The sequence below is a fragment of the Pseudomonas sp. Choline-02u-1 genome, assembly GCF_002836515.1.
GTDB lineage: Bacteria > Pseudomonadota > Gammaproteobacteria > Pseudomonadales > Pseudomonadaceae > Aquipseudomonas.
Map to the genome: position 1 here is coordinate 57,243 of NZ_PJBC01000010.1, position 57,333 is coordinate 114,575.

Below are 57,333 nucleotides of genomic sequence, written 5' to 3' on the forward strand. Positions count from 1 at the left end.
TGGCGTCTACACCGCAGACCCGTTCAAAGACCCGCATGCCGAGAAGTTCGATCATCTGACTTATGATGAAGTACTGGATCGCAAGCTGGGCGTGATGGATCTGACTGCTATCTGCCTGTGCCGCGATCACAAGATGCCGCTGCGCGTATTCAACATGAACAAGCCCGGCGCCCTGCTGAACATTGTGCACGGCGGCGCTGAAGGGACTTTGATCGAGGAAGGCCAACAATGATCAACGAAATCAAGAAAGACGCCCAAGCGCGTATGCAGAAATCCCTGGAATCCCTGAACCACGCGTTCGGCCAGATCCGTACCGGCAAGGCTCACCCGAGCATTCTCGGCAGCGTCATGGTGCCTTACTACGGCACTGACACTCCGCTGAGCAGCGTCGCCAACGTCACCGTGAAAGATTCGCGCACCCTGCAGGTCGTGGCGTTCGAGCGCAACATGCTCGCGGCTGTCGACAAGGCAATCCAGAGCGCCGGTCTGAATCTCAACCCGACCAACCTTGGCGAGTTGCTGCTGATCCCTATGCCGGCCCTCACCGAGGAAACGCGTAAAGGCTTCACCAAGCAGGCCCGCAGCGCAGCCGAAGACGCGCGCGTTGCTGTGCGCAACATTCGTCGTGACGCATTGGGTGAGCTGAAAAAACTGGTCAAGGACAAGGAAATCAGCGAAGACGAAGAGCGTCGTGCCATCGCTGATATCGACAAGCTGACCAAAGAATCCGAGGCCCTGATTACCAAGGCCACGGACGAGAAAGAAAAAGACCTGATGGCCGTATAAGGGTCGAGCTTTAAATGGACAAGACCAAGCAGACTGCGCCGTCCGCGGTGCCGCGCCATGTCGCGATCATCATGGATGGTAATAATCGCTGGGCGAAAAAACGCTTTATGCCGGGTGTCGCCGGGCATAAAGCGGGCGTGGATGCTGTGCGGGCGGTGATTGAGGTGTGCGCTGAGGCCAAGGTCGAGGTCCTGACCCTGTTCGCCTTCTCCAGCGAAAACTGGCAGCGCCCGGCCGATGAGGTCAGTGCCTTGATGGATCTGTTTTTCAAGGCGCTGCGTCGCGAAGCCAAGCGCCTCAACGACAACAACATCAGCCTGCGCATCATTGGCGATCGCTCGCGCTTCCACCCTGAGCTTCAGGCGGCGATGCGCGAGGCCGAGGCCATGACGGTCGGTGCCAATCGCTTTGTCCTGCAGATCGCCGCCAACTATGGCGGTCAGTGGGATATCGCTCAGGCCGCGCAGCGTCTGGCGCGTGAGGTTCAGGCCGGGCACTTGCGCCCGGAGGACATCACTCCGGATCTGCTGCAGACCTGTCTGGCCACCGGCGATCTGCCGTTGCCTGACCTGTGCATTCGCACCGGTGGCGAGCATCGCATCAGCAATTTCCTGCTGTGGCAGCTGGCTTACGCCGAGCTGTACTTCTCCGACCTGTTCTGGCCGGACTTCAAACACGAAGCCATGCGCACCGCGCTGGCCGATTTCGCTTCGCGCCAGCGTCGTTTCGGTAAAACGAGCGAACAGGTCGAAGCTGGAGCCCGGGTTTAATGCTCAAGCAAAGAATCATCACTGCACTGATCCTGCTGCCGATTGCCTTGTGCGGGTTTTTCCTGCTCAAAGGTGCCGGCTTCGCGCTGTTCATCGGCCTGGTGGTGAGCCTCGGTGCCTGGGAATGGGCGCGTCTGGCCGGCTTCACCGCACAGTCGTTCCGCGTCGGCTTTGCCGCTGTGGTCGCCTTGATGCTGTTCGTCATGTATGTGCTGCCGGGCCTTGCGCCCTGGGTGCTCGGTGCATCGGTGATCTGGTGGGCGATTGCGACATATCTGGTGCTGACGTATCCACGCTCCAGCGCGCACTGGTCCACAGCGGCGACCAAGTTGGTCATTGGCCTGCTGATCCTGTTGCCTGCGTGGCAGGGCCTGGTGCAGATCAAGCAATATCCGCTGGGTAACTGGTTGATCATGGCCGTGATGGTGTTGGTCTGGGGCGCGGACATCGGTGCTTACTTTTCCGGGCGCAAGTTCGGCAAGCGCAAGCTGGCGCCGCAGGTCAGCCCGGGCAAGAGCTGGGAAGGCGTTTACGGTGGTCTGGCGCTGAGTCTGGTGATCACTGCGGTTGTCGGGCTGGTACGCGACTGGACCGTGGCCGAGCTGCTCAAAGGCTTGATCGGCGCTGCGCTGATCGTCTTCATTTCCGTGGTCGGTGATCTGACCGAAAGCATGTTCAAGCGTCAATCCGGCATCAAGGACAGCAGTAATCTGCTGCCCGGGCATGGCGGTGTGCTGGATCGTATCGACAGCCTGACCGCTGCTATTCCGGTATTTGCCGTATTGCTCTGGATGGCCGCACCGTGAGTCGCCCCCAGCAGATTACGGTGTTGGGTGCGACCGGTTCGATTGGTCTGAGCACTCTGGATGTGATCGCACGTCATCCTGAGCGTTATCAGGTTTTCGCATTGAGTGGCTTCTCGCGCCTCAGCGAGTTGCTCGCGTTATGCGTGCGTCATGTCCCGCAATTTGCCGTAGTGCCCGAAGGTGCAGCGGCGCGCGGTTTGCAGGATGACCTGCGTGCAGCCGGCTTGCCGACTCGCGTATTGGTAGGTGAGGAGGGCTTGTGTCAGGTCGCCTCGGCGCCTGAAGTCGACGCGGTGATGGCAGCCATTGTCGGTGCGGCCGGGCTGCGTCCGACCCTGGCGGCAGTCGAGGCGGGCAAGAAGATTCTCTTGGCCAATAAAGAAGCATTGGTAATGTCCGGCGCTCTGTTCATGCAGGCCGTGCGCAAAAGCGGCTCGGTTCTGCTGCCGATCGACAGTGAGCACAACGCGATTTTTCAGTGCATGCCAGCGGATTTCTCGCGCGGCTTGAGCTCGGTGGGGGTGCGGCGGATATTGTTGACAGCCTCAGGCGGTCCTTTCCGGCAGACGCCGATGGCCGAGCTGGCGCATGTTTCGCCTGAGCAGGCTTGCGCGCATCCGAACTGGTCGATGGGGCGCAAGATCTCCGTGGATTCGGCGAGCATGATGAACAAGGGCCTGGAACTGATCGAAGCCTGCTGGTTGTTCGATGCCAAACCTGCGCAAGTCGAGGTGGTGATCCATCCGCAGAGCGTGATTCATTCTCTGGTCGATTATGTGGACGGCTCGGTATTGGCGCAGTTGGGTAACCCTGACATGCGCACGCCGATCGCCAACGCTTTGGCCTGGCCGGAGCGCATCGACTCCGGCGTACCGCCACTGGATCTGTTTGCCATTGCGCGACTGGATTTCGAGGCGCCCGATGAGGGTCGTTTCCCCTGCCTGCGGTTGGCTCGTCAAGCGGCGGTAGCTGGTGACAGCGCTCCGGCGATGCTCAACGCGGCCAATGAAGTGGCCGTGGCAGCGTTTCTCGACGGACGGGTCCGCTATCTGGAAATCGCGAGTATCATCGAGGAAGTCTTGAATCTGGAGCCGGTGGTGGCGCTGAGCGACCTCGACGCCGTGTTTACGGCGGACGCTAAAGCGCGAATGCTGGCTGAGCAATGGTTGAGTCGGCACGGCCGATAGTTTTGCAACTCAATGGCGACACGCGACACTGAACAGGATTGCGGAGAAAGTAGATGAGCGCGCTCTATATGATTGCCGGCACCCTGATCGCCCTGGGTGTGCTGGTCACCTTCCATGAATTCGGCCACTTCTGGGTCGCGCGTCGCTGTGGCGTCAAGGTTCTGCGTTTCTCCGTGGGCTTCGGCATGCCGCTGCTGCGCTGGCATGACAAGCAAGGCACCGAATTCGTCGTAGCGGCGATCCCGTTGGGCGGCTACGTCAAGATGCTAGACGAGCGCGAAGGCGAAGTGCCGGTCGATCAGCTCGACCAATCGTTCAATCGCAAATCGGTGCGTCAGCGTATCGCCATTGTCGCCGCCGGGCCAATTGCCAACTTTTTGCTGGCGCTGGTGTTCTTCTGGGTTTTGGCGATGCTCGGCAGCGAACAGGTTCGCCCGGTCATTGGTGCGGTCGAGTCCGGCAGTATTGCCGCCAGGGCCGGTCTGAATGCTGGTCAGGAGATCGTCTCGATCGATGGCGAGCCAACCTCCGGTTGGGCGGCGGTCAATCTGCAACTGGTGCGTCGTCTCGGTGAGAGCGGTGCGATTCAATTGCTGGTGCGCGAGCAGGGCTCGACCGCTGAGTCGCCGCGCACGCTGGCACTGGATAACTGGCTCAAGGGTGCCGACGAACCGGATCCGATCCGTTCGCTGGGTATCCGTCCGTGGCGTCCGGCCTTGCCGCCAGTGCTTGCCGAGCTCGATCCGAAAGGCCCGGCTCAGGCGGCCGGGCTGAAAACCGGCGATCGCTTGCTGGCGCTCGATGGGCAGCCGCTCGATGACTGGCAGCAGGTAGTCGATACCGTTCGTACGCGTCCTGATACCAAAATCATGCTGCGCATCGAGCGCGACAATGCTCAAATCGACGTGCCTGTGACCCTGGCGGCACGCGGTGAAAGCAAATCGCCAAGCGGTTATCTGGGCGCTGGCGTGAAAGCCATCGACTGGCCGCCGGAAATGATCCGCGAGGTCAGCTATGGCCCGCTGGCCGCGATTGGCGAGGGCGCCCGTCGCACTTGGACCATGAGCATTCTGACGCTGGATTCACTGAAGAAAATGCTGTTCGGCGAGCTCTCGGTAAAAAACTTGAGTGGACCGATAACCATTGCTAAAGTGGCGGGCGCTTCTGCCCAGTCGGGTGTCGCTGATTTCCTGAATTTCCTTGCTTATCTGAGTATTAGCCTGGGCGTTCTGAATTTGCTGCCCATTCCTGTACTGGATGGGGGGCATTTGTTGTTTTATCTGATCGAGTGGGTGCGTGGTCGCCCCTTGTCGGATCGGGTGCAAGGTTGGGGGATACAGATCGGTATCAGTTTGGTGGTCGGGGTGATGTTGCTTGCTCTGGTCAACGATCTGGGTCGACTGTAACGCTTCGCTGAATTGCGAATCTGCCGCATTTTGCGGCAGTTTGTTTATTGCCAGTTGGAATAAGAAAGGACTTCATGAAACGTCTGCTGCTAACTGCGGTTCTCACCGTATTGATGATCGCCGAAGTTCACGCCGAGTCCTTCACTATCTCTGATATTCGCGTCAATGGCCTCCAGCGGGTCTCCGCGGGTAGTGTCTTTGGTGCCTTGCCGTTGAACGTCGGCGAGCAGGCGGATGATCGTCGCCTGGTGGAATCCACTCGTGCGTTGTTCAAAACCGGTTTCTTTCAGGATATCCAGCTGGGCCGCGAAGGCAATGTCCTGGTGATCACCGTGGTTGAACGCCCATCCGTTGCCAGTATCGAGATCGAAGGCAACAAGGCGATTTCCACTGAAGACCTGATGAAAGGCCTCAAGCAATCCGGATTGTCCGAAGGCGAGATTTTCCAGCGTGCCACTCTCGAAGGTGTGCGCAACGAACTGCAACGTCAGTACGTCGCCCAAGGCCGCTATTCGGCTACCGTCGATACCGAAGTGGTCTCGCAGCCGCGTAACCGTGTGGGTCTGAAGGTGAAAATCAACGAGGGCACCGTTGCCGCCATTCAGCACATCAACGTGGTCGGTAACACGGTGTTCCCCGAGGAAGACCTGACCGACCTGTTCGAGTTGAAAACCACCAACTGGCTGTCGTTCTTCAAGAACGATGACAAATATGCTCGCGAAAAACTCTCCGGTGACCTGGAGCGTCTGCGCTCCTACTACCTGGACCGCGGCTACATCAACATGGACATCGCCTCGACCCAGGTATCGATTACCCCGGACAAGAAGCACGTCTACATCACCGTCAACGTGACCGAAGGCGAGAAGTACACCGTTCGTGACGTCAAGCTCAGCGGTGACCTGAAAGTTCCTGAAGACCAGATCAAGTCGCTGTTGCTGGTGCAGAAAGGCCAGGTGTTTTCGCGCAAGCTGATGACCACCACATCCGAGCTGATCACTCGTCGTCTGGGTAATGAAGGTTACACCTTCGCCAACGTCAACGGCGTACCACAGCCGCATGACGACGACCACACGGTAGACATTCTTTTCGCTGTCGATCCGGGCAAGCGTGCCTACGTCAACCGCATCAATTTCCGTGGCAACACCAAGTCCGAGGACGAAGTGCTGCGTCGTGAAATGCGTCAGATGGAAGGCGGCTGGGCTTCGACGTACCTGATCGACCAGTCCAAGACCCGTCTGGAGCGTCTGGGCTTCTTCAAGGAAGTCAACGTTGAGACGCCGGCTGTGCCGGGTGTCGATGACCAGGTCGACGTGAACTATGCCGTTGAGGAACAGGCGTCCGGTTCGATCACCGCCAGCGTTGGTTTTGCGCAGAGCGCCGGTCTCATCCTCGGTGGTTCGATCACCCAGAACAACTTCCTCGGTAGCGGTAACCGCGTCAGCATCGGCCTGACACGCAGCGAATACCAGAGCCGCTACAACTTTGGCTACGTTGACCCGTACTGGACCGCCGATGGCGTAAGCCTGGGTTACAACGCGTTCTATCGCACCACCGACTATGATGAACTCGATGCCGACATTTCCAGCTACGCGGTAGACAGTCTTGGTGCGGGCGTCAACGTCGGTTACCCGATCAGTGAGACTTCGCGTCTGACGTTCGGTCTGTCTGCCCAGCAGGACAAGATCAACACCGGTCGCTATACCGTTGACGAGATTTTCGACTTCGTTGAGAAAGAAGGCGACAACTACCTGAACTTCAAGGCCTCGGCCGGCTGGTCCGAGTCGACCCTGAACAAAGGCGTCCTGCCGACACGTGGTCGTTCCCAGAGCCTGACCCTGGAAACCACGCTTCCTGGTAGCGACCTGTCGTTCTTCAAACTTGATTACCGTGGTCAGTTGTTCCAGCCGATCACTGAAAACTACACCCTGCGCCTGCACTCCGAACTCGGTTATGGCGACGGCTACGGTTCGACCGATGGCTTGCCGTTCTATGAAAACTACTATGCCGGTGGTTTCAACTCGGTTCGTGGCTTCAAGGACAGCACCCTTGGCCCGCGCAGTACGCCGAGCCGCGGTGCAGCTGTAACGGGTAACTCGGGTACGCTTGCCGACCCGGATCAGGATCCGCTGCCATTCGGCGGTAACGTGTTGATTCAAGGTGGTGTTGAGCTGCTGTTCCCGCTGCCTTTCGTGAAAGACCAGCGCTCGCTGCGCACGTCCGTATTCTGGGACGTAGGTAACGTGTTCGATTCCAAGTGCGACAAGACGACCAACGCAGCCGCAGGGTCGACTTCCAGCACTCAATGCAACGACATCAGCCTGAGCAACATGGCCAGTTCCGTCGGTGTCGGCGTGACCTGGGTCACTGCACTGGGGCCGTTGAGCTTCGCCCTGGCGATGCCGATCAAGAAACCGGATGACGCTGAAACTCAAGTGTTCCAATTCTCCCTCGGCCAGACGTTCTAAGCGTCTGACCCAAGATAACGACAATGGATTTTGTAGGAGTGCATCGTGCGTAAGTTGACTCAATTGGTTCTCCTGGCCTCCGTACTGGTGGCAGGCCCGGCGTTCGCCGACATGAAAATTGCCGTGCTGAACTATCAGATGGCACTGCTGGAATCCGACGCGGCGAAGAAGTACGCGGTGGATGCAGAGAAGAAGTTCGGTCCGCAACTGACCAAACTGAAAACCCTGGAAAGCAGCGCCAAAGGCATTCAGGACCGTCTGATGGCCGGTGGTGACAAGATGCAGCAGGGCGAGCGTGAGCGTCTGGAGCTGGAATTCAAGCAAAAGGCCCGCGACTTCCAGTTCCAGTCCAAGGAACTGAACGAAGCCAAAGCTGTTGCCGACCGCGAAATGCTCAAGCAACTGAAGCCAAAGCTGGACGGCGCTGTGGAAGAAGTCATCAAGAAAGGTGGTTTTGACCTGGTGTTCGAGCGTGGTGCAGTTATCGATGTCAAACCTCAGTACGACATCACGCGCCAGGTTATCGAGCGCATGAATCAGCTGAAGTAACCCATGACCGTGACTATCAGGCTCGGCCAGTTGGCCGAGCACCTCGGCGCCACCCTGCGTGGCGACCCCGAGACGCAAATTACTGGGCTAGCCACTTTGCAAGAGGCTGGCCCAGCTCAGTTGAGCTTTCTGGCAAATCCCCAATACCGTAAATACCTGGCCGGTTCGCAGGCAGCTGCGCTGCTGCTCAAGGAAGCCGATGCCGAGGGCTTTGCCGGTAATGCTTTGGTGGTGCCGGATCCTTACCTGGCCTATGCGCGCATTTCGCACCTGTTCGATCCAAAGCCAAAAGCTGCCGCGGGTATTCACCCGACAGCGGTGATCGCGCCGGATGCGGTAGTTGACTCGAGTGCCAGCATCGGCCCGTTCGTGGTCATCGAAGCCGGTGCACGCATCGCTGCACGGGTAACGCTGGGCGCGCATTGCGTGGTCGGCGCTCGCAGCGAGATCGGTGAAGCAGGCTGGCTGGCTCCACGCGTCACGCTGTATCACGATGTGCGTATCGGCAAGCGTGTGGTCATTCAGTCCGGTGCGGTGATTGGCGGTGAGGGCTTCGGCTTCGCCAACGAAAAAGGCGTCTGGCAGAAAATCGCCCAGATCGGTGGCGTGACCATCGGCGACGATGTCGAGATTGGCGTGAATACCGCCATCGACCGTGGCGCTCTGGCCGATACCGTGATTGGCAATGGCGTGAAGCTCGACAACCAGATTCAGATCGCACACAACGTCCAGGTCGGTGATCACACTGCCATGGCCGCGTGTGTCGGCATTTCGGGCAGCACCAAAATCGGCAAGCACTGCATGCTCGCCGGTGGTGTCGGTCTGGTCGGCCACATCGATATTTGCGACAACGTTTTCCTGACCGGGATGACCATGGTGACCCACTCGATTACCGAGCCAGGCGCCTATTCTTCCGGCACAGCCATGCAACCGGCGGCCGAATGGCGCAAAAGCGCGGCCCGTATCCGTCAGCTCGATGACATCGCGCGACGGTTGAAACAGCTGGAAAAGCGCGCTGGGGAAGTGACCCCTGACGGCAATGCTTCATCTGATGGCTGATACCATTTCCATATCAAGTGTGCACAGCCTCTGGACTGCCTCCTTGATTTGCTAGAGGAGTGCGCGTCAGTCGCGCTCCCAATCTTTACATAGGCTTCCCCCTGAAATGATGGACATCAACGAGATTCGCGAATACCTGCCTCACCGTTACCCGTTCCTGCTGGTGGACCGGGTGGTGGAACTGGACACTGAAGGCAAGCGAATTCGCGCCTACAAGAATGTCAGCATCAATGAACCGTTTTTCAATGGTCACTTCCCTGCGCATCCAATCATGCCAGGCGTGCTGATCATCGAAGCGATGGCTCAGGCTGCCGGGATACTTGGTTTCAAGATGCTCGACGTCAAACCGGCCGACGGCACCCTGTATTACTTCGTCGGCTCCGACAAGCTGCGCTTCCGCCAGCCAGTCAAGCCGGGCGACCAGTTGATCCTTGAAGCGACCTTCATCAGTTGCAAGCGCAAGATCTGGAAGTTCGAGTGCCAGGCTTCGGTTGATGGCAAGCCGGTCTGCTCGGCAGAAATCATCTGTGCGGAACAGAAAGTATGAGTTTGATTGACCCTCGCGCAATCATCGATCCGTCCGCCGTTCTGGCTGACGGCGTCGAGGTCGGCCCGTGGTCGATCATCGGCGCAGGTGTGGAAATCGGCGAGGGTACCGTGATCGGGCCGCATGTGATCCTCAAGGGGCCGACCCGCATTGGTAAACACAATCGTATCTACCAGTTTTCCTCGGTAGGCGAAGACACCCCGGATCTGAAATACAAAGGCGAGGAAACCCGCCTGGTAATCGGTGACCACAACGTTATCCGCGAAGGCGTGACCATTCATCGTGGCACCGTTCAGGACCGTTCGGAAACCACTCTGGGTGATCACAACCTGATCATGGCCTATGCCCACATCGGTCACGACAGCGTCATCGGCAATCACTGCATTCTGGTCAACAACACTGCGCTGGCCGGGCATGTACACGTGGACGACTGGGCGATTCTCTCCGGCTTCACTCTCGTTCATCAGTACTGCCACATTGGCGCGCACAGTTTTTCCGGCATGGGCACGGCGATCGGCAAGGACGTTCCGGCGTTCGTCACCGTATTCGGTAACCCGGCCGAAGCGCGCAGCATGAACTTCGAAGGCATGCGCCGCCGCGGTTTCAGCGAAGATGCAATCCACGCCCTGCGTCGTGCCTACAAGACGGTTTATCGCCAGGGCCTGACGGTCGAGCAGGCACTGGCCGAGCTGGCCGAGCCATCTGCGCAGTTCCCTGAAGTCGCCGTGTTCCGCGATTCGATCCAGGCATCGACTCGCGGCATCACCCGCTGATCATGGCCAGTCTGCGTATTGCGCTGGTGGCGGGTGAGGCTTCCGGTGACATCCTCGGCGCCGGCCTCATGCGCGCGCTAAAGGCTCAGCACCCGGCAGTCGAATTCATCGGTGTCGGCGGTCCGCTGATGCAGGCCGAAGGCCTGACTTCGTACTTTCCCATGGAACGCTTGTCGGTCATGGGGTTGGTGGAAGTTCTGGGTCGGCTGCGTGAATTGCTCAAGCGCCGCAAAGAACTGATCGCCACGCTGATCGCCGCGAAGCCAGACGTGTTCATCGGCATCGACGCTCCGGATTTCAATCTCAATATCGAACTCAAGCTGCGTCAGGCCGGGATCAAAACCGTGCATTACGTCAGCCCGTCGGTGTGGGCATGGCGGCAGAAACGGGTGCTGAAGATCCGCGAAGGCTGCGATCTGATGCTCACCCTGTTGCCGTTCGAAGCGAAGTTCTACGAAGAGAAAGGGGTGCCGGTGCGCTTCGTCGGCCATACCTTGGCCGATACCATTCCGCTTGAGGCTGATCGCGCCGCTGCACGTGCCGAGCTGGGCTTGCCCGACGGTCCGCTGGTCGCGCTGATGCCGGGCAGCCGTGGCGGTGAAGTCAGTCGCCTCGGCGCGCTGTTTCTGGATACCGCCGAACGTCTGCGCGACATGCGAGCGGGCGTGCGCTTTGTCATTCCTTGTGCCAATCCGGAGCGCCGCGTGCAACTTGAAGCGTTGCTCGCCGGCCGCGATTTGCCGGTGACGTTGCTCGATGGTAAATCGCATCTGGCCCTTGCCGCGTGCAACGCCGTGTTGATCGCATCGGGCACTGCTACCCTTGAAGCGCTGCTGTACAAACGGCCGATGGTGGTGGCGTATCGGCTGGCGCCGCTGACGTTCTGGATTCTCAAGCGCATGGTCAAAAGCCCGTACGTGTCGCTGCCCAACTTGCTCGCCCAGCGCTTGCTGGTGCCGGAGTTGTTGCAGGATGATGCGACTGTCGAGGCGTTGGCACAGACGCTGTCGCCCTTGATCGACGACGGCGAGGAACAGACCCGCGGCTTCGACGAGATCCACCGCACGTTGCGGCGCGATGCTTCCAATCAGGCGGCGCAAGCCGTCCTCGACCTGATCGGCAAACCACAATGAGCAAGACAAGCATGCAGATGGGCCTGGATTTCACCCTGGTCGCCGAAGTCGACGAGCTGGTCGCCGGTGTCGATGAAGTGGGGCGTGGCCCGTTGTGCGGCGCGGTGGTGACGGCGGCAGTGATTCTTGATCCGAATCGGCCGATTCTTGGCCTCGACGATTCGAAGAAACTCACCGAAGCCAAGCGCGAAAAGCTCTACGAAGAGATCTGCGAAAAGGCCCTGAGCTGGTGCATCGCCCGCGCCGAAGTCGAAGAAATCGATGATTTGAACATTCTGCACGCGACCATGCTGGCCATGCAGCGTGCGGTCGCCGGCCTGCACGTTCAGCCGAAACTGGCGATGATTGACGGCAACCGCTGCCCGCATTTGCCAATGCGCGCTGAAGCGGTGATTCAAGGTGACGGCAAGGTGCCGGCGATCGCAGCGGCGTCGATTCTGGCCAAGGTCAGTCGTGATCGCGAGATGGCGGCGTTCGAATTGATCTACCCGGGCTACGGCATTGGCGGCCATAAAGGCTACCCGACACCCGTTCATCTGGAAGCACTGGCGCGGCTCGGCCCGACGCCGATTCACCGTCGTTCTTTCGCTCCGGTGCGCCTGGCTTACGAGGCGCGGGAAAGCCTGACGCAGGTTTAGGCGCAAGGCTGATGTTTTAATTCAGGCCCGGTACAATCCGGGCCTCGTTGTCTTTATGTAACTGGACAGGATCACCATGCCGGCTTCATTCGTTCATCTACGCCTGCACACTGAATACTCCCTGGTCGACGGGCTGGTGCGAATCAAGCCGCTGGTCAAGGCGCTGACCGCCATGAACATGCCGGCGGTCGCGGTCACCGACCAGAACAACATGTGTTCCCTGGTCAAGTTCTATAAAAACGCCATGGGCGCCGGCATCAAGCCGATCTGCGGCGCCGACCTGTGGCTGGCGAACAAAGACCCGGATGCACCGCTGAGCCGCCTCAGCCTGCTGGTGATGAACGCTCAGGGTTATCGCAATCTCACCGAACTGATCTCGCGCGGGTTCATCGAAGGCCAGCGCAACGGCATGGTCATCGTCGAGCGCGAGTGGGTGGCCGAGGCCAGCGATGGCCTGATCATGCTGTCCGCCGCCAAAGAAGGCGAGATCGGCATGGCCATGATCGGCGGCAACCCGGCGGAAGCCGAAGCGCTGACTCGCGAGTGGATGGCCGTGTTCCCGGATCGCTTCTATCTGGAAATCCAGCGTACCAATCGCCCTAACGACGAAGAACAACTGCACGGCGCCGTGGCCCTGGCCGACAAGCTTGGCGCGCCGCTGGTGGCGACCAACGATGTGCGCTTCATCAAGCAGGAAGACTTTGCTGCCCACGAAACCCGCGTATGCATCGGTGAAGGCCGCGCCCTTGACGATCCGCGCCGTTCGAAGAATTACAGCGATCAGCAATACCTCAAAAGCGCCGAGGAAATGCTCGAGCTGTTCAGCGATATCCCCGACGCGATCGAAAACACCGTCGAGATTGCCAAGCGCTGCAACATCGAAGTGAAGCTGGGCACGCACTTCCTGCCCAACTTCCCGATCCCCGATGGGATGACCATCGACGAATATTTCCGCAAGGTGTCCTTCGAAGGTCTTGAAGAACGCTTGGCAGTGCTGCTGCCCAAAGACACTACCGAAGACTACGAAGCCAAGCGTCAGGTCTATGTCGACCGCTTGAATTTCGAGCTGGATATCATCATCCAGATGGGCTTCCCCGGTTACTTCCTGATCGTGATGGACTTTATCCAGTGGGCCAAGAACAACGGTGTACCGGTAGGTCCGGGCCGGGGGTCGGGTGCCGGTTCGCTGGTGGCCTACGTACAGAAGATCACCGACCTCGACCCGCTGGAATATGACCTGCTGTTCGAACGTTTCCTCAACCCGGAGCGGGTTTCCATGCCCGACTTCGACGTCGACTTCTGCATGGACGGTCGCGACCGCGTGATCGACTACGTGGCCGAGAAATACGGCCGCAACGCGGTGAGCCAGATCATCACCTTCGGTTCCATGGCCGCCAAGGCTGTGGTGCGCGACGTGGCGCGCGTGCAGGGCAAGTCCTACGGGCTGGCGGATCGTCTGTCGAAGATGATTCCGTTCGAAGTGGGCATGACCCTCGAAAAAGCCTACGAGCAGGAAGAGATCCTGCGTGACTTCATCAAGGTCGATGAAGAGGCCGCGGAAATCTGGGAGATGGCGCGCAAGCTCGAAGGCGTGGTGCGTAACGTCGGCAAGCACGCCGGTGGCGTGGTGATCGCACCGACCAAACTGACCGACTTCTCGCCAATCTATTGCGACGAGGCCGGCGACGGTCTGGTGACCCAGTTCGACAAGGATGACGTTGAAGCGGCCGGTCTGGTCAAGTTCGACTTCCTCGGCCTGCGAACCCTGACGATCATCGACTGGGCGTTGAAAACCATCAACCGCGACCGTGCCAAGGTCAACGAACCGCCGCTGGATATCGCGTTTATTCCGCTGGACGACAAACCGACTTACCAGTTGCTGCAAAAAGCCGAAACCACGGCGGTGTTCCAGCTTGAATCGCGAGGCATGAAAGAGCTGATCAAAAAGCTCAAGCCCGACTGCCTGGAAGACTTGATCGCACTGGTGGCACTGTTCCGTCCGGGGCCGTTGCAATCGGGCATGGTGGACGACTTCATCAACCGTAAGCACGGTCGCGCCGAACTGGCATATCCGCACTCGGACTACCAGTACGACGGGCTCAAGCCGGTATTGGCGCCGACTTACGGCATCATCCTGTATCAGGAACAGGTGATGCAGATTGCCCAGGTCATGGCCGGTTACACCCTCGGCGGTGCGGACATGCTGCGTCGGGCGATGGGTAAGAAAAAGCCTGAAGAAATGGCCAAGCAGCGCGGCGGTTTCATTGAGGGTTGCGCGACCAACGGCATCGACGCGGATCTTGCCGGTAACATTTTCGACCTGGTGGAGAAATTCGCCGGTTACGGCTTCAACAAATCCCACTCCGCCGCTTACGGCCTGGTGTCGTACCAGACTGCCTGGCTGAAAGCTCACTACCCGGCGCCGTTCATGGCCGCGGTACTCTCGGCGGATATGCACAACACCGACAAGGTCGTGACCTTGATCGAAGAAGTGCGGACGATGAAGCTGCGCCTCGACGCGCCGGACGTGAACACTTCGGAGTTCAAGTTCACGGTGAACGACGACGGCCGTATCGTTTATGGCCTCGGCGCGATCAAGGGGGTCGGTGAAGGTCCGGTGGAAGCAATCACCGAAGCGCGTCAGGCCGGTCCGTTCAAGGATCTGTTCGATTTCTGCGCGCGTGTCGACCTCAAGCGCATTAACAAGCGCACCCTCGACGGTTTGATCCGCAGCGGCGCGCTGGATCGCCTCGGCCCGTATTTCCACGATGAACAAAAGGCGTATCAGGCCAACATCGACCGCAACCGCGCCGTGCTGCTGGCGGCGATGGAAGAGGCGATCAAGGCGGCCGAGCAGACTGCGCGGACCCACGACTCTGGCCACGCCGACCTGTTTGGCGGCTTGTTCGTCGAAGAAGATGCCGACGTTTACGCGTCTCATCGCAAGGCCAAGGAGCTGACCCTCAAGGAACGTCTGAAGGGTGAAAAAGACACCCTGGGCCTGTACCTGACCGGTCACCCGATCGACGAATACGAAGGCGAGATCCGCCGTTTCGCCCGTCAGCGCATCATCGACCTGAAACCGGCGCGCGATACGCAGACTGTGGCGGGGATGATCATTGCCCTGCGGGTGATGAAGAACAAGAAGGGCGACAAGATGGGTTTCATCACCCTCGACGACCGCTCCGGGCGGATCGAGGCGTCGCTGTTTGCCGATGCGTTCCATTCGGCGCAGTCGCTGCTGCAGACCGACGCGATGGTGGTGGTCGAAGGCGAGGTCAGCAACGACGACTTCTCCGGCGGCCTGCGCCTGCGGGTCAAGCGTGTGATGAGCATGGAAGATGCACGGACCAATCTGGCCGAGAGTCTGCGCCTGAAGCTGCACACCCAGGATCTCAAAGGCGATCAGCTACGCTGGTTGGGCGAATTGCTCAAGCGTCATCGCGGCGCGTGCCCGGTGACCATGGAATACACCAGCCCGGATGCGAAGACCTTGCTGCAGTTCGGCGAGACCTGGCGGATCGACCCGGCGGATGCGTTGATTCAAGCCCTGCGTGACCAGTTCGGGCGAGACAACGTCTTCCTCCAATACCGTTGACCGGCAGGCGCCATCATTGCGCTTGCCCGCAACCTGAATTTTTAATCTCGACCTTAGCGCGCCTCTCCCTTAAGGTAGGGCGCGAATAGACAACCGGCCGGCCCAAGCTCATTTGGGACACGACCCAAGACGGACGCCTATGAACCCGAATTTTCTAGATTTCGAACAGCCGATCGCCGACCTGCAAGCCAAGATCGAAGAGTTGCGCTTGGTCGGTAATGACAATTCGCTGAATATCGGCGATGAGATCTCCCGCCTGCAGGACAAGAGCAAGACGCTCACCGAAGACATCTTCGGCAAGCTGACCAGTTGGCAGATCGCACGTCTGGCGCGTCACCCGAAACGTCCTTACACCCTCGATTACATCGAGCACATCTTCACCGAGTTCGACGAACTGCACGGCGACCGTCATTTCTCCGACGACGCCGCGATTGTTGGCGGTATCGCCCGTCTGGAAGATCAGCCGGTGATGATCATCGGCCACCAGAAGGGCCGTGAAGTGCGCGAAAAAGTTCGCCGCAACTTCGGCATGCCGCGTCCGGAAGGCTACCGCAAGGCCTGCCGTCTGATGGAAATGGCCGAGCGCTTCAAAATGCCGATCCTGACTTTCATCGACACCCCGGGTGCCTACCCTGGCATTGACGCTGAAGAGCGCAACCAGAGCGAAGCGATTGCCTGGAACCTGCGTGTGATGGCGCGTCTGAAGACCCCGATCATCGCCACCGTGATCGGTGAAGGTGGTTCCGGCGGGGCACTGGCCATCGGCGTTTGCGATCAGTTGAACATGCTGCAGTACTCGACCTACGCGGTGATCTCGCCGGAAGGTTGCGCATCGATCCTGTGGAAAACCGCCGAGAAAGCACCGGACGCCGCTGAGGCGATGGGCATTACCGCCGAGCGTCTGAAAGGCCTGGGCATCGTCGACAAGGTGATCAGCGAGCCACTGGGCGGCGCGCACCGTGATCCGGCTGCTGCCGCTGCGTCGATCCGCGCCGAGCTGAGCTCGCAACTGGCGATGCTCAAGCAGTTCGATAACGAAGCGCTGCTCAAGCGCCGTTATGATCGCCTGATGAGCTACGGTCTCTGATCGAACGCAATACCCATGTGGGAGCGGGCTTGCTCGCGAAAGCGGTATCACAGTCGACGAATGTGTTGAATGTTGAGACGCCTTCGCGAGCAAGCCCGCTCCCCACATTTGATTGGGGCATAGAGGCGGATATGAGTCAGCGTTCGATGGATTTGCCTTCACGGCTTCTGCTGAACCTTGAGCCTTGGCGCAATGCCGCTCACTGGCGCATCGCCTTCTCCGGCGGTCTCGACTCCACCGTCCTGCTGCATCTGCTCGCCACTTTGGCGAAAACCGAATCCCTCCCTGCGCTAAGCGCCATCCACATCCATCACGGCCTTCAGGCTGCGGGCGATGCGTGGCCGCAACATTGCCAGGCCGTCTGCGATGCGCTGGATATCTCTTTGCAAGTGGAGCGGGTAAGCGTGAAGGAGGGGGCGAGCCTGGAGCGGGCGGCGCGGGATGCGCGTTATGCCGTCTTCAGTTCGCTGACGCAAGCCGATGACGTGTTGCTGACCGGTCAGCACCGCGACGACCAAGCGGAAACGCTGCTGTTTCGGCTGTTGCGCGGCGCGGGTGTGCGCGGACTTGGCGGGATGCCGCAGCAGCGCCCCGTGGGGCAGGGCACACTGGTTCGACCGTTGCTGGATATCAGCCGCGTTGAGCTGGAACGTTATGCGCAGGCGCATCAGTTGCGCTGGGTCGATGACCCGTCGAACCAGGATCGCCAGTTTTCGCGCAACTATCTGCGCCACCAAGTCATGCCGGTGCTGACCGAGCGCTGGCCACAAGCGCAAGCGAGCATGGCGCGCACGGTTGCGCATCTGCGTGAGGCGCAGGGCTTGCTCGATGAGCTGGCGCAAATGGATCTGGCGCAGGCCCGCACGGCGCATGATTTCCAATGGTTGGGTTTATTCTCGCTGGATTTGGCGCCGCTGGCCGCGCTATCTCCGGCTCGTCAGCGCAACGCCCTCAGCCATTGGCTCCAGCCTTTGACTCGTTTGCCGGACGCTGACCATTGGTCGGGCTGGACCGACCTGTGCGACGCCGCTACCGATGCTTCGCCCATCTGGCATCTGGCTGATGGCGAACTGCACCGCAGCGCGGGTCGGGTATGGTGGCTGAGTGGCGAATGGCTGCGCGCGCCAATCATCGGCACTGACTGGCAGACCCCGTCGATGGCGCTACGCTTGGCCGATAACGGCCGTGTGCGGTTCGACGGGGCGGCGCCATCCGGGCCGTTGCGCATTGCTTATCGGCAGGGCGGTGAGGTGATGCAACTGGCCGAGCGTGGCCGCCGTGATCTCAAGCGTCTGCTCAACGAACGCGCTGTGCCGGGGTTCGTCCGTGGCAGATTGCCGCTGCTGTTTCGCGGCGATGAACTGCTCGCCGTGGCGAACCTGCCGGGTCTGGATGGTCAGATGCACGAAGGCTGGGCGTTGCGCTGGCAGCCAACAGACGAAGATCAAGGTTTGAGCTGAAAGGAGCATTCCGGTAGACTACGCTCCCTTCTTGATACAACTTCTGTGGATTCGCCTGAATTGCAGGAGTTGCCGATTACCAAGCAGTCTTTGCTGGGCGATTCCAAAAAATGTGTAGCGAGCAACGTACCGGTGTTTCATCTGCCGGTCTGTCACAACGCGGCGGTTTTTTCGAAAGGTGCACTGTGATTAATGCAGGTGATCGGGGGCTTCGGCCTTCCTTCGCTTTCCCCGGCGGCTCGTTCCGCTTTAACGCAGACTTCTAGGGTTTTTCATGACGCGCTACATATTCGTCACGGGCGGTGTTGTTTCTTCATTGGGGAAAGGCATTGCCTCGGCTTCATTGGCGGCTATCCTGGAGGCGCGGGGGCTTAAGGTCACCATGCTGAAGCTGGATCCGTACATCAACGTCGATCCAGGCACCATGAGTCCGTTCCAGCACGGTGAAGTGTTCGTCACCCACGATGGCGCCGAGACCGACCTGGACCTGGGTCACTACGAGCGGTTCATCCGCACGACCATGACCCAGAACAACAACTTCACCACTGGCCGTGTCTACGAGCACGTGCTGCGCAAAGAGCGCCGTGGTGACTACCTGGGTGCAACCATCCAGGTGATCCCGCACATCACCGACGAAATCAAGCGCCGCATCATCAAGGGTGCCGGTGACGCAGACGTGGCGATGGTCGAGATCGGTGGCACTGTCGGTGACATCGAGTCGCAACCATTCCTCGAAGCCATCCGCCAGTTGCGTTTCGAAGTCGGCGCCAAGCGCGCGATGCTGATGCACCTGACGCTGGTGCCGTACATCGCCACCGCTGGCGAAACCAAGACCAAACCGACCCAGCACTCCGTCAAGGAACTGCGCTCGATCGGTCTGCAGCCAGACGTGCTGGTGTGCCGCTCCGATCACCCGATCGACGTGTCCTCGCGTCGCAAGATCGCGCAGTTCACCAACGTTGAAGAACGTGCGGTGATCGCCCTGGAAGACGCCGACACCATCTACAAGATCCCGGGCATCCTGCATTCGCAGGGTCTGGACGATTTCGTCGTTGAGCGTTTCGGTCTGCAGTGCGGCAGCGCTGACCTGTCCGAGTGGGACGCGGTGGTCGATGCCAAGCTGAACCCGGAACACGAAGTGACCATCGCCATGGTCGGCAAGTACATGGAACTGCTCGACGCCTACAAGTCGCTGATCGAAGCGATGAGTCACGCCGGCATCAGCAACCGCACCAAGGTCAACCTGCGCTACATCGACTCCGAAGACATCGAGAACCAGGGCACTGCGCTGCTCGAAGGTGTCGACGCGATTCTGGTGCCGGGCGGGTTCGGTCTGCGTGGCGTGGAAGGTAAGATCACTGCTGTTCAGTACGCTCGTGAGAACAAGGTTCCGTACCTCGGTATCTGCCTGGGCATGCAAGTGGCGGTCATCGAATTCGCCCGTAACGTACTGGGCTGGAAAGATGCCAACTCCACCGAGTTCGATCGTGCCAGCGGCCATCCGGTTGTCGGTCTGATCACCGAGTGGGAAGACGCCACCGGCGCTGTCGAAGTGCGTACCGAAGCGTCCGATCTGGGCGGCACCATGCGTCTCGGCGCCCAGGATTGCCTGCTCGAGCCGGGCTCCAAAGTTCACGACTGCTACGGCAAGGACGTGATTGTCGAGCGCCACCGTCACCGTTACGAAGTGAACAACAACCTGCTGCCGCAGATCATTGAAGCCGGCCTGAAAATCTCCGGTCGTTCCGCCGATGCCGCGCTGGTCGAAGTGGTCGAAGCGCCGGATCATCCATGGTTCGTCGCCTGCCAGTTCCACCCAGAGTTCACCTCGACACCACGAGACGGCCACCCGCTGTTCAGCGGTTTTGTCAAAGCCGCGTTGGCTCAACACCAGAAGAAGGCGTAACCCGATGGCACAGAAGATCATCCGCGTCGGCGACATCGAGATTGCCAACGACAAACCCATGGTTCTGTTCGGCGGCATGAACGTGCTGGAAAGCCGTGACATGGCCATGCAGGTTTGCGAGGAGTACGTAAAGGTCACCGAAAAACTCGGTATCCCGTACGTGTTCAAAGCCAGCTTCGACAAGGCGAACCGTTCTTCTGTGACTTCGTATCGCGGTCCTGGCCTGGAAGAGGGCATGCGCATCTTCCAGGACATCAAGCAAGCCTTCGGCGTGCCGATCATCACCGACGTTCACGAGCCGGATCAGGCTGCGGTCGTCGCTGAGGTCTGCGACATCATTCAGCTGCCGGCCTTCCTGTCGCGCCAGACCGATCTGGTTGTCGCGATGGCCAAGACCAACGCAGTGATCAACATCAAGAAAGCCCAGTTCCTCGCGCCTCAGGAAATGAAACACATCCTGAACAAGTGCGTGGAAGCCGGTAACGATCAGTTGATCCTCTGCGAGCGCGGTTCGAGCTTCGGCTACAACAACCTCGTGGTCGATATGCTCGGCTTCGGCATCATGAAGCAGTTCGAATACCCGGTGTTCTTCGACGTGACCCACTCGCTGCAAATGCCCGGCGGTCGTTCCGACTCCGCCGGCGGTCGCCGCGCGCAGGTTACCGATCTGGCCAAGGCCGGCATGAGCCAGTCGCTGGCGGGGCTGTTCCTCGAAGCGCACCCGGATCCGGACAACGCCAAATGCGACGGCCCTTGTGCCTTGCGTCTGGACAAACTGGAGCCATTCCTGGCCCAGCTCAAAGCTCTGGACGAACTGGTGAAGAGTTTTCCGACGGTAGAAACCGCGTAACGCTCGATTCTCCGGTAAAGTACCGCACGATTTGTCGCTCAGGCCTTCGGGCTTGAGCGCTGTCGTCTGCAAGTCTGCCCGCTGTACCTCGCTTGCCGACGATAAAGATTTCCTCTAGCTGCGTCGTTTTCGTCAACTTTGGAGTGTTTACAACAATGGCAAAAATCGTCGACATCAAAGGTCGTGAAGTTCTCGACTCCCGTGGCAATCCCACCGTGGAAGCGGACGTGCTTCTCGACAACGGCATCATCGGCAGCGCCTGCGCGCCGTCCGGTGCATCCACTGGCTCGCGTGAAGCACTCGAGCTGCGTGATGGCGACAAGAGCCGTTACCTGGGCAAGGGCGTGCTCAAGGCGGTAGCCAACATCAATGGTCCGATCCGCGATCTGCTGCTGGGCACCGACCCAAGCGACCAGAAAGCCCTTGACCACGCGATGATCAAGCTCGACGGTACCGAAAACAAGGCAACCCTGGGCGCCAACGCCATTCTCGCGGTATCCCTGGCTGCGGCCAAGGCGGCTGCGCAGGATCAGGACCTGCCGCTGTACGCACACATCGCCAACCTCAACGGCACCCCAGGTGTGTACTCGATGCCGGTGCCGATGATGAACATCATCAACGGTGGCGAGCACGCCGATAACAACGTCGACATCCAGGAATTCATGGTGCAGCCGGTTGGTGCCAAGTCGTTCTCGGAAGGTCTGCGCATGGGCACCGAGATTTTCCATCACTTGAAAGCTGTGCTGAAGGCCCGTGGCCTGAGCACTGCGGTGGGCGACGAAGGCGGTTTCGCACCGAACCTGGCGTCTAACGAAGACGCGCTGAAAGTGATCTCCGAAGCCGTGGCCAACGCCGGTTACAAGCTGGGCACCGACGTGACGCTGGCGCTGGACTGCGCCGCGAGCGAGTTCTACGAAGACGGCAAGTACAACCTGTCCGGCGAAGGCCAGGTGTTCACTGCTGAAGGTTTCGCCGACTACCTCAAAGGTCTGACCGAGCGTTACCCGATCATCTCGATCGAAGACGGTCTGGACGAGTCCGACTGGGCTGGCTGGAAAATCCTCACCGACAAGATCGGCGAGAAGACTCAGCTGGTAGGCGACGACCTGTTCGTGACCAACACCAAGATCCTGAAAGAGGGCATCGATAAAAAGATCGCCAACTCGATCCTGATCAAGTTCAACCAGATCGGCACCCTGACCGAAACCCTGGAAGCCATTCAGATGGCCAAGGCTGCCGGCTACACCGCCGTGATCTCGCACCGCTCCGGCGAAACCGAAGATTCGACCATTGCCGACCTGGCCGTGGGCACCTCGGCTGGCCAGATCAAGACCGGTTCGCTGTGCCGCTCCGACCGTGTTTCCAAGTACAACCAACTGCTGCGTATCGAAGAGCAGTTGAACGGCAAGGCCAAGTACAACGGTCGCACCGAGTTTCGCGGTTAAGCGCAACCTGATCAAAGGACACCGGATTGTGTCGGAAAAGTCGTGACAGCGATGGATTTGCCACTAATCTGATGCCTTAAGCACAAGCCTGGACCTTTCCAGGCTTCGTGCTATCAGATGCTGCAACATTATGCGTGGCTGTCTTTTTTCACTGGATACCTGATATTCGATGCGCAGTCCTTACTGGTTGTTTCTTGTTTTGCTCTTGCTGCTGGCCGGTCTGCAGTACCGCCTGTGGGTGGGCAATGGCAGTCTGGCGCAGGTCGCCGAGCTGAAACAGCAGATCGCCGATCAACATGCCGAAAACGAAGGCCTGCTGGAGCGCAACCGGGTGATGGACGCTGAAGTCAGCGAGTTGAAAAAAGGCATGGAGACCGTTGAAGAGCGGGCTCGTCACGAACTGGGCATGGTCAAGGACGGCGAAACCCTTTACCAGTTGGCCCAATGATCGATTCCCTGCCGGCCTTCTGGGCCGTGATTCCTGCCGCGGGCGTCGGTGCCCGAATGGCCGCGGACCGTCCCAAGCAATACCTGCAACTGGGCGGGCGCACAATTCTCGAACACAGCCTCGGCTGTTTCCTCGATCATCCGAGCCTCAAGGGGCTGGTGGTCAGTCTTGCTGTAGACGATCCTTATTGGCCTAACCTGGCTTGCGTCAGCGATCCGCGCATTCAACGGGTGGACGGCGGGGGCGAGCGTTCAGGCTCGGTGCTCAATGCCTTGTTGCATTTGCATGCGCAGGGTGCCGGTGATGAGGACTGGGTGCTGGTGCACGATGCGGCGCGGCCGAATCTGAGTCGCGATGATCTCGACAAGTTGTTGACCGAGCTGGCGGATGACCCGGTCGGTGGTCTGTTGGCGGTGCCCGCCCGGGATACGCTCAAGCGCGTCGATAAAAACGGTCGTGTGGTTGAAACGGTGGATCGCAGCGTTATCTGGCAGGCCTATACCCCACAGATGTTTCGCCTCGGCGCGTTGCATCGGGCGTTGGCGGACAGTCTGGTGGCTGATGCGGTGATTACTGACGAAGCGTCGGCAATGGAGTGGGCGGGGCTGGCACCGCGTCTGATTGAAGGGCGGGCGGACAACCTTAAGGTGACCCGGCCGGAAGATCTGGAGTGGTTGCGCCAGCGTTGGGCTAACCGCCATTAAAGGCCAAAAGATCGCAGCCTTCGGCAGCTCCTGCAGGGGAATGCGATCTCCTGTAAGAGCTGCCGAAGGCTGCGATCTTTTGACTTTTCAATCCCGATATTCCGGGCGCTCAGTCAACCCCACCTTCAAATAATCCACCAACTTGCGCACCTTCGGCGACAAATGTCGTTGTTGCGGATACAACGCCCACACCGCCGTGTTCGGTGGCTGATGCGCCTCCAGCAAAGAAATCAACGTGCCCCTGTGCAAATGCTCAAGCACGTAATAATCCGGCAGTTGACACAAACCCACCCCCTGCAGCGCCGCATCCAGCACCGCCTGTCCACTGTTGCAACGCCAGTTACCCTGCACGCGCTGGGAAAATTCGCGGCCGTTCTGCTCCAGTTGCCAGATATCCGAACTGCCGATCAGGCAATTGTGCCGACTCAATTCCGACAAGCTGTGTGGGCGCCCGTACCTTTCCAGGTAGGACGGGGACGCGCACAGATACATCCTTCGGGGCGCGAGCCGGGTGGCGACCAATCGCGAATCCTGTAAGCGGCCAAGGCGAATCGCCAGATCCAGCCCTTCATGTACCAGATCCAGTTGACGATTACTCAGCTCGATATCAATGCGTAACTGTGGATGAAGGCCCATGAACCGCGTCACCAGCGGCACGATGAAGCGCTCGCCATACGCCACGGCACACGTCATGCGCAGCATGCCTTTCGGTTCGCTGGCCAAATCGCCTACCGCGCGCAAGGCTTCCTCGCGACCGTCCTGCAGACGCTGGCAATGCTGCAGGAAGGTTTGCCCAGCTTCGGTCAATGTTACCCGTCGAGTACTGCGATAGAGCAAGCGCGTCTGTAAGCGCTCCTCCAGTCGTACGATTTGTCGACTGATGTGCGAGGAAGAAACCCCAAGGCGTTCAGCCGCTGCGGTGAATTGGCTGCACTCGGCGACCGCGACAAATTCATCGATGCCTTCCCAACGGTTTTCGGACATTGGATTATCCCTGTACAGCAATAATATTTTGCATTTGCCCGGATTATTAATCACTTGGCGCTGAACTACACTGTTTGTCTGCTTTTTTATTCACTGGATTCACTGGAGAGTCAGCATGATCAAATCGCGTGCCGCCGTTGCCTTCGAGGCCAAGAAGCCGCTGGAAATCGTAGAAGTCGATGTGGCCATGCCCAAGGCTGGTGAAGTGTTGCTGCGCGTCGTTGCTTCCGGCGTTTGCCACACGGACGCCTACACCTTGTCGGGCGCGGATCCGGAAGGCATCTTCCCGTCGATCCTCGGGCATGAAGGTGGCGCCGTCGTGGAAGCGATCGGTGAGGGCGTGACCTCGGTTGCAGTCGGCGATCATGTCATTCCGCTGTACACCCCGGAATGCGGCCAGTGCAAATTCTGCAAGTCGGGCAAGACCAACCTCTGTCAGGCGATTCGAGCCACTCAAGGCAAAGGCCTGATGCCGGATGGCACTTCGCGTTTTTCCTACAAGGGCGAAACCATCTTCCACTACATGGGCACATCGACTTTTTCGGAGTACACCGTGCTGCCGGAAATTTCCGTAGCGAAGATCTCCAAAGACGCTCCGCTGGAAAAGGTTTGCCTGCTCGGTTGCGGCGTAACCACCGGTATCGGCGCCGTGCTCAACACTGCCAAGGTCAAACCGGGTGACACCGTGGCCATTTTCGGTCTCGGTGGGATTGGCTTGTCGGCCGTGATCGGTGCGGTGAAAGCCAAGGCTGCGCGGATCATCGCCATCGACATCAACCCGGCCAAATTCGAAATCGCCAAACAGCTGGGCGCCACCGATTGCGTGAACCCGAAAGACTACGATCGTCCGATTCAGGAAGTGATCGTCGACATGACCGATGGCGGCGTCGACTTCTCCTTCGAGTGCATCGGCAATGTGCAACTGATGCGCGCCGCGCTTGAGTGCTGCCACAAAGGCTGGGGCGAGTCGGTCATCATCGGTGTTGCCGGCGCCGGCCAGGAAATCGCCACTCGCCCATTCCAACTGGTCACCGGTCGCGTCTGGCGCGGTTCGGCGTTCGGCGGCGTGCGTGGCCGCAGCGAATTGCCAAGCTACGTCGACATGGCCCAGAGCGGCGAAATCCCGCTTGATACCTTCATCACCCACACCATGGGCCTGGAAGATATCAACAAGGCTTTCGACCTGATGCACGAAGGCAAGAGCATCCGCACAGTCATACATTTCTAACAGCAGCTCCAAGTTTCAAGCTTCAAGCTGCAAGTAAGGGCGAACGTGCCTTTTCTTCTAGCTGGAAGCTTGCCGCTTGCCGCTGGGGAGAATCCCTTGAATCTGGAAAACATTTCCTGTCAGAAAAGTTTCGGTGGCTGGCACAAGCGCTACCGCCATCGTTCCGAAGTGCTGGATTGCGACATGGTCTTTGCCGTGTACCTGCCGCCCCAAGCAGAGCAGGGCGGCAAGCTGCCGGTGTTGTACTGGTTGTCGGGGCTGACGTGCACCGACGAGAACTTCATGCACAAGGCCGGTGCGCTGCGCATGGCGGCGGAACTCGGTTTGATCATCGTCGCTCCGGACACCAGCCCACGCGGCCCGGACGTCCCGGATGATGCGGACAAAGCCTGGGATTTCGGCCTCGGTGCCGGGTTTTATCTGAACGCCACGCAGGAGCCGTGGGCGCGACACTATCGGATGCATGACTATGTCGTGAAGGAATTGCCTGCTTTGGTTGAAGCGCATTTTCCCGCTTCCGAAAAACGCAGCATCAGTGGTCACTCCATGGGTGGTCATGGCGCTCTCGTCTGCGCGTTGCGCAACCCTGGGCGTTATAAATCGGTGTCGGCCTTTTCGCCGATCACCCATCCGATCGATTGCCCGTGGGGCCAGAAAGCTTTCTCGCATTATTTGGGCGAAGACCGTTCCAAGTGGAAGGAGTGGGACGCCTGTGTGCTGATCGCCGATGCTGCCGAGAAGTTGCCGTTGCTGGTCGATCAGGGCGATCGCGACGACTTCCTCGCCAGCCAGCTTAAACCCGAAGCCTTGCAACACGCGGCAAAACAAGCGAATCATCCGCTGCAGTTGCGCCTGCAACCGGGCTACGACCACAGCTATTTCTTCATCTCAAGCTTCATTGACGACCACTTGCAGCATCACGCACGCGCTCTAGGCGCCTAATGTCCGACAAAGCAGGTAGAATCACGCCCTGACAAAAATCGGGGCGTTTTTTTATGCGTATTGGCCACGGCTACGATGTGCATCGTTTCGCTGAAGGCGACTTCATCACTCTGGGCGGCGTGCAGATTGCACACGGCTTCGGGCTGCTCGCTCATTCCGACGGTGACGTCCTGCTGCACGCCTTGAGCGACGCCTTGCTTGGCGCGGCGGCGCTGGGTGATATCGGCAAACATTTCCCGGACACCGATCCGCAATTCAAGGGCGCCGACAGCCGCGTGCTGCTGCGTCATGTGGTCAGTCTGATCCACGCCAACGGCTGGAAAGTCGGCAACGTCGACAACACCATCGTTGCCCAGGCGCCGAAAATGGCGCCGCATATCGAATCGATGCGCGCGCTGATCGCGGCGGATCTTCAAGTTGAGTTGGATCAAGTGAACGTCAAAGCTACCACCACCGAAAAGCTTGGCTTTGTCGGTCGCGAAGAAGGCATCGCCGTGCACTCCGTTGCCTTGTTGCTGCGCGCATGAATGAACTGCAATTGCTCGGCCCGCGAGCCTATGGCGAACCCCTTGGCACGGCGGTATTGAAAGCCATCGCCGAAGATTTTCAGGTCGATGAAGTGCTGGATATTCCGTTCAGCGGTGACGGCGAACATCTGTGGATCTGGGTGGAAAAGCGCGGCCTCAATACCGAAGAAGCGGCGCGGCGGATTGCCAAAGCGGCGGGCGTGCCGTTGCGCACCGTCAGCTACGCCGGCCTGAAAGACCGTCAGGCCCTGACCCGACAGTGGTTCAGCGTGCAATTGCCGGGCAAGGCCGATCCGGATCTTTCGGCAGCGGAAAACGACACGCTGAAGATCCTCAAGATCACGCGCCACAAGCGCAAGCTGCAACGCGGTGCGCACTCGGCCAACGGTTTCACGCTGCGCCTGACTCAACTCAATAGCGATAAAGATGCGCTTGAAGAGCGGCTGCAACTGATCGCCAAACAAGGCATTCCCAATTATTTCGGCGCCCAGCGCTTCGGCCATGACGGCGGCAATGTCGTCGACGCGCGGGCGTGGGCGGCGCGCAAGGCCTTGCCGGAACAGCGCAATGTGCGTTCGCGCTTGCTGTCGACGGCGCGCAGTTATCTATTCAATCAGGTGCTGGCGGCGCGCGTCGCCAATGGCACCTGGAACACCGCACTGGTTGGCGATCTGCTGGCGTTCACTGACAGCCGCAGTTTTTTCCCCGCTGGTGAGGCCGAATGCAGCGATCCGCGTCTGGCGATTCTCGACCTGCACCCGACCGGTCCGCAGTGGGGTGAAGGTGACTCGCCCGCAGCTGGCGCAGTCCATGCACTGGAGCAGGCGATCGCCGCCCGTGAAGCGGATCTGCGCGACTGGTTGATCCACGCCGGCATGAGCCATGAACGTCGCATCCTGCGGCTGCCCATTGGCGGGTTGACGTGGCATTATCCCCAACCTGACATTCTGCAACTGGAATTCGTCCTCCCGGCCGGATGCTTTGCCACTGTACTGGTGCGCGAGCTTGTTGATCTGGTGCCGGTGGGGCAGACGGACAGCCCATGCGTATTCTGATTTCTAACGACGATGGGGTAACTGCACCCGGTCTCGCCGCGCTTTATGCTGCGCTGGCGGATTACACCGAATGCGTGGTTATCGCCCCGGAACAGGACAAAAGCGGCGCCAGCAGTTCGCTGACGCTCGACCGTCCGTTGCACCCGCAATACCTGGCCAACGGCTTCATCAGCCTCAACGGCACACCGACCGACTGCATTCACCTGGGCCTCAACGGCTTGCTTGAGCGCGAGGCGGACATGGTGGTTTCCGGCATCAATCTGGGCGCCAATCTCGGTGACGACGTCCTGTATTCCGGGACCGTGGCGGCAGCGCTTGAAGGACGTTTTCTTGAGCGTCCGTCGTTCGCGTTTTCCTTGGTCTCGCGCCAGGTGGATAACCTGCCGACCGCGGCCTACTTTGCGCGCAAACTGGTCGAGGCCCATGCCGGGCTCGATCTGCCACCGCGCACGGTGCTCAACGTGAACGTTCCCAATCTGCCGATCGATCACATCCGCGGCATTCAGTTGACCCGCCTCGGCCATCGCGCCCGTGCGGCGGCACCGATGAAAGTGGTCGATCCGCGCGGCAAGGCCGGTTACTGGATCGCCGCTGCCGGCGACGCTGAAGACGGCGGCCCGGGCACTGATTTTCATGCCGTCATGCAGGGCTATGTGTCCATCACGCCGTTGCAGCTCGATCGCACCTTCAACGATGCGTTCAGAAGTCTCGATGGCTGGCTGGGAGGGCTGAGCTGATGCGTGAACATGACGACCGCCTGCGCAGCGGCATTGGCATGACATCACAGCGCACGCGTGAGCGACTGATCCAGCGTCTGTATGAAGAAGGCGTGTCGAACGCCAAGGTGCTGGAAGTGATCCGCCGCACCCCGCGTCACCTGTTTGTTGACGAGGCACTGGCCCATCGCGCTTACGAAGACACCGCGCTGCCGATCGGCAACAACCAGACCATTTCCCAGCCTTACATGGTGGCGCGCATGAGCGAGCTGCTGCTGGAGGCGGGCCCGCTGGACAAGGTGCTGGAAATCGGCACCGGCTCTGGTTACCAGACGGCGGTGTTGTCGCAACTGGTTGAGCGGGTGTTTTCCGTCGAGCGCATCAAGGTGCTGCAGGACCGCGCCAAAGAGCGACTGGTCGAGTTGAACCTGCGTAACGTGGTGTTTCGTTGGGGCGATGGCTGGGAAGGCTGGCCGGCGCTCGCGCCGTACAACGGCATCATCGTCACCGCCGTTGCCACCGACGTGCCGCAGGCATTGCTCGATCAACTGGCTCCCGGTGGGCGCATGGTGATTCCGGTCGGCTCCGGTGAAGTGCAACAACTGATGCTGATCGTGCGCGAAGAACATGGCTTTTCCCGACACGTTCTGGGCGCTGTGCGTTTCGTGCCGTTGCTCAATGGGCCACTGGCCTGAGCATTTATAAACAGACGCTGAATTCCTTTCAACGGTGCCGGTCTTACACCGGCAGCCAGGGTTTAAACGCAGCGTAGTTGCCCTTGGCAAACGTGTGCGTCCGGTGATTTCGCATCATTGAAGGTAAAGCCGGTTCGGCCCGTTATACTTGCGACGTTTCATGCCGCAACGCGGCATCCAGAATTTTCAGCCACCACAAAGGGAGCGGCGGGTGAGTCTCACAGTCATTGCGCAGCGTATGGGTAACACGAGCTTTCAGCGCCTGGTGACTGGCCTTGTCTTGAGCACCTTGCTGGTCGGTTGCTCCAGCACCAAATCGAGCAGCGTGCACGTCGTTGATCGCAATAATGCGGTGGCGCAACGTCCTACCGTCACCACCGGGCAGTATGTAGTCCGTCCTGGCGATACTTTGTTTTCGATCGCTTTTCGTTACGGCTGGGACTACAAAACCCTCGCCGCGCGGAACAACATTCCTACGCCGTATACGATCCACCCGGGTCAGACAATTCGCTTCGACGGCCGTAGCGGTTCAGCGCCGACGGCGGTGGTGAGCAACTCCAGTTCTTCGCCATCTTCGTCGAGTAAAACCACGGTAATCCGGCGCCAGGCGAATGGCACCACAACCACTACAACCACCGGTTCCAAAGGGGTTGTACCGTCCGTCGCGAGCAAACCTGCGCCCGCTCCACTGCCTCCGGCAGGCCCGGCCCCGACCGGCTGGGGGTGGCCATCTAGTGGCGTTCTTATTGGAAAATTCTCTTCAAACGGTAGTTTGAATAAAGGAATTGATATCGCCGGAGATTTGGGACAGCCTGTTTTAGCTGCGTCTGATGGGACGGTCGTATACGCCGGGAGTGGCTTAAGGGGCTACGGCGAATTGGTCATCATCAAACACAGCGAAACCTACGTCAGTGCTTACGGACATAACCGCAGGCTGTTGGTTCGGGAGGGGCAGCAGGTCAAGGTCGGACAGACAATTGCCGAAATGGGGTCAACGGGTACAGACCGGGTGAAACTGCATTTTGAGATTCGCCGCCAAGGTAAACCTGTGGATCCGCTGCAGTTCCTGCCAAGACGTTGATTTGAAGGCCAGCCTGTTCCGTCGCGTAGAGGGGACAGGCTCCAGCGTTGCCAAGGATAAAGGCGTCGCTTGAGCTTGGGGTCGAACTCACCAAAGGACTATAACAATGGCTCTCAGTAAAGAAGTGCCGGAGTTTGACATCGACGATGAGGTTCTCCTTATGGAGACCGGCATCGATTCGGATTCGATGTTGAATGATGAAGGGGCTGCTCCACCTTCCGTTCGTTCCAAATCCAGACACTCCGCCACACTCAAACAACATAAGTACATCGACTACACTCGGGCACTTGATGCCACGCAGCTGTATCTCAACGAAATCGGCTTTTCCCCTCTGCTCTCTCCGGAAGAAGAAGTTCATTTTGCGCGCTTGTCGCAAAGTGGTGACCCGGCCGGGCGCAAGCGCATGATCGAAAGTAACCTGCGGCTGGTGGTCAAGATCGCTCGGCGTTACGTCAATCGTGGGCTGTCGCTGCTGGATCTCATCGAAGAGGGCAACCTCGGCCTGATCCGCGCGGTGGAAAAGTTCGATCCCGAGCGCGGCTTCCGCTTCTCGACCTATGCGACCTGGTGGATCCGTCAGACCATCGAACGCGCGATCATGAATCAGACCCGGACCATTCGGTTGCCGATTCATGTGGTCAAGGAACTCAACGTGTACCTGCGGGCTGCACGGGAGCTGACGCAAAAACTCGATCACGAACCTTCACCCGAAGAAATCGCCAACCTGCTGGAAAAACCGGTAGGCGAGGTCAAGCGTATGCTCGGCCTGAATGAACGGGTATCTTCGGTCGACGTCTCGCTGGGTCCGGATTCGGATAAAACCCTGCTGGACACGCTCACTGACGATCGTCCCACCGATCCTTGCGAACTGCTGCAGGATGACGACCTGTCTCAGAGCATCGATCAATGGCTGTCGGAGCTGACCGACAAGCAGCGTGAGGTGGTGATTCGCCGCTTCGGCCTGCGCGGCCACGAGAGCAGCACCCTGGAAGACGTAGGCCTGGAGATCGGTCTGACCCGTGAGCGGGTTCGGCAGATCCAGGTTGAGGGCCTCAAGCGTTTGCGCGAAATCCTCGAGAAGAATGGCCTGTCGAGCGAGTCGCTGTTTCAATAAGTGCTTTTTTGACCGCCCGCAAAAAGCCCCGGCTGATTTGATCAGTCGGGGCTTTTTGTTGACAACCTTCCTCGTGCACTCGGTCTGGCAGGCAGGGCACCAGACAAGCGGTCGGCAATTTCTGTGTTTGTCGTCTCGCGCTGTAAGCCTTCGCTTACTGTGCCGTAAGTGTTCGTTATTTTTACACTTCGGTAGACGGCGATCGCCATCTGCTACAACCGCTAAGCTTCTGATTTTTAATCGTATTTTTTCATTGTTATGCCTTTATGACAGGTCGCAAGCGCACCGAGGGCCAATTGCTCCTCAGCGCAAAACCGCTAATATCTCAAGTGTGTCGACGGACAGACACGCCCTTCACGGAGGAGGGGAATGGACATCGCAGGAAGCGATTCATCAGGACGATGAAAAGGATCACAGGGAATAGGGAAAAAATGTGGGCGGGTCATACCGCCCCTTTTTTCGCCTGCAGAAAAGTGATAGCTGCAAAAGCAAAAAGGCCCGCAAGGGCCTTTTCAATCGAGCGCGAGCGATCAGCGTTCGAGTTGTTCGATCTTGTTCGGCTTGCCATCCCACTCGGCGGAATCCGGAAGAGGATCCTTGCGCTCGGTGATGTTCGGCCAGATATCTGCCAGCTCGGCGTTGAGCTCGATGAAGTTTTCCATGCCACTTGGGATCTCGTCTTCCGAGAAGATCGCCACAGCCGGGCATTCTGGTTCACACAGCGCGCAGTCGATGCACTCGTCCGGGTGAATCACCAGGAAGTTCGGGCCTTCGTAAAAGCAGTCCACCGGACAGACTTCTACGCAGTCGGTGTACTTGCACTTGATGCAGTTGTCGGTGACGACGAAGGTCATTTCTAATTTTCTCCTCAGGCGGCGGCAGCGTTGCCCCTTCACGGTTGGGGTCGCCAGGTTCGGGAGCGATACCTGCTGACCAGGCTATGAGCCAGCAGCATCCCGAACCGCGCGAGATTCTAACAGCTTGAAGCGATTTGCGTTATATCCGCTTCTTCAGTGCTTATATCCGGTTCTTCAGTGCGTAGAGCATTTCGAGCGCACGCCGTGGCGTCATGTCGTCCAGATCCACTTTCGCCAATTCGTCCAGTACAGGATGCGGCAGCGAGGCAAACATATCGCTTTGCTGGGGTGTCGAGGGTTTCCCCTTGGCCGCCGGTTTCGGGGCTTCGTGGGGCAGGGCAGTGTCTTCCAGGCGGCTCAGATGCTCGCGCGCGCGCAGGATCACTTCGCTCGGCACGCCCGCCAGTTGCGCCACCGCCAGGCCATAGCTCTGACTGGCAGGCCCGGGCAGAACGTGGTGCAGGAACACGATGCGTTCGTTGTGCTCGGTAGCGTTGAGGTGCACGTTAGCGACAAGAGGTTCGGCTTCGGGCAGCACGGTCAGTTCAAAATAATGGGTGGCGAACAGGGTGTAGGCGCGCAGATGGGCCAGACGCTCAGCCGCCGCCCACGCCAGCGACAGACCGTCGAAAGTGCTGGTGCCACGTCCGACTTCGTCCATCAGCACCAGACTGCGCTCGGTAGCGTTATGCAGGATATTGGCGGTTTCGCTCATCTCGACCATGAAAGTCGAACGACCGCCAGCGAGGTCATCGCTGGAACCGATGCGGGTGAAAATCCGATCCACCAGCGACAGCTCGCAACTGGCGGCCGGTACAAAGCTGCCGATATGCGCCAGGAGCACAATCAGAGCTGTTTGCCGCATGTAGGTGGACTTACCGCCCATGTTCGGGCCGGTGATGACCAGCATGCGCGTGTTGTCGTCCAGGCTAAGATCGTTGGCTACGAACGGTGTGGTCAGCACTTGCTCGACCACCGGGTGACGACCCTGGGTGATGCGCATGCACGGCTCGCTGACGAAACGCGGGCAGTTGAGGTCAAGATTCAGCGCACGCTCGGCGAGGTTGCTCAGCACATCGAGCTCAGCCAGCGCCCCGGCGGTGTCCTGCAACGGCGGCAATTGGCTGATCAAGTCCTCGAGCAGCGCCTCGTAAAGCATTTTTTCCCGAGCCAGCGCGCGGCTCTTGGCCGACAGCGCTTTATCTTCGAACTCTTTCAACTCCGGCGTGATGAATCGCTCGGCGCCCTTCAGTGTCTGCCGGCGGATGTAGTCCGCCGGCGCCGACTCAGCCTGCTTGCTCGGCAATTCGATGAAGTAGCCGTGGATGCGGTTGTAGCCGACTTTCAGATTGGCCAGGCCGGTGCGGGCCTTTTCGCGGGCTTCCAGATCGATGAGGAACTGTCCGGCGTTTTCGCTCAGTGATTGCAGTTCATCAAGCTCGCTGTCGTAACCGGTTTTCAGCACGCCGCCGTCACGGATCACCGCAGGCGGGTTATCGATAATGGCTTTTGCCAGCAGCGCCGCCAGTTCCGGGTAAGTGCTGGTGGTAGCCGCCAGATGCTGCAAGTGCGGCGCTTCCAGATCGGTCATCGCCACTTGCAGTTCAGGCAGTGCGCCGAGTGCATCGCGCAGACGCGCAAGGTCACGCGGCCGCGCGTTGCGCAGACCGATCCGCGCCAGGATCCGCTCGATGTCACCGATTTCCTTGAGCTGCGGTTGCAGCTTTTCGAAGCGGTAACCGTCGAGCAGGCAACGGATCGAGGTTTGGCGGGCCAGCAGTACGGAGAGATCGCGCAGTGGCCGGTTCAGCCAACGAGTGAGCAAACGGCTGCCCATGGCGGTCTGGCAGCGATCAACGACCGATTGCAGGGTGTTGTCGCGGCCGCCGGCCAGGTTGGTGTCGAGTTCCAGATTGCGCCGGCTGGCACCGTCCAGCACCACGGTGTCATCGAGGCGTTCGTGACGCAGGCTGCGCAAGTGAGGCAGGGCGGTGCGCTGGGTTTCCTTGGCGTAGGCCAACAGGCAACCGGCAGCGCCAATGGCCAGGGTCAGGTTTTCGCAGCCGAAGCCTTTCAGGTCTTGGGTGGAAAACTGCTGGCAGAGACTTTTCAACGCAGAGTCACGCTCGAAGTCCCACGGCGCACGACGACGCACGCCACGGCGTTTTTCCGCCGGCAGGTCTTTCGGCCAGTCATCCGGGATCAGCAGCTCAACCGGATTCACGCGCTCCAGCTCGGCCAGGAGGTTTTCCCAGCCTTTGATTTCGAGCACGGTGAAATTGCCGCTGGTGATGTCCAGCACCGCCAGACCAAACAGACGCTCGTCGCCCAATACGGCTGCGATCAAATTATCGCGACGCTCGTCCAGCAGCGCTTCATCACTGACCGTTCCCGGGGTGATGATACGCACGACCTGGCGTTCGACCGGGCCTTTGCTGGTGGCCGGGTCACCGACCTGTTCACAGATCACCACCGACTCGCCGAGCTTGACCAGTTTCGCCAGATAACCTTCCGCGGCGTGGTAAGGAATCCCACACATCGGAATCGCCTGACCCGCCGACTGCCCGCGCGCGGTCAGGGTGATATCCAGCAATTTGGCGGCTTTCTTCGCATCTTCGTAGAAGATCTCGTAGAAATCGCCCATGCGGTAGAACATCAGCTGATCCGGGTGCTGATTCTTCAGGCGCCAGTATTGCTGCATCATTGGGGTGTGGGAGGACAGGTCGGAAGTTGCTTTATTCATCAATGACTTAGCGCTTTTCTTTAAAAGTGTGGGGCGAAAAGAGAGCGTCTAGATAAGCGATTTGATCGCGGAGCCTATGCGGCTTGGTGCTGCGAACGCAGGCCGATCTATTCACTGTCCGGAGATGAAACTCTCGCCCATAGTTTTGCTAATTAGTGCAAGGTTACCATGGAGGGTGAGGCTCGAGCAGAAGCGCATGCGAAAGGACTGTCCATCGAGCGCTTACGCGATTATGACTATTTTGAGAGTTGAATTCTGAGCTTCTCGGCATCCCAATTGAGAAGTTCGGCAATTTCGGACTCTCTCAGTGTTGAGAGCACTGTATCAGTGGGCTGTCTTTTTATGACGTCGTAATAGCAAGTAAGTTGAGCACTCTTTGCCTTGCTTATTTTTTCACTTGTAAAGGTTCCTGCGCCTTTAATGAAAATAACGTCGGGGAGCTCTTCGTATGCCGATAGCTGGCGTTCAGCGTCCTCACGGCTCTCAAATATATGGGCTTGGGCGCCCATGAACACCACATGGTCAGGATAGAGAGCCCAGCTCTCTTTGATACGAGTGATGTGCTCCGGGTTTAATGAAAGCTCATGAAGTCTGATGTCCGACACAGGATTGTATGTTGCGCCGCACACTAGGCTTATAGGCAAGGGTACCTCCAAGGGGGCAAAGTGTGCTGGTTGAGTCCTGAAGAATTTCGTCAGATAGTTCAAGAGGTTATCTATTTCCTCTATGCTCTCGCCCCCGAGGATGACGCCGTGACTCTTTAAAAAAATGACACGAGTTTGATCCGAGTTTTCAAGTTGATCAGCAACGCCTTTCGCGAGATCGACCCCTGGTTTTAAATAGTTCACTACCCTTGCATTCAATGTGGTGTCGAGATCTGGATAGGCTGAAAGCTCGAATGTTTCACGCACTAAATGAGCAAGCACTTCCACTGCGTGCAGGTGAACGACTACCGGGTGTGGCATTAGTGCGTGAAGCAAAGTTTCAATCGAAGGCTTCAATGAACCTGGCTCGATCACTTGAGGCGTGATGCTATAGTTTTTGTTTTGCAGTTCTTGGGTGAGGTTCTTGAGCTCAACCTGAACGAAAATTTCGTCTGTCATCGCCTCAGCCAACCAGGTGCCCGACGCTTTAATCCATAAAGTAGCGTCTTCTTTCCAAGAGACGTTTCCTCCAGCGCCTTGAACCAGTAGCGGATTCTCACCGATCGTTGCGCAGAATTTTCGCACGGACTCATGCATGTTCATGTTTGTCCCTCAATTTTGAGATCAGGCGACGTAGCTCTTTGAAATCAGTGAATGCGGCGTCCGGAGAGTTCTCGCCAGTACCCATTGGGGTCCCGGTATGAATCTTTTGCAATGTGACCGCGTTGATCTGCTCGCGGCCACCTCGGATGTCGTTGATTGGGTTGTCGCCAATCATCCAGATGCAATTGCCTTTTGGACGCATTTTCTCCAGGGCAATCTCGAATGGTGCCGGATGAGGCTTGTCGTAACCTGCCTCTTCGCTGGTCACGATGTAATCAAAATAATGATCAAGCCCGAAGTAGACTACCTTGCGAAACTGAATCTGGGCCGTCAGATCTGTGACGATCGCAGTGGGTATTCCCATCAGTCTCAGGTCGTCAAGAAGGTCTTTGACCTCGTCGAATAGAACCGCATTGCTGAGAAAGGTACGCCAATACGTCTGTTCAAAATCGAGCGCCAGAAGGACTTGTGAGCCCAGTCCCATGATTTCCAGCATACGTTGAAGGTACAACAGGCGACTATGAGATGAAGCCGTGTGTTTGAGCCGGGTCTTCACCTGTTGACGAGCCTCCTTGAAAGCGGCGTCGAAAACTTCCGGTTTGATAGAGAAAGTGTTGACGACTTTATCCCGAATCGCCTGCTGGGCAGCCGCATGTGCAGGATCATAGGGATAAAGAGTGTTGTCGGTGTCGAACAAAATAGCGTCGGGAAGCCGGTCAAACCGCTCAGGTGTAAAAATTTTCACTATATAAACCGTTTCGTGAGTGCTTGATTGATGTGAGAGAGGGTGATCAATTGCATCAGCCCCATTACGCCATCCTGCCATTGGGGCGTCAGATCCAGAAACTCGAAGATCCTTGGACAGATCATCCTCGCTGCCATCTCAATATCCTGAGCAGAGGTTTCGCCTTCGATAGTCAGCTCTACTTGAGTCGCATCGTCATTGGTCGACATATCGACATGCAGCCCACAAACCCCGACCAGCACCCGGACCAGGGACATCTCGTTCAAGCCATTGCACGAACGGGCCACAATCTTGAAGTGCAGAAGACGTTCTATGTCTGCCCCATCGAGAATACGCGGGTGTATCGGTTGCAAGGACAATACGAGATCTGCATGTGCCGCCTGAGGGCGTATAAAACGCGCGGAATCGGGTTCTCTGCGAGCGAAAGACGAGAGCACCTTTTCTTCCGTATGTCCGCGCTGGTGTACATCACGTTGAAGCTTGAAATGGCGCCTCAAATCCTCATCGATATCCAAGTAAACACTCAAGTTGTAGCATTCGCGCAAGATCGGTAAGTACAGAGCGTGCAAACCACTTGCAATGATGAAGTCATTGCTGTTGATGACGAAGGGACGGCTCATGCGACCCGTATGGTGGTCATAGTGACGAGAGTGGATGGGTTTTGAGTCCGTCAGTGATATCAGATCATTGGCGAAACCTTCGAGGTCGTTGGCCATCGGGTTCAAGTGGGTCATCACTTGCCACATTGGTTTCTGACGATCCCATAGATGGTAGTCGTCGCCAGATAGCGTCGCTACCGAGTGGCCCCCGAACAGACCTTTGATGGCGTCTGAAAAGGTATCTTTGCCTGCCCCGGAATCTCCAGCCACACCAATGACGAAAGGCTTTCGACTCAGTCTGAAATAATCGTTGCGACTGACAGATTCACGCCATATACGAAGGGTCAGAATAATGCCCGTCGCAACCATGGCTGTATGAATCAGAGAAGACAACTTGCCGTTTAGCAACCACTGGCTGACGACTTGCGGTAACCAGGTCGCTTGCTGAGCGGCTACACCGAGATCAGAGATGATCAGCGCCGAGCTTGCGACGTAGAGCAGCGAAAAAACTCCGGTAATCACAATAGCAATCCGATCACTGGCTGCCTGGTAAGCTACCAGAGAAGGAATGACCCAGATAAACCAGCCAGGTGACGCAGGTGTCATGAGCACCACAAGTAAAAAAACGACGCCTAGTGTTGAGTGAAAGAGTTCAAAGTTAGGCCGTTTAATTCTCCATGTTGCATAAATCATCAATAAGTATGCAAGCGGTACGATGTACAGGAGGTTATTTTCGTTGATGCTGATAGTTAGCTTGTAGACCTTTTGAATTTCCGGGTTGTTGTAAAGCATGCTCAAACCGGAACTGAACAGAAGGAATGGCAATATCGTGACAAAGGCACCCACCGCAAGGGCGATTAGAAAACGCGGTAAAAACTGACGTAGTGGTCGGTTGTGTTGCAAGTAAACGAGGAAAAAAGGCAGGGCCAGTACCATACTGAGTTTCGCAGATACCGCACAGACAAATATCAGTCCCGCGATAACCAATCGGGCACGTTTGATAAAGTAGAGTGAGCCAGCAAGAAGAAGCACTGGAATCAAGTCGTTAAAGCCCAGTACATAGCTGCCCACTATCACTATGGGCGACAACCAATAGACTGCCAGCAGCAAGCGATCGCGATTTGGGATCAGTTTTTGCAAAACGATCAATAATAGCAGGTCGGTGCCAAACAAAGTCAGGCCATAACCCACAGAAAGCGGTATTGAAAGGAGCTTGCATAGCGCTATCAAAGGCGTGAAGGCTGTCCACATAACGTAACCATAGGGAAACGCAGCGATATCGCCACCTTGTTCAAGCCACGTAGCCCACGGGTCAATTGTCAATGTACTAACGCTGGTATCCAGAAAGGGCACATACCAATTTGTCATTGACGCGGGAGCGATACACAGTATGAGCAGAATGCGCAGTGCCAGACCGATCAGGAAGAGCGGGTGGATAAATAGCTTTGATTTCATGCCTTCGTCGCCAATTTTTCCCACAAATCAGGTCTTTTGGTGCAGACAGCTTCCGCAACAATGTTCCGTTCACTCAGCATGTTTATCAGTAACGGGATTTCCGACTCTGCATCCCGGCCTTGCAATTCTGGAGATACCAGGCACAGCTTAAAGCCAGCATTCTGCAAGCGCGTGGCGTCTTCATTACTGAGCGGAAAGCGGGAAAAACAGTCGACCCATACCCATTCGATTTTTCCGGCAAGTGTCAAAGCTGTTTCAATGGACTCAAACTCTGATACACGCACAGCACATCGGCGTTCACCCGCTTTGGACCACTTGATCAGGAACGGAAATGACTGATCCAGAAAGAAGTAATCCTCAATTGCCTTTTCTTTCATCAGCGCAATCAGGCGCGCCTCCAGTCCTTCTTCCTTCACGTTCAGAATCAGCGTACCGTGACGATAGTCATTAACCCACTCCTCGAACGACTCACCCTTTGTATAGGGGTCGTGGTGGATGACCAGCTCATTTCCGAAGCTGCGGATGTCGACTTCAATACCGTATTTTCCATCAGTGGCATTGAGTTCTTGGCGAGTGTTACGCCGATGCGAGATGAGCTTCATTTCCTTAGACTCTTTTTAAGTTGCAAGCTGAAATCGATAGTTCTGCGGATAAACTTTCTTTTAGCAGCCCAGTTGACGTTCCAGTGGGATACACCATGGTGGCGCTCACCAAAGCGAACCGCAAATCGATGAATTTTCAGTCCTTCGGCCTGTGCCAGATGGTAGGCATATAAATCCAGTGCAAAATCTGCAGGAGCTGACTCCCAACGCGCAAAGAAGTCTCTCGAAAACATGGTGGGTTGAGCGTTGATATCCCACATGGGTTTACCCAGCAGAATGGTTTCGAAGACGCTCATGCCAAACGTGAACGCGACGTCCGCTAAGGGGCGACCAAAGCGACGACCCTTGACGAAAATTTCCGGTCCATACTGATCAAAGATAGCTAGCCCACGCAGTGCGTCCATTGGATCGGTTTGTAGATCTGCGTGCGTCCATCCGAGAACGTCGCCTTCGGCCGCACGCAAACCACAGAGAATACCGTGGCCATATCCATGATTAACGTCGACTCGCACGCTTCTGCAACCTGGGTAAGCAGGTAGCAGGCTTTCCAGTACTTGCGGTGTGCTATCGGTCGATCCGTTATCGACCAAAATGACCTCTACGCCCTTTTGCGCAACCAGGCCTTTGCAGCGTTCAAGCAATAACGGCAAACTGGCCGACTCGTTATAGCAGGGAATGACGAGCGAGAACTTCATGACCTCTCCTTAGTAGTGTGCGCTTTGAACACATAGAGCTTCATTCCCAGAAAGTTGAGCGCGGCGGACATTGCCGTGGCGACCAGAAACGACATCTGGATTGAACCGGGCAAGGAGTGGAGCAGACTCAGGCACATCGAGTTTACCCAGACGTTGGCGCCCAAAGTGATCGCGTAAAGCGGTATAAAGCGCCATGCGCTCCCGGGCGCATGTTCCCTTTGATCAAACGTCCATCTCCTGTTTGCAACGTAGGCGAATAAGGTACCTGCCAGAAAACCAGCTGCTTTGGCCATGTCGATATCCAGTCGCGCGGTCCAGATAATGGCGCGGTAGGTCAGGAAATCGATGAGAACGGTCAAGATTCCAACGATTAAAAAAACCTTAAGCTCGCGGAGGATCATACGTTTGAGCCAGGGAGTTCGGGTAGTATCGCTTGGTAACGCGATTCCAGCTCTACAACGGCTTGCGGTGGAATTCGTGCGTCGTTCTGCAATCGATAAGGGTGGCTTGGCCATTTGTGAAAGCAGGATTGCCAATATTCAAACGTGCGCAGATCGTTCGGGGTGCCCCACGATAGAAAGCTATCTACCTCAAACAGCTCGCAACGCAGGCCTGTTTCAATTGCGTCATTGATAACAGAGTCAATATAAAACTCGCCGTTGATACGACCATCTCTCTGAATCAAATTAGAGATTGCCAAACGGAAGTCTTCTGCACGTCGGAAAGTGAATGTTCCGAGGATGATCGGGTCTGTTTCTGGAGACGCCAGTGGTGTCTTCACCGAAACACGAAGAATGCGGCCATTCTCCGAGTCGATCCAGCCGTACATTTGTGGCTGACGGATCGCATTTGCATGGCCTCTCACGCCCCAGACAATTACGTCCACTTCAGGATTGTCGATCAGGGTTCGAAACGCCTGTTCATCATAAAGAGCACCGTTATCACAGGCGCCGAAAGTAATAGGACCGTCAATATGCCCAATGGCGCTCTCAAGTGCATCAAGACCGAGTAACGCTGTGCAGGCCTGCCCCTGTGTAACGTTCGGAATTGTCTTGATTACCGTGCCAGGATACAGACCTTCAAGTTGCTCCGCGGTTTCGGCATATCCCGGCATGTCTTGGCGAATGACGAATGCATGATGTTTGGCTTTAGGCAAATCGTCGGTTGCCTGATTGACCATGGTTTTGCCTGAAACAGGTATCAGGGGTTTAGTCAGCGCATAACCTTCGTTGGCAAAACGTTGACCCATACCGGCCATTGGAATGATCAGCGCGCCGGCGGGTGGGGCAGAGAGAGGGGCGGACAGCTGGTTCATCTTTCTGAATGCTGTAGACCAGCCGTTATACTCTCTGACGTCATCGGGTGTGCCCCACTGCATGAAGTGCTGGAGCGGATAAACCATTACAGAACGGCTGTCGGCCAGTAACGGCTTGTAGGCCAGACTGACATAATATTCTCCATTGACGTTGAGTTGCTGGTCCATGGTTTGCCGGAACGCATCGATCATCGTCCTGCCTGAGTCGAAGTAATAGGTACCACTGGAAGCATACTCATCCATTCGATTATTGGTGTAAGGCTGTTTTTCCTGAATGTCCTGTACAGCGCCTAAAGTTTCTCGAATATAGGCATAATTAGTGCTGCCCAGCGAGTGGGGGTGGAATCCTTTGTAGGCAGGTATTGCACCGGCGCAGCCTGTGGTTTTTACAAAGCTCTTAAAATGCGGCCAATCCCAGTAACAGGTAAAGTCACAATAGTTAACCACGACCGGGCTGTCGAGTTTGATCAAGTGCTCAATTTGGCGAACAGCATAGACAGGCCCGAGTTTATGCGCAGGTATGCCGATGATTTTACCCGTCGGGCAAAGATTCTTCAGGAGCGACTCCATACGGTAGTCGGAGTTATCAAGATGATCCTGATTGCAAATAAAAATGACGTCCTGCTCACCAGGGAACATATCTAGAACATGTGCAATGATAGGCTTGCCGTCTATTTCAATTAGCGGTTTTGGAACGGTATAACCGGCACGGCGGAACCGTTCACCAAAGCCTGACATTGGAATGATTATTTGCAAGATGTCCTCGCCATGTACTTGGTTGATATCGAAAGCTACTAGGGGGCAGCACGCTTTGAAGTGTCGCGATTATACGTCTTGGAACGGCGCTTTAGAAGGCCTGTGAGTGGCCAAATCTGCCCGTTTCAGACGCGGGACGAGCTAGCGATGAACTGAGGTCCGGCTTCGACTCGTGGTTGTGGAAATCCGGTGACAGGAGCAATTCATTTGCCGTAGATCAGATTTTGGCATCCATTAATGCAAAGCCAGAGCCCGATTACTCCTGGTCTGCTTCAGCAAATTGCTTCGACTTGTGTTAGCCACAAGCAGGGTTGGCAGGTATCATCCCGCGCATCGCAGGGGGGATGAGCGCCTTGATCTGCTGCCCCAGAAAAGGGGGGCGGTGGACGGTGATGTCCTCAGCGAATAGGCTGCTCTGATTTTTTCGGAAGTTTTGTCTGATTTTCAACCAGGGAATTTTTTATGCAATCCGTAGAATCCCCAAATAGAAATAACTTCCTCGGGAGAGGCGCTATATTATTTTGGGCAGCAGTTTTATTTCATGTGGTCTATTTACTGGCCCTGCAACCTGGTTGGTTGTTGGGTGGTGCAATGTGGGCGGAAATGGGGCCTAATTATTTTGATAATGCGAACGCTCCATCGCTTTATCAGAATTTTTTCGCTGTGGACGCGGGGTACGTACCTTTACCGCAACGTATTGTCGCTTATATAGGTGCGTTGTTTTCAATTCCGGCAGTCTCCGTGCCGTATTACTATAGCTGGATGTCTGTTGCACTTATCTCTCTGTTAATCTGCTCTTTTTTGATCGAGCGGTTTCGAGCTGTTATCGAAAGCGACGGGTTACGATTGCTGGTTGTTATAGCTGTCTTGATGGTTGCTGACTTTGAAAGCCGTACGTTTATCAATTTTACTTATTTTTCGGTTTTCTTCATTGGCGCTGTAATCGCTCTTGCATTGAGCGATCGAAAAAATGACCTACCGCTATGGGCCTGGTTAGTACCCTTTCTATTCGTCTCGAAACCAGCGGTAATGACGATTCTCCCAGTATTGGTCTTCGCAGCACTCTTGAGGCCGGGACGTATAAGGGCAATTGCTGTCGTTTCTGTACTGTTTTGCCTGGTGCAGGTCGCACGGATGGTCGTAAGTGCGAATACCGGGTGGACGCCGCTGCAACACAGTGATAGTTCTTTGTTCTACAAAGGCTACCTGGCACTCGTTTATACGGTGACCTTGTTTGGACGTTTTTTACTGGGTCCTGACTTTCAGGCTGGTTTTGGCACATTTGCAGTGGTCGGTTCCCTGGTGTTGGCCATCCTCGGATTGGCATTTGCAAAGGTAATTAATGCCCGTCCTCTATTGTTGGTTGGGGTCGGCTTGGTAGCGTTCACGGCGCTTTTAAATTGTTTGGCGTTTAGTCTCGTCTGGACCGATTCCTTTCAGCCAGTAGTGACAGATTTCAGAATTTCCAGATATATACTGACTGCTTACATTGGGTTTGTATTTGTTGTCGCTGCCTGTGCAGCCATTTTGGCGTCGGCTGCTGCCAGGTTTCGCTTCGGGCGCCTGGCCGCCCTGGTGATTTTCTCTCTTTGGTTTATTGGCACTGGCTGGGCTTCCTATGGTACCAAGATCAGTCGTCAGTGGGTTGCTCCGGGTCTTGGAAACTCCTATTGGAAGGAGTTTTCGGGAGCTATTGACCAAGGTGTCACGCCCTTGTGCGTTCCTATTGATCCTTTTCCATGGCTGTACGGGAGAAACTGTGAGCGGTTAACGCCTTTGGCAGAGCAAAATTACGTATTAAAACAAATTAAAAAGAGCGATGAGGGTTACCTCTTGGAGGTGCCGATATCTGCGTCTGTTCAGAGCCGAAACCTGGTGTCGATCGCTTTGTTTATTAAGCCTGCCTCCGATTCCGATAGTGACATACGTGGCCGAGCACTGGTGGAGGATATGCAGGGGCAAGTGCATGAGCTGCACGCTCGCCGGGTTCTTCCAAGTACTGGGGGGCTGCTTTTGTTTACCCAGTTATCGGGTCAATATATTGAATCCTTCAAGCGAATTCGGATTGTCTTTGAGCAACCTGTCGATGTCGCATACCAGAGTAGCAATCAATCTCAGCCCTCGATTGTTCTGATGGGCACCAAGTACATGCCTGAAAGTATCGGAAATATATTGAGGCGGGCCGTCGATGGTGATGTTTCGGCTCAACTTGTTCTGGGGCGAATGTACAGTGAAGGGCAAGGTGTCGCCAAGAATCCTGGCGAAGGAGTGAACTGGTATATGAAAGCAGCTGCTACCGATAACGCTGAAGCTCAGTATTGGCTGGCGCGGGCCTATGATACCGGGATCGGGGTTGTTGAAAACAAGGTCGAAGCCAGCGTCTGGTATCAGAAGGCTGCGCTAAACGGCAGTCAAGATGCGGTAAACGCTCTTGAACGCCTGAAACCGAGGGCAAAATAGCCGTGTTGGGGGCAATGAACTTCTTGCGTGCCCAGCGATAGCAAATGCACGAATGAAGGTGTTTGTGGTTTCAAAGGGGCGTTCGGTATGCAGAGATTACTTTGCATACCGTACATTCCCTGATAGCGCTGACCAGGGTTTGTGGTGGTTTTATCGTATCCGATGCTTCGATGCCTGAAGCGAGCTGCAGTCGGTATGAGAATGCAGTTTATATGAAATATGCAAATCAGCATTTGTCTTTGCAAAAAACTTCAAGCACTATGCGCGTTATGCAAAAACGCAACGTATCCTCCGTCTTAAGAGCACTGCTCGATCAGCACGGGATCTCCCCCACGGAGCTCCACCGTCGCACCGGCGTGCCTCAATCCACGCTCTCGCGGATTCTCAGCGGGAAAATTGTCGATCCTTCGGATAAGCACATCTCGAAGATCGCCGAGTATTTCAACGTCAGCACCGATCAGTTGCGCGGGCGTGCGGATGTCGCGCCAGCGGCCGTCGGCACGCGCGCAGATGTGCATGCCGAACTCAAGGACATAAGCCTGTGGGATGACGACACGCCAGTCGATGATGACGAGGTGTCGGTGCCCTTTCTACGTGAGGTTGAATTGGCTGCTGGATCAGGAAGATTCGTCATCGAGGAGAGCGAGCGCTCTAGCCTGCGTTTCGGCAAGCGCAGCCTGCGTCACAACGGTGTGCAATTCGACCAGGCCAAATGCGTGACAGTCCGTGGCAACAGCATGTTGCCGGTTCTGCGTGATGGCGCCACTGTCGGCGTAAACGCCGGCAAATGCGGGATTGGCGACATCATTGATGGCGACCTTTATGCGATCAATCACAACGGCCAGTTGCGCGTGAAGCAACTCTATCGCCTGCCCACCGGCATTCGTCTGCGCAGCTTCAATCGCGACGAGCATCCGGATGAGGACTACAGCTTCCAGGAAATTCAGGAAGAGCAGATCGTCATTCTCGGTCATGTCTTCTGGTGGGGAATGTACGCACGCTGACCCCTTTCGATCCAACAGAAACCTGCCGCTCGGCAGGTTTTTTTTCGTCTATAGAAACCTCCCCAACCCTTGCCCCGCTTGGCTCTCATGCACGTACGCAAATTTAATGCATAAATAAATGCACTTATGCATTGACTGTGTATGCATCCATGCATATTCTTGCCACCAAGCCGCTCGACAAAGCGGCTGGCAAGACAAGCTCTTTGGTTCCACAAGAACAGGCAGCGATGAACCGGCCTCAACGGTTCAGAGGGTTGGCAACTGACCCGGGTGTGCAGCGTAAAGCACCAGAACCAGTTATCCGGCGGGCAGGGACCGCGGTCGGAAAAACAATCTGAATGGACTCGTACCGCGCCAGCAGCGCCGAAAAGTCAGCTTCCTTCTCGAACACAGGATTTGAAGGAAGGCGAAGGAGCGCATTACTCAAAGGCCCGGCGTGCGAGCGCCGGGCTTTTTGGAATGCCTGCCTCAAGCGAAACCGTTTGAATCCACCCCATCACTCATCAATCACCCACGGAGGCGTGACATGACAAACGAGCAACAAGCGTTGGCGGACATGCCGATCTGGCTGGTCATCCTCCTGGCCGTCGTCGGCGGGGTGTCTGGCGAAATGTGGCGCGCCGACAAGGAAGGCGCCCGCGGCTGGTCACTGGTACGGCGTCTGGCCCTGCGCTCAGGCGCCTGCATGATCTGCGGAGTGTCGGCGATCATGCTGCTGTATGCGGCCGGCATGTCGATCTGGGCGGCTGGAGCCTTTGGCTGTCTGACGGCGATGGCCGGCGCTGATGTCGCCATTGGCCTTTACGAACGCTGGGCGGCCAAGCGCATTGGCGTCTGCGAAGTACCGTCAGGCAATACCAACAAGGAGTAATACGCAATTACGACACATCTGAAAGGGAGGTCATTGCATGTTGAGCGAATTTCGCTGCGGCCAATGCAACCGTTTGCTCGCCCGAGTAAACGCAGTATTCCAAGTACAAATCAAATGTCCTCGATGCAGGACATTGAACTATGCCAAGGCTGAACGTCCTGGCACCCCGCCTGTGAGCGAACTGACAGCTTCAGACTGCAAACAATAACTTATCAAGCAATAGGTGAAGTTCTATGGCATCGCTACCTCGTTATCCGTTTACTGAAAATGGCAGTTCGGTTTTGCTACCGCTGCATGAGATGTCCGCCGGACAATATCTTCAATCGCCGGACAAGCGCTTCAAGCTGGATGTTCAGGCCGATGGCAACCTGGTGATCTACGATGGTGCCACTCCTGTCTGGGTAGCTACGGCCGGTCAACCGTATACCTCCGGGGGTAAGCAGATTGATAAATCAAAGATTTATTTCTATCTGATGTATTACGCGTTTCTCAACGATCCGACTCACGGACGGATGTGGGGCACTGCCAACAGTACGCCACTGAACAATGACATTTGGGGCGCTTATGTTCGCACCTATCTGCAGTTGCAGAATGACGGCAACCTCGTCGTAGTTGACTCCGTTCCGGTGTGGGCGAGCAACTCTGCCATCCCGATCAGTCCGGTGGTGGAATCTGTCTATATTCCCGCCGGTACCACGCTCGAAGTTGACCGACGGTATGTCGTGGGGGGAACGACTCTAGTCTTCCAGTCCGACGGCAACCTGGTGGTTTCGAATGGCCCGCTTGGTGTCCTGTGGGCGAGCTGGACTCAGAACAAAGGTGCCACCCGTGCAGTTATGCAGGAGGACGGCAACTTCGTTATTTATGACGCGAACAATACGCCACTGTGGTTTACCGGCACTGCTGGCAAACCGGGCGCCATGGCCAAGGTACAGGCTAACGGCAGTTTTTCGATTGTCAGCGAGAAACCGGTGTGGGCCCGATTCGGTTTTACCCCCACCATTTTGCCGAAGCGGGTTTACCAGTGGGATAACGGACCATGGACGCCGTTTATCGAGCGTCCAATCTGGTCGTTTTAAGTATTTCTGATGTCAGCCCCGAGTCACTTCGGGGCTGTTTTGTTTGATATTGAGTTGCCCACTGCCAAGCGGCATTTATTTTTTGAAAACAGCGATCGCTGCCTGACCAACTCGACGCGCCGCGCCCCAAACGCCTGAACCCCGCACAAAACCCAAAGTGGGTGCGGAGTTTTCGTCAATACCCTCCAACTCTGGAACACCCCCCATGAAGATCACCCCGATCCTCACGCAGTTGCGTGGGCAATGCCCTGGGCTTGCCAATCATGTTTCGGTGGGTGTCGATCTGGCGTTGCTGCAAGGCAACTCCGATCTACCGACGCCCTCGGCTCACGTATTGCCGCTGGCCGATCTGGCCAGTCCTGGCAGCGGCCAAAACCTCACCACCCAACCGATCCGCGACCGTTTCGAAATCGTCCTCGTGCTTGACGCAGCCGACGCGACAAAAGCGCTGGATCTGTTGCACGACCTGCGCGCTGAACTGTGGCGTGCGCTGGTGGGGTTCAAGCCCGATTCCAACTACAGCGCCATCGTTTATGACGGCGGTGAACTGGTGTCGATCAGCAGCAGCCGCGTGCTCTATCGGCTGCGGTTCTACGCCCAATTCCAGCTCGGCCGCAATTTGCCAGGGCAGCCTGCGGAGAGTTGGCACGAGCGCGAACTGGATGCTTTGTCGTCCTTTACCGGGATGACGGTGCGGGTCGATGCGATCGATCCGGCCGACCCCAACCTGCAACACCCGGGTCCGGATGGACGGGTGGAAATGACTTTCTCTGGAGACGTAACCCCATGAGCAACCGCATCACCGTAGTGCCGGCCGCCGGCCGTGTTGTACCTGACCCGGAGTCGGGCGACCTGCTGCCGGCTGCAGGCCGTGACGTGCCGGACAGCGCCTGGTGGCGCCGGCGTCTGGCCGATGGCGACATCACACTCAAGGCCGCAAAAGCGGCTAAACCACAGGGAGCCAAATAATGGCAATCGGATTCAGCAACATCCCGGCGGACATTCGTGTGCCGCTGTTTTATGCCGAAATGGACAACTCGGCTGCCAATAGCGCGACCTCGGCCATGCGCCGTTTGATCGTCGCTCAGGTCAACGACAATATCGCCCCGACTGAAGTCGGTAAACTGGTGCTGGTTTCCAGCGTGGCGCTGGCGAAGAACATCGGTGGCCAGGGTTCGATGCTCGCTTCGATGTACGAGACCTTCCGCAAGGCTGACCCGATCGGCGAGATCTGGTGCCTGCCATTGCACAACACCGAAGGCGCCATTGCCAAGGGCGTGCTGACTCTGACCGGCACCGCGACACAGGCGGGCATGCTCAACCTTTATATTGGCGGTGTGCGGGTGCAGGCCACCGTGGTCAACGGCGCAACCGCAGCACAAGCTGCCACCGCACTGGCGCAGAAAATCAACGCCAGCGCCGATTTGCCTGTCAGCGCGGCGGCTGCCGAAGGTATTGTCACCTTGAACGCCAAATGGACCGGCGACAGCGGCAACGATATCAGCCTGCAATTCAATCGTTTGGGCAAGAGCAACGGTGAAGAAACCCCGGCTGGCCTGACCACTGCGATCAGCGCGATGATCGGCGGCGCTGGCGTGCCTGATCAGATCGCTGCCGTTGCGGCGCTAGGCGATGAGCCATTCGAATTCATCGCCTTGCCGTGGTCCGATCTGGCCACCCTCAACACCTGGCAAGCGGTCATGGATGACAGCAACGGGCGCTGGTCGTGGGCCAAGCAATTGTTCGGTCACGTCTACAGCGCCAAACGCGGCACTGTCGGCACCCTGGTCGCCGCAGGCCAGGCGCGCAACGATCAGCACATGACCATTCAGGCGCTGGAGCCGGGCGTACCGCAACCGTTCTGGGTGCAGGCCGCCGCGCTGGCTGCGCGCACGGCTGTGTTCATCTCCGCCGATGCCAGCCGTCCGACGCAAAGTGGCAGCCTGCCGGGTGTCGACCCTGCACCGGCGAGCGAACGCTTTACCCTGACCGAGCGTCAGTCGCTGCTCAACTACGGGATCGCCACCGCCTACTACGAGGGCGGTTACGTGCGCATTCAGCGTTCGATCACCACCTACCAGAAGAACGCTTACGGCCAGGCCGACAACTCTTATCTGGACAGCGAAACCATGCACCAGTCGGCATTCATCGTGCGCCGTCTGCAAAGCGTGATCACCAGCAAATACGGACGGCACAAACTGGCCTCCGACGGCACCCGTTTCGGCGCCGGCCAGCCGATCGTTACACCGGCGACCATTCGCGGTGAGCTGATTGCCCAGTATGCCAAGCTCGAACTCGAAGGCCACGTGGAGAACGCCGAGCTGTTCGCCGAGCACCTGATCGTCGAGCGCGACGTGCAAGACCCGAGCCGCGTGAACGTGCTGTTCCCGCCGGATTACATCAACGGTCTGCGTGTGTTCGCACTGCTCAACCAGTTCCGTCTGCAGTACGACGACGCGGCTTGATATCCGCGTTTACCGTCAAGCATTCAGCCCACCGCGTGTGGGCTTTTTCATTCAAGGGAGTAACACCATGGGTCAACTGATTGCAGGCACCTGCTACGTCAAGGTCGACGGCGCACAACTGACGATCAACGGCGGCTGCGAAGCCCCGCTGATGGCCGTCAAACGTGAAACCGTCGTGCCCGGTTTCTACAAGGAAACCGACATCGCGCCGTCGTTCAAAGTGACCGCGCTGCACACCGCCGACTTCCCGCTGAAGAAGTTGATCGAAGGCACAGACATCACCGTCACCTGCGAATTCAGCAACGGCAAAGTCTACGTGCTGGCCGGCGCCTATCTGGTCGAAGAGCCTGTCTCCAAGGGCGATGACGCCACCATCGAATTGAAATTCGAAGGCATCAAGGGGACCTGGCAATGAGCGGCGCCGTGAAGCTTCAAGTAGCAATCGTAGCCCACGGCGAGCCCCTGACCGAACTCGAACTGCGCCGTCCGACGGTGCAGGAAGTGCGAGCGATCAAGGCGCTGCCGTACAAGATCGACAAGAACGAAGAAGTCAGCCTCGACATGGACGTGGCGGCCAAATACATCGCCGTGTGCGCCGGCATTCCGCCGTCGTCGGTCAACCAGCTGGATCTGGCCGACCTCAATGCGCTGAGCTGGGCCGTCGCAAGTTTTTTCATGAGTGCGGCGTCGGCGCCATCACCGACCTGATCGCCGTCGCCTATGACCTGGCCTGGTTCTGGAAGGTTGACCCCGAACAGATGATGGCCAGGCCACTGGATGTGCTCCGCGAATCGCTGGAGCACGCGCAACGGATCAATGCGATGCAGCAGGTGCAGTGATGGCGAAGACACAAATAAATGCGCTCCAGCAGAACATGCAGACCACGGTGAACATGCTGGTCGTGATGCAGGGTCTGCAGAAGATGGACACTGAAATGAAGGGCGTCCGAGGCAAGGTGGCGGCGTTCAGGAAAAGTCTGGAAAGCAGTTCGATCAAGCCCTTCGATTTATCGGGTTTCCTTTCCGGTGGCGGCTTGCTGAAACCTTTTCAGGAGGGACTGAAGAAGGCGATCAAGGCCGAAGACGAACTGGCGACCAAGAGCAAAAAGCTCAGCGTGCCGACCCTGGGCAAAGACGCGCTGATTCCTGCACCGTTGAACAAGCCCGTCCCGGCACAGGTGCCGGCGGTAGTGAAGGGGGAAACTTCGACTAATCTGGCGAAGTTCAACCTCTCCCTCGACAACATTTCATTGAAGATCGGGCAGGCTTTGCTACCCGCCGTCAATAGACTGGTAACGGCGCTGGTGCCGGTGGTGACTTCGGTCGGTGAATTTGTCGCCGATCACCCGCAACTGGTGGAAGGGCTGGCGGCGGCAGCGCTGGCGTTCACGTTCGTGACAACAGCGGCTGCCGGTTTCAGCGCCGTGCTGACGCTGCTCGCTTCGCCTGTCGGTCTATTTGCCGCCGCAGTTGCGCTGGCGGCCGGGTTGATCGTCGCCAACTGGAAACCCGTCTCGGCTTTTTTTGCTCGACTGTGGCAAGACATTGCGCCGGTCGTCATGCCGATGGCCAGTTTCTTTCGCACGATGTTCGGGTTCACTCCGATGGGCATGCTGATCAGCAATTGGGGACCGGTAAGCACGTTCTTTGCGGCGCTGTGGAACGTGCTCAAGGCGCTGGCTGCGCCGGTCATCGACTTTTATGCAACGTTGTTTGCGTATTCCCCGCAGGCGCTGATTCTGAAGAACTGGGCGCCTCTGGTAGGGCTTTTTGCATCGATCTGGGATCTGCTCCGAGCGGTGTCGGTACCGGTGGGCGCTTTTTTCCACGATCTTGTCGATTCCATCAAACTCCCCGTGCTCGCCCTGTATGCGGTGATCCGCGAGCAGTTGGGCTGGTCGCCTCTGGAACTGATCATTCAGGCCTGGGGCTCGGTCACGGTCTGGATCGAGAAGTGGAGCGAAAAGTTTTACCAGGCGCTTGCCCCGGTCCGGGCATTTTTCAACGGGGGCCTGGGTGAGCTCGCCGCCGAAGCGTCGGCCAAGGTCGATGTCTTTACCCACGCGCAGGAACGAACCAATGCCCAAGGCAAGGGGGAGTGGGCGCCAGAATTCTTTGGCTCCAGTGCGGATTCCGCTTCCACAAGTCCTGCGCCGATGGTGGCGCTGACACAGTCCTCGACTTCTCTGACGCAAACTTCGAGCAGCCTCATCCAGCAAAGCGCCGCCAACAACCGCACGCAACTCGAAGGCGGCCTGACCGTGCGCTTCGAAAATGCACCGGCCGGCCTGCGCACCGAACAACCGCAAACCAATCAACCGGGCCTGGCCGTGTCTTCGCGCATCGGCTATCGCTCGCTGTCGATGGGAGGTACCCAATGAACTGGCGTGACCGTTTATTGCCGGCATCCTTTCGCGGTGTCGGTTTCTGGATCGACCAGGCGAAGACACCGGTCGGGCGCAAAGGGCAGTTGCACGAATACCCGCGACGCGACCTGCCGTTTTTCGAGGACCTCGGCCAGCAGGCCAAGACCCACGATCTGACCGCGTTCATCATCGGCCCTGATTGCCTGAAGCAGCGCGACAAGCTGCTCCAGGCGCTGGAGCAGGGCCGTGGCGAACTCGTGCATCCGTGGCTCGGTCGCCTGCAGGTCAAGGTCGGCGAATGCGACATGACCCATACCCGCCAGGACGGCGGGCTGGTGACGTTTACCCTGAAGTTCTACCCCGATCAGCCGCTGCCGTTTCCGACGGCAACGGTCAGCACGCAGAAAGTGCTGTTGGTCAAAGCTGACGGTCTGCTGGGTTCGGCGGTGGCGCGTTTCGAGCAGGCGATGGCGCTGATCAAGGCAGCGCGGATCGGTATCACCAACCTGCGCAACAGCCTTACCGGCGTCTATGACGTGATCAAGGAACAGCTGAAACCGTTGATCGAGCAGTACCGGCAAATCACCGAACTGGTCAAAGCCGTGAAGGAGTTGCCCAAGGAAGTGGCGGCGGAATTCAAGGGTTTGCTCGGCGATATCAAGGAGCTGAAAGCGTTCGCCAAGGAAGGCTACCGAGGCGTGATTGCCGACGTGTCGCAGCAACTCGAAGCGATTCGCAAGGCCGATGCGCCGAAGATCACCACCGGCAAGGACACCAATGCCGCCGCGCAAGCGATGGCCGATCTGGTGCAGGACACGATGCTGGTCAAAGTCGCGCAGTGGGTGGCGTCGATGCCCGTGGCAACCACGCCGGTGAAACTGGCGTCGACACCCTCGGTGGCGCAACAGTCGACGTCGCCGGTCAGCCGTCAGGAAGTGCCCGTCAGCGATGACATGCAAGCCCTGCGCGCAGCGGTGACTGCCGCCATTGACCCGATGCTGGCGAAGGCTGGGCCCGCGCATTTTCAGGCAATCAGTGATGTCAAGGAAGCGCTGGTCGCTCATCTCAAAGCAGTGGCTTCATCGGGCGTGCGGCAAGTCAGCAAATCGTTTCAGGAAAGCTTTCCGGCAGTGGTCGTGGCCTACAAGCAGTTCGGCGACGCCACGCGAGTCGACGAAGTGACTCAGCGCAACGGAATTACCCATCCGGGGTTCTCCCCCAACGACGTGAAAGTCTCGCGGGAGTGATGCCATGAATGAGATGGACAATCACGTCACGCTGACGGTCAACGACATGGAATACGGTGGCTGGAAAAGCGTCGAGATCACCGCCGATCTGGAGCGCCAGTTCCGCACCTTCAAACTCGACATCACCTGGCAATGGCCCGGTCAGTCCGTGGATCAAAGGATCAAACCGGGCGACCCCTGCGAGGTAAAAATCGGCAAAGATCTTGTGCTCACCGGCTACGTGTTCAAGGCGCCGATCCGCTATGACGGGCGGCAGATCAGCCTGACCATCGAAGGCAGTTCCAAAACCCAGGATCTGGTCGATTGCGCCGCCCGCAATCTGCCCAGCCAATGGCAGCAACAGCCCTTGCTGAACATCGTCCGCGATCTGGCGAGCGAATATGGGCTGTGGGTCGTCAATGAAATCAGCGAAACCACACGCCTGACCAAACACACCATCGTGCCGGGTGAAACGGCATTCCAGTCGATCGACCGACTGCTGTCGCTGCTGCGGGTGTTTTCTACCGACAACGAGCTGGGCCAGTTGGTGTTGGCCAAACCCGGTAGTGCCGGGCGCGCCAGCGATGCGCTGGAGCTGGGCAAGAACATTCTGTCGGCCGATGCGCCGATGGATTTCAGCCAGGTGTTCTCCGAGTACCGGGTGATCGGCCAGCAAAAAGGCTCGGATGCGAAAAGCGGCGCGGCGGTCAGCGAAGTCGAATCGACGGCGGCGGATCTGAGCTTCAAACGTCGGCGCACCACGGTGATCAATGAAGGCACGCAACTGACCTTTGAATTGGCGCAGCAGCGTGCCCTATGGGAAAGCGCCACCCGCATGGGCCGCGCGCAGACCACCACCTATCAGGTGCAGGGCTGGCGGCAGAGCAATGGTGATTTGTGGCGCCATAACATGTTGGTGAAGGTCAAGGACCCGGTGCTCGATTTCGACGGTGACATGCTGATTTCCAAGGTCACCTATTCGTTGTCGGCACAGGGATCTGTGACCACGCTGCAAGTGGCGCCGCCGCATACCTTTGATGCCAATCCCGCCCCTGTGAAAAATCCCCAAGCCTGACACTAGACCCTGTGGGAGCGGGCTTGCGCGCGAAAGCGGCGGCAGCCTCGACATCGTATCGCCTGACCCACCGCCTTCGCGAGCAAGCCCGCTCCCACAGGATTGGCTGTGTCAGCTCAACCTCCAAGGAACTTCCATGAGCCTACTGACACGCCTGCTGGCGCGCGGCACTGTCGTGCTCGCCAATTCGGCTTCGAAACTGCAATCGCTGCAAATGCGCCTCACCGCCGGCGAGGTGAACGATGACCTCGAACACTTCGAACCCTACGGTTTCACCAGCCATCCGCTGGCCGGTGCTGAAGGGGTCGTCACCTTCATTGGCGGCGACCGCTCCCACGCCATCGCCCTGGTCATCGCCGACCGCCGCTATCGCCTGCAAGCACTCGCTGCTGGTGAAGTGGCGCTCTACACCGACGAGGGCGACCGGATTCATTTCAAGCGCGGACGGATCATCGACATCGAGACCGCCACGCTGAATATCCGCGCCAGTAGCGCGGTCAACTTCGACACGCCGGTCATCAACCAGACCGGCAAGATCGTTTCCACCGGTGATCAACTCGCCGGCGGCATCAGCCAGATCAAGCATGTTCACGTTGGCGTGCAGGCCGGTAACGGTCAGACCGGCGCGCCGGCTGGAGGCCAATGATGCTCATCAGCCAGAACCTCCACGCCGCACTGACCCGCGCGGTGCTCATCAGCCTGTTCACCTGGCGCCGCGCCGCCGATGACGATGCCCTCGATGACGAAGAGCGCTTCGGCTGGTGGGGCGACAGTTTCCCCACCGTCGCCGACGATCGCATCGGCTCGCGGCTGTGGCTGTTACGCCGGGTCAAGCTGACCCGGCAGACGCAAATGGACGCCGAGTTCTATGCCCGCGAAGCCCTGCAATGGCTGCTCGACGACGGCCATTGCAGCGCCATCGACATCATCAGCGAACGCCTCGACGCCCAGCGCCTGAACCTGCGCACGGTCCTGACCCTGGCCGACGGTGAACGTCTGGACATCAACCCCGATAACAGCTGGCAGGTGATCTATGCCGTTTGAAACCCCTTCGCTGCCGGTGCTGATCAAACGCACCCAAAGCGACCTGGCCGGCGATTCGCTGCGCCAGTCCGATGCGCAAGTGCTGGCCCGCACCCTCGGCGGCGCCGCTTATGGCTTGTACGGTTATCTTGACTGGATTGCCGAGCAGATTTTGCCAGACAAGGCGGACGAATCGACTCTGGAGCGCATCGCCGCGCTGCGCCTTAACCAACCGCGTAAAGCCGCGCAAGCAGCTACGGGCAGCGTCAGTTTCAGCGCCAGTGCCGGTGCTGTGCTGGATGTCGATACGCTGCTGCAGTCCAATGATGGCCGTACTTACAAAGTTACTGGTGCCCGCATCGCCGTCAGCGGCGCCAACAGCACCACGATCGCTGCGCTTGATGCAGGCAGCGTGGGTAATGCCGACGCCGGTCTGACATTGAATCTGGTGCAACCGATTGCGGGCGTCATCGGTAACAGCTTCATCGTTCAGCCACCTGGTCTCACAGGCGGCGTCGGCACCGAAAGCCTTGAATCGTTGCGCGCCAGAGTGATTCGCTCTTATCGGGTGATCCCCCACGGCGGCTCGGCGCAAGACTATGAAACATGGGCGCTGGAGTGCCCCGGAATCACCCGCGCATGGTGCCGTGGCAACTTCCTCGGCCCCGGCACGGTTGGTCTGTTCGTCATGCGCGACGATGATCCACAACCGATCCCCAACGAAGAACAGTTGGCTGACGTCGAGGCTTATATCGAGCCGCTGCGGCCAGTCACCGCCGATGTGAGGGTAAT

At 57.8% G+C, this 57,333-nt stretch carries 55 protein-coding genes (2 of these 55 running past the window's edge); 45 read left to right on the top strand and 10 right to left on the bottom strand.

From position 1 onward, the window contains the following. The 21 genes from pyrH to ispD all read left to right on the top strand — a co-directional run. A protein-coding gene (pyrH, locus tag CXF97_RS08390; RefSeq protein WP_003222124.1) for a UMP kinase crosses the window boundary here: on the top strand, positions 1–232 show its 3' portion. 512 nt of this gene lie to the left of the window's left edge; only the last 232 of its 744 coding nucleotides appear in the window; its start codon lies off the left edge, out of view; its stop codon occupies positions 230–232. Next, on the top strand, positions 229–786 hold the full coding sequence (gene frr, locus CXF97_RS08395) for a ribosome recycling factor (protein WP_101157866.1): 558 nt from the start codon (positions 229–231) through the stop codon (positions 784–786). The genes pyrH and frr overlap by 4 nt, the downstream gene beginning before the upstream one ends. A 14-nt stretch (positions 787–800) precedes the next feature. Then, on the top strand, positions 801–1,556 hold the full coding sequence (gene uppS / locus CXF97_RS08400; RefSeq protein WP_039762463.1) for a polyprenyl diphosphate synthase: 756 nt from the start codon (positions 801–803) through the stop codon (positions 1,554–1,556). Beyond that, the gene (locus CXF97_RS08405) at positions 1,556–2,362 is read left to right on the top strand and encodes a phosphatidate cytidylyltransferase (RefSeq protein WP_101157868.1); all 807 of its coding nucleotides are present in this window, start codon (positions 1,556–1,558) and stop codon (positions 2,360–2,362) included. Before uppS ends, CXF97_RS08405 begins: the two co-directional genes overlap by 1 nt. Next, positions 2,359–3,549, top strand: coding sequence for a 1-deoxy-D-xylulose-5-phosphate reductoisomerase (gene ispC / locus CXF97_RS08410; RefSeq protein ID WP_101157870.1), 1,191 nt, complete (start codon positions 2,359–2,361; stop codon positions 3,547–3,549). The genes CXF97_RS08405 and ispC overlap by 4 nt, the downstream gene beginning before the upstream one ends. Before the next feature lie 53 nt (positions 3,550–3,602). After that, positions 3,603–4,955, top strand: coding sequence for a sigma E protease regulator RseP (gene rseP, locus CXF97_RS08415; RefSeq protein WP_101157872.1), 1,353 nt, complete (start codon positions 3,603–3,605; stop codon positions 4,953–4,955). 74 nt (positions 4,956–5,029) lie between these two features. After that, on the top strand, positions 5,030–7,420 hold the full coding sequence (bamA, locus tag CXF97_RS08420) for an outer membrane protein assembly factor BamA (protein ID WP_101157874.1): 2,391 nt from the start codon (positions 5,030–5,032) through the stop codon (positions 7,418–7,420). A 45-nt stretch (positions 7,421–7,465) separates the two neighbouring features. Continuing rightward, entirely contained in the window at positions 7,466–7,969 is a 504-nt protein-coding gene (locus CXF97_RS08425; protein WP_042557882.1) for an OmpH family outer membrane protein, read from the top strand. Between the two features lie 3 nt (positions 7,970–7,972). Then, entirely contained in the window at positions 7,973–9,028 is a 1,056-nt protein-coding gene (gene lpxD, locus CXF97_RS08430) for a UDP-3-O-(3-hydroxymyristoyl)glucosamine N-acyltransferase (protein WP_101157876.1), read from the top strand. A 106-nt stretch (positions 9,029–9,134) separates the two neighbouring features. Beyond that, complete coding sequence (fabZ, locus tag CXF97_RS08435; protein ID WP_016771469.1) at positions 9,135–9,575, top strand: 3-hydroxyacyl-ACP dehydratase FabZ; 441 nt, start codon at positions 9,135–9,137, stop codon at positions 9,573–9,575. Beyond that, complete coding sequence (gene lpxA, locus CXF97_RS08440; protein ID WP_016771468.1) at positions 9,572–10,348, top strand: acyl-ACP--UDP-N-acetylglucosamine O-acyltransferase; 777 nt, start codon at positions 9,572–9,574, stop codon at positions 10,346–10,348. The genes fabZ and lpxA overlap by 4 nt, the downstream gene beginning before the upstream one ends. Before the next feature lie 2 nt (positions 10,349–10,350). Beyond that, entirely contained in the window at positions 10,351–11,481 is a 1,131-nt protein-coding gene (gene lpxB, locus CXF97_RS08445) for a lipid-A-disaccharide synthase (protein WP_101157877.1), read from the top strand. An 11-nt stretch (positions 11,482–11,492) separates the two neighbouring features. Then, the gene (rnhB, locus tag CXF97_RS08450) at positions 11,493–12,119 is read left to right on the top strand and encodes a ribonuclease HII (RefSeq protein ID WP_157830875.1); all 627 of its coding nucleotides are present in this window, start codon (positions 11,493–11,495) and stop codon (positions 12,117–12,119) included. Between the two features lie 76 nt (positions 12,120–12,195). After that, the gene (gene dnaE / locus CXF97_RS08455; protein ID WP_101157881.1) at positions 12,196–15,717 is read left to right on the top strand and encodes a DNA polymerase III subunit alpha; all 3,522 of its coding nucleotides are present in this window, start codon (positions 12,196–12,198) and stop codon (positions 15,715–15,717) included. A 139-nt stretch (positions 15,718–15,856) separates the two neighbouring features. After that, complete coding sequence (locus tag CXF97_RS08460; RefSeq protein WP_016771465.1) at positions 15,857–16,804, top strand: acetyl-CoA carboxylase carboxyltransferase subunit alpha; 948 nt, start codon at positions 15,857–15,859, stop codon at positions 16,802–16,804. A gap of 131 nt (positions 16,805–16,935) precedes the next feature. Continuing rightward, a complete protein-coding gene (tilS, locus tag CXF97_RS08465; protein WP_101157883.1) occupies positions 16,936–18,264 on the top strand; it encodes a tRNA lysidine(34) synthetase TilS in 1,329 nt (442 codons plus the stop codon). Between the two features lie 274 nt (positions 18,265–18,538). Beyond that, complete coding sequence (locus CXF97_RS08470) at positions 18,539–20,170, top strand: CTP synthase (RefSeq protein ID WP_016771462.1); 1,632 nt, start codon at positions 18,539–18,541, stop codon at positions 20,168–20,170. A 4-nt stretch (positions 20,171–20,174) separates the two neighbouring features. Then, the gene (gene kdsA / locus CXF97_RS08475) at positions 20,175–21,020 is read left to right on the top strand and encodes a 3-deoxy-8-phosphooctulonate synthase (protein WP_007954807.1); all 846 of its coding nucleotides are present in this window, start codon (positions 20,175–20,177) and stop codon (positions 21,018–21,020) included. A 155-nt stretch (positions 21,021–21,175) separates the two neighbouring features. Next, complete coding sequence (gene eno, locus CXF97_RS08480; protein WP_101157885.1) at positions 21,176–22,465, top strand: phosphopyruvate hydratase; 1,290 nt, start codon at positions 21,176–21,178, stop codon at positions 22,463–22,465. 169 nt (positions 22,466–22,634) lie between these two features. Further along, on the top strand, positions 22,635–22,913 hold the full coding sequence (ftsB, locus tag CXF97_RS08485) for a cell division protein FtsB (RefSeq protein ID WP_007964293.1): 279 nt from the start codon (positions 22,635–22,637) through the stop codon (positions 22,911–22,913). Next, the gene (gene ispD, locus CXF97_RS08490; RefSeq protein WP_101157887.1) at positions 22,910–23,617 is read left to right on the top strand and encodes a 2-C-methyl-D-erythritol 4-phosphate cytidylyltransferase; all 708 of its coding nucleotides are present in this window, start codon (positions 22,910–22,912) and stop codon (positions 23,615–23,617) included. Before ftsB ends, ispD begins: the two co-directional genes overlap by 4 nt. Positions 23,618–23,704: 87 nt before the next feature. Here the strand turns inward: ispD and CXF97_RS08495 are convergent, their stop codons facing one another. Further along, positions 23,705–24,601, bottom strand: coding sequence for a LysR substrate-binding domain-containing protein (locus tag CXF97_RS08495; RefSeq protein ID WP_101157889.1), 897 nt, complete (start codon positions 24,599–24,601; stop codon positions 23,705–23,707). A 115-nt stretch (positions 24,602–24,716) separates the two neighbouring features. Here CXF97_RS08495 and CXF97_RS08500 point away from each other — a divergent pair, with 115 nt between their 5' ends. The 8 genes from CXF97_RS08500 (at position 24,717) to rpoS (ending at position 31,959) form a co-directional block, all read left to right on the top strand. Next, positions 24,717–25,829, top strand: coding sequence for an S-(hydroxymethyl)glutathione dehydrogenase/class III alcohol dehydrogenase (locus tag CXF97_RS08500; protein ID WP_101157891.1), 1,113 nt, complete (start codon positions 24,717–24,719; stop codon positions 25,827–25,829). A gap of 96 nt (positions 25,830–25,925) precedes the next feature. Beyond that, positions 25,926–26,771, top strand: coding sequence for an S-formylglutathione hydrolase (fghA, locus tag CXF97_RS08505; RefSeq protein ID WP_101157893.1), 846 nt, complete (start codon positions 25,926–25,928; stop codon positions 26,769–26,771). Between the two features lie 53 nt (positions 26,772–26,824). Continuing rightward, positions 26,825–27,298, top strand: a complete 474-nt coding sequence (gene ispF, locus CXF97_RS08510) for a 2-C-methyl-D-erythritol 2,4-cyclodiphosphate synthase (protein ID WP_101157895.1) — start codon at positions 26,825–26,827, stop codon at positions 27,296–27,298. Continuing rightward, positions 27,295–28,353: a tRNA pseudouridine(13) synthase TruD gene (gene truD / locus CXF97_RS08515; protein ID WP_101157897.1), complete on the top strand. Its 1,059-nt coding sequence runs from the start codon at positions 27,295–27,297 to the stop codon at positions 28,351–28,353. The genes ispF and truD overlap by 4 nt, the downstream gene beginning before the upstream one ends. Then, positions 28,341–29,090: a 5'/3'-nucleotidase SurE gene (gene surE / locus CXF97_RS08520; protein ID WP_101157899.1), complete on the top strand. Its 750-nt coding sequence runs from the start codon at positions 28,341–28,343 to the stop codon at positions 29,088–29,090. Before truD ends, surE begins: the two co-directional genes overlap by 13 nt. Before the next feature lie 38 nt (positions 29,091–29,128). Next, positions 29,129–29,764, top strand: a complete 636-nt coding sequence (locus CXF97_RS08525; protein WP_160768345.1) for a protein-L-isoaspartate(D-aspartate) O-methyltransferase — start codon at positions 29,129–29,131, stop codon at positions 29,762–29,764. A 211-nt stretch (positions 29,765–29,975) separates the two neighbouring features. Further along, the gene (locus CXF97_RS08530; RefSeq protein WP_101157901.1) at positions 29,976–30,845 is read left to right on the top strand and encodes a peptidoglycan DD-metalloendopeptidase family protein; all 870 of its coding nucleotides are present in this window, start codon (positions 29,976–29,978) and stop codon (positions 30,843–30,845) included. Between the two features lie 106 nt (positions 30,846–30,951). Further along, positions 30,952–31,959, top strand: a complete 1,008-nt coding sequence (gene rpoS / locus CXF97_RS08535) for an RNA polymerase sigma factor RpoS (protein WP_016771451.1) — start codon at positions 30,952–30,954, stop codon at positions 31,957–31,959. 530 nt (positions 31,960–32,489) lie between these two features. Here rpoS and fdxA read toward each other — a convergent pair. The 9 genes from fdxA to CXF97_RS08580 all read right to left on the bottom strand — a co-directional run bounded on the left by fdxA (position 32,490) and on the right by CXF97_RS08580 (position 42,973). Then, positions 32,490–32,813: a ferredoxin FdxA gene (gene fdxA, locus CXF97_RS08540; RefSeq protein WP_101157903.1), complete on the bottom strand. Its 324-nt coding sequence runs from the start codon at positions 32,811–32,813 to the stop codon at positions 32,490–32,492. 163 nt (positions 32,814–32,976) lie between these two features. Next, a complete protein-coding gene (gene mutS, locus CXF97_RS08545; protein ID WP_101157905.1) occupies positions 32,977–35,559 on the bottom strand; it encodes a DNA mismatch repair protein MutS in 2,583 nt (860 codons plus the stop codon). Between the two features lie 236 nt (positions 35,560–35,795). Further along, positions 35,796–36,806, bottom strand: a complete 1,011-nt coding sequence (locus tag CXF97_RS08550) for a class II aldolase/adducin family protein (RefSeq protein ID WP_101157907.1) — start codon at positions 36,804–36,806, stop codon at positions 35,796–35,798. Beyond that, positions 36,793–37,551, bottom strand: coding sequence for an HAD family hydrolase (locus tag CXF97_RS08555; RefSeq protein ID WP_218239543.1), 759 nt, complete (start codon positions 37,549–37,551; stop codon positions 36,793–36,795). The genes CXF97_RS08550 and CXF97_RS08555 overlap by 14 nt, the downstream gene beginning before the upstream one ends. Next, positions 37,551–39,629 carry a hypothetical protein gene (locus CXF97_RS08560; RefSeq protein WP_218239544.1) on the bottom strand — a complete coding sequence of 693 codons (2,079 nt, stop codon included), beginning with the start codon at positions 39,627–39,629 and terminating at the stop codon, positions 37,551–37,553. Before CXF97_RS08560 ends, CXF97_RS08555 begins: the two co-directional genes overlap by 1 nt. Then, entirely contained in the window at positions 39,602–40,207 is a 606-nt protein-coding gene (locus CXF97_RS08565; protein ID WP_101157910.1) for a phosphatidylinositol-specific phospholipase C/glycerophosphodiester phosphodiesterase family protein, read from the bottom strand. The genes CXF97_RS08560 and CXF97_RS08565 overlap by 28 nt, the downstream gene beginning before the upstream one ends. Continuing rightward, positions 40,204–40,902: a glycosyltransferase family 2 protein gene (locus CXF97_RS08570; protein ID WP_101157912.1), complete on the bottom strand. Its 699-nt coding sequence runs from the start codon at positions 40,900–40,902 to the stop codon at positions 40,204–40,206. The genes CXF97_RS08565 and CXF97_RS08570 overlap by 4 nt, the downstream gene beginning before the upstream one ends. Further along, positions 40,899–41,417 carry a GtrA family protein gene (locus CXF97_RS08575; RefSeq protein ID WP_101157914.1) on the bottom strand — a complete coding sequence of 173 codons (519 nt, stop codon included), beginning with the start codon at positions 41,415–41,417 and terminating at the stop codon, positions 40,899–40,901. Before CXF97_RS08575 ends, CXF97_RS08570 begins: the two co-directional genes overlap by 4 nt. Continuing rightward, complete coding sequence (locus CXF97_RS08580) at positions 41,300–42,973, bottom strand: sugar phosphate nucleotidyltransferase (protein WP_101157915.1); 1,674 nt, start codon at positions 42,971–42,973, stop codon at positions 41,300–41,302. The genes CXF97_RS08575 and CXF97_RS08580 overlap by 118 nt, the downstream gene beginning before the upstream one ends. Positions 42,974–43,435: 462 nt before the next feature. Here CXF97_RS08580 and CXF97_RS08585 point away from each other — a divergent pair, with 462 nt between their 5' ends. The 16 genes from CXF97_RS08585 to CXF97_RS08660 all read left to right on the top strand — a co-directional run. Further along, a complete protein-coding gene (locus CXF97_RS08585) occupies positions 43,436–45,433 on the top strand; it encodes a tetratricopeptide repeat protein (RefSeq protein ID WP_101157917.1) in 1,998 nt (665 codons plus the stop codon). 260 nt (positions 45,434–45,693) lie between these two features. Then, positions 45,694–46,437: an XRE family transcriptional regulator gene (locus tag CXF97_RS08590; RefSeq protein WP_101157919.1), complete on the top strand. Its 744-nt coding sequence runs from the start codon at positions 45,694–45,696 to the stop codon at positions 46,435–46,437. Positions 46,438–46,963: 526 nt separating this feature from the next. Beyond that, on the top strand, positions 46,964–47,308 hold the full coding sequence (locus tag CXF97_RS08595; RefSeq protein ID WP_071174554.1) for a phage holin family protein: 345 nt from the start codon (positions 46,964–46,966) through the stop codon (positions 47,306–47,308). 37 nt (positions 47,309–47,345) lie between these two features. Beyond that, a complete protein-coding gene (locus tag CXF97_RS08600) occupies positions 47,346–47,516 on the top strand; it encodes a Com family DNA-binding transcriptional regulator (RefSeq protein WP_101157921.1) in 171 nt (56 codons plus the stop codon). 25 nt (positions 47,517–47,541) lie between these two features. Next, entirely contained in the window at positions 47,542–48,387 is an 846-nt protein-coding gene (locus CXF97_RS08605; RefSeq protein ID WP_101157923.1) for a putidacin L1 family lectin-like bacteriocin, read from the top strand. 205 nt (positions 48,388–48,592) lie between these two features. After that, positions 48,593–49,177 (top strand): hypothetical protein, encoded by a 585-nt coding sequence (locus CXF97_RS08610; RefSeq protein ID WP_101157925.1) that lies wholly within the window; start codon positions 48,593–48,595, stop codon positions 49,175–49,177. Beyond that, positions 49,174–49,356 carry a DUF2635 domain-containing protein gene (locus CXF97_RS08615; RefSeq protein WP_101157926.1) on the top strand — a complete coding sequence of 61 codons (183 nt, stop codon included), beginning with the start codon at positions 49,174–49,176 and terminating at the stop codon, positions 49,354–49,356. Before CXF97_RS08610 ends, CXF97_RS08615 begins: the two co-directional genes overlap by 4 nt. Further along, positions 49,356–50,852: a phage tail sheath subtilisin-like domain-containing protein gene (locus CXF97_RS08620; protein ID WP_101157928.1), complete on the top strand. Its 1,497-nt coding sequence runs from the start codon at positions 49,356–49,358 to the stop codon at positions 50,850–50,852. The genes CXF97_RS08615 and CXF97_RS08620 overlap by 1 nt, the downstream gene beginning before the upstream one ends. A gap of 67 nt (positions 50,853–50,919) precedes the next feature. Then, entirely contained in the window at positions 50,920–51,267 is a 348-nt protein-coding gene (locus CXF97_RS08625) for a phage tail tube protein (RefSeq protein ID WP_007908779.1), read from the top strand. Continuing rightward, on the top strand, positions 51,264–51,560 hold the full coding sequence (locus tag CXF97_RS08630) for a phage tail assembly protein (RefSeq protein ID WP_101157930.1): 297 nt from the start codon (positions 51,264–51,266) through the stop codon (positions 51,558–51,560). The genes CXF97_RS08625 and CXF97_RS08630 overlap by 4 nt, the downstream gene beginning before the upstream one ends. 130 nt (positions 51,561–51,690) lie before the next feature. Next, entirely contained in the window at positions 51,691–53,232 is a 1,542-nt protein-coding gene (locus CXF97_RS08635) for a phage tail protein (protein ID WP_101157932.1), read from the top strand. After that, complete coding sequence (locus CXF97_RS08640; protein WP_101157934.1) at positions 53,229–54,464, top strand: DNA circularization protein; 1,236 nt, start codon at positions 53,229–53,231, stop codon at positions 54,462–54,464. The genes CXF97_RS08635 and CXF97_RS08640 overlap by 4 nt, the downstream gene beginning before the upstream one ends. Positions 54,465–54,468: 4 nt before the next feature. After that, entirely contained in the window at positions 54,469–55,518 is a 1,050-nt protein-coding gene (locus CXF97_RS08645) for a phage baseplate assembly protein (RefSeq protein ID WP_101157936.1), read from the top strand. 136 nt (positions 55,519–55,654) lie between these two features. Beyond that, the gene (locus tag CXF97_RS08650; protein ID WP_101157938.1) at positions 55,655–56,164 is read left to right on the top strand and encodes a phage baseplate assembly protein V; all 510 of its coding nucleotides are present in this window, start codon (positions 55,655–55,657) and stop codon (positions 56,162–56,164) included. Next, complete coding sequence (locus CXF97_RS08655) at positions 56,164–56,562, top strand: phage GP46 family protein (protein ID WP_101157940.1); 399 nt, start codon at positions 56,164–56,166, stop codon at positions 56,560–56,562. Before CXF97_RS08650 ends, CXF97_RS08655 begins: the two co-directional genes overlap by 1 nt. Beyond that, positions 56,552–57,333 carry the 5' portion of a baseplate J/gp47 family protein gene (locus CXF97_RS08660; protein WP_101157942.1) on the top strand. Its footprint extends 262 nt past the window's final position, so only the first 782 of its 1,044 coding nucleotides appear in the window; it begins with the start codon at positions 56,552–56,554; its stop codon lies beyond the right edge, outside the window. The genes CXF97_RS08655 and CXF97_RS08660 overlap by 11 nt, the downstream gene beginning before the upstream one ends.

What these genes read in the sequence shown, in the direction of transcription:
- frr (WP_101157866.1), top strand. Translation starts at nt 229, where the DNA reads ATGATCAACGAAATCAAGAAAGACGCCCAAGCGCGTATGCAGAAATCC.
- uppS (WP_039762463.1), top strand. Translation starts at nt 801, where the DNA reads ATGGACAAGACCAAGCAGACTGCGCCGTCCGCGGTGCCGCGCCATGTC.
- CXF97_RS08405 (WP_101157868.1), top strand. Translation starts at nt 1,556, where the DNA reads ATGCTCAAGCAAAGAATCATCACTGCACTGATCCTGCTGCCGATTGCC.
- rseP (WP_101157872.1), top strand. Translation starts at nt 3,603, where the DNA reads ATGAGCGCGCTCTATATGATTGCCGGCACCCTGATCGCCCTGGGTGTG.
- bamA (WP_101157874.1), top strand. Translation starts at nt 5,030, where the DNA reads ATGAAACGTCTGCTGCTAACTGCGGTTCTCACCGTATTGATGATCGCC.
- lpxD (WP_101157876.1), top strand. Translation starts at nt 7,973, where the DNA reads ATGACCGTGACTATCAGGCTCGGCCAGTTGGCCGAGCACCTCGGCGCC.
- fabZ (WP_016771469.1), top strand. Translation starts at nt 9,135, where the DNA reads ATGATGGACATCAACGAGATTCGCGAATACCTGCCTCACCGTTACCCG.
- lpxA (WP_016771468.1), top strand. Translation starts at nt 9,572, where the DNA reads ATGAGTTTGATTGACCCTCGCGCAATCATCGATCCGTCCGCCGTTCTG.
- lpxB (WP_101157877.1), top strand. Translation starts at nt 10,351, where the DNA reads ATGGCCAGTCTGCGTATTGCGCTGGTGGCGGGTGAGGCTTCCGGTGAC.
- rnhB (WP_157830875.1), top strand. Translation starts at nt 11,493, where the DNA reads ATGCAGATGGGCCTGGATTTCACCCTGGTCGCCGAAGTCGACGAGCTG.
- dnaE (WP_101157881.1), top strand. Translation starts at nt 12,196, where the DNA reads ATGCCGGCTTCATTCGTTCATCTACGCCTGCACACTGAATACTCCCTG.
- CXF97_RS08460 (WP_016771465.1), top strand. Translation starts at nt 15,857, where the DNA reads ATGAACCCGAATTTTCTAGATTTCGAACAGCCGATCGCCGACCTGCAA.
- tilS (WP_101157883.1), top strand. Translation starts at nt 16,936, where the DNA reads ATGAGTCAGCGTTCGATGGATTTGCCTTCACGGCTTCTGCTGAACCTT.
- CXF97_RS08470 (WP_016771462.1), top strand. Translation starts at nt 18,539, where the DNA reads ATGACGCGCTACATATTCGTCACGGGCGGTGTTGTTTCTTCATTGGGG.
- kdsA (WP_007954807.1), top strand. Translation starts at nt 20,175, where the DNA reads ATGGCACAGAAGATCATCCGCGTCGGCGACATCGAGATTGCCAACGAC.
- eno (WP_101157885.1), top strand. Translation starts at nt 21,176, where the DNA reads ATGGCAAAAATCGTCGACATCAAAGGTCGTGAAGTTCTCGACTCCCGT.
- ftsB (WP_007964293.1), top strand. Translation starts at nt 22,635, where the DNA reads ATGCGCAGTCCTTACTGGTTGTTTCTTGTTTTGCTCTTGCTGCTGGCC.
- ispD (WP_101157887.1), top strand. Translation starts at nt 22,910, where the DNA reads ATGATCGATTCCCTGCCGGCCTTCTGGGCCGTGATTCCTGCCGCGGGC.
- CXF97_RS08495 (WP_101157889.1), bottom strand. Translation starts at nt 24,601, where the DNA reads ATGTCCGAAAACCGTTGGGAAGGCATCGATGAATTTGTCGCGGTCGCC.
- CXF97_RS08500 (WP_101157891.1), top strand. Translation starts at nt 24,717, where the DNA reads ATGATCAAATCGCGTGCCGCCGTTGCCTTCGAGGCCAAGAAGCCGCTG.
- ispF (WP_101157895.1), top strand. Translation starts at nt 26,825, where the DNA reads ATGCGTATTGGCCACGGCTACGATGTGCATCGTTTCGCTGAAGGCGAC.
- truD (WP_101157897.1), top strand. Translation starts at nt 27,295, where the DNA reads ATGAATGAACTGCAATTGCTCGGCCCGCGAGCCTATGGCGAACCCCTT.
- surE (WP_101157899.1), top strand. Translation starts at nt 28,341, where the DNA reads ATGCGTATTCTGATTTCTAACGACGATGGGGTAACTGCACCCGGTCTC.
- CXF97_RS08525 (WP_160768345.1), top strand. Translation starts at nt 29,129, where the DNA reads ATGACATCACAGCGCACGCGTGAGCGACTGATCCAGCGTCTGTATGAA.
- rpoS (WP_016771451.1), top strand. Translation starts at nt 30,952, where the DNA reads ATGGCTCTCAGTAAAGAAGTGCCGGAGTTTGACATCGACGATGAGGTT.
- fdxA (WP_101157903.1), bottom strand. Translation starts at nt 32,813, where the DNA reads ATGACCTTCGTCGTCACCGACAACTGCATCAAGTGCAAGTACACCGAC.
- mutS (WP_101157905.1), bottom strand. Translation starts at nt 35,559, where the DNA reads ATGAATAAAGCAACTTCCGACCTGTCCTCCCACACCCCAATGATGCAG.
- CXF97_RS08550 (WP_101157907.1), bottom strand. Translation starts at nt 36,806, where the DNA reads ATGAACATGCATGAGTCCGTGCGAAAATTCTGCGCAACGATCGGTGAG.
- CXF97_RS08565 (WP_101157910.1), bottom strand. Translation starts at nt 40,207, where the DNA reads ATGAAGCTCATCTCGCATCGGCGTAACACTCGCCAAGAACTCAATGCC.
- CXF97_RS08570 (WP_101157912.1), bottom strand. Translation starts at nt 40,902, where the DNA reads ATGAAGTTCTCGCTCGTCATTCCCTGCTATAACGAGTCGGCCAGTTTG.
- CXF97_RS08575 (WP_101157914.1), bottom strand. Translation starts at nt 41,417, where the DNA reads ATGGCCAAGCCACCCTTATCGATTGCAGAACGACGCACGAATTCCACC.
- CXF97_RS08585 (WP_101157917.1), top strand. Translation starts at nt 43,436, where the DNA reads ATGCAATCCGTAGAATCCCCAAATAGAAATAACTTCCTCGGGAGAGGC.
- CXF97_RS08590 (WP_101157919.1), top strand. Translation starts at nt 45,694, where the DNA reads ATGCGCGTTATGCAAAAACGCAACGTATCCTCCGTCTTAAGAGCACTG.
- CXF97_RS08595 (WP_071174554.1), top strand. Translation starts at nt 46,964, where the DNA reads ATGACAAACGAGCAACAAGCGTTGGCGGACATGCCGATCTGGCTGGTC.
- CXF97_RS08600 (WP_101157921.1), top strand. Translation starts at nt 47,346, where the DNA reads ATGTTGAGCGAATTTCGCTGCGGCCAATGCAACCGTTTGCTCGCCCGA.
- CXF97_RS08605 (WP_101157923.1), top strand. Translation starts at nt 47,542, where the DNA reads ATGGCATCGCTACCTCGTTATCCGTTTACTGAAAATGGCAGTTCGGTT.
- CXF97_RS08610 (WP_101157925.1), top strand. Translation starts at nt 48,593, where the DNA reads ATGAAGATCACCCCGATCCTCACGCAGTTGCGTGGGCAATGCCCTGGG.
- CXF97_RS08615 (WP_101157926.1), top strand. Translation starts at nt 49,174, where the DNA reads ATGAGCAACCGCATCACCGTAGTGCCGGCCGCCGGCCGTGTTGTACCT.
- CXF97_RS08620 (WP_101157928.1), top strand. Translation starts at nt 49,356, where the DNA reads ATGGCAATCGGATTCAGCAACATCCCGGCGGACATTCGTGTGCCGCTG.
- CXF97_RS08625 (WP_007908779.1), top strand. Translation starts at nt 50,920, where the DNA reads ATGGGTCAACTGATTGCAGGCACCTGCTACGTCAAGGTCGACGGCGCA.
- CXF97_RS08630 (WP_101157930.1), top strand. Translation starts at nt 51,264, where the DNA reads ATGAGCGGCGCCGTGAAGCTTCAAGTAGCAATCGTAGCCCACGGCGAG.
- CXF97_RS08635 (WP_101157932.1), top strand. Translation starts at nt 51,691, where the DNA reads ATGGCGAAGACACAAATAAATGCGCTCCAGCAGAACATGCAGACCACG.
- CXF97_RS08640 (WP_101157934.1), top strand. Translation starts at nt 53,229, where the DNA reads ATGAACTGGCGTGACCGTTTATTGCCGGCATCCTTTCGCGGTGTCGGT.
- CXF97_RS08645 (WP_101157936.1), top strand. Translation starts at nt 54,469, where the DNA reads ATGAATGAGATGGACAATCACGTCACGCTGACGGTCAACGACATGGAA.
- CXF97_RS08650 (WP_101157938.1), top strand. Translation starts at nt 55,655, where the DNA reads ATGAGCCTACTGACACGCCTGCTGGCGCGCGGCACTGTCGTGCTCGCC.
- CXF97_RS08655 (WP_101157940.1), top strand. Translation starts at nt 56,164, where the DNA reads ATGCTCATCAGCCAGAACCTCCACGCCGCACTGACCCGCGCGGTGCTC.